Consider the following 55,489-nt stretch of genomic DNA (forward strand, 5'->3'; position numbering starts at 1 on the left):
CGGCGGCAGGTCCGGGTCCTTGTACGTCGTCGGCATGCCGTGCGCGAAGAACGTCGGGATCAGCCGGAGGCCGCGGCCGTCGAGGTGCAGCTCCTGCTCGATCGGGAAGCGCACCCGCAGCACCGGCGGCGTCCACGTGACGTCCGGGTGCAGCGTCGAGAGCAGCAGCTGCGGCCCGCCGCGGTCCAGGTTCGCCTGCAGCCGGCGGCGGTCGCGGGCGACGACGTGGCGGACCGTCGCCCAGTCCGGGGCCAGGCACCGGCGGTAGTAGTCGTGCAGGGCGGTGCCGAGCCGGTGCAGTTCGCCGGTCTCGCCGCCCGCCAGCCGGCGCAGCCACGGCGTGACGCGCGTGCCCTGCGCCGCCAGCTCCGCGACGTCCCCGGCCAGCGCCTTCGCCGGGGTTTCGAGCACCGCCGCGACGCCGTCGCCGATCGTGGCGTGCCCGGCCGGGGTGAGGAAGTCCGGGCAGTACCCGTACGGCGGGACGGCCGCCATCAGCAGCCTGCCGGACTCGGGGACGGCGGTGCGCGACCCCTTGCGCCACCGGCCGAAGAACGGCTCGCCCTCGGGACGGCGGATCCGGTAGCTGCTCATCAGCAGCTCCCACATCGGATCGGCGTCCTCGGCGATGGTCACCTTCGCCAGGTCCGCGTCCGTGAAGTGGATCTTCAGCATGCCCGCACCGCCCTTTCCCGGCCGAGGATAGCCGCGGTGACGCGGAGTGACGTTTCACCCAGGCGCGAAAGGTCCGTACGGCTGTTGACGCTGCTCACGAGCCCCTGGCACCGTCGTGCTCACCTCTCGCCGGATTTCACGGCGAGTGGTGCGGGCCGGCTGGGGGTCGGCCCGGCTCGCTCCCGCTGCTCGCGGACGGAAATTCACGCACTTCGCGAAGCCGAAAAGTGGCGTCGCCGACCATTACCCTGCGTAGCTGATGCGTACGGGGGAAACGGCCGCCGTTCCTTGACAGCACCGTCGCCCGCGGAGTTATGTCTCCGGTCTGAATTCCAGGGAAAAGGATCCAGGAAATCGTTCTCGGGCCACCGGTACGAATCGAGCCACGCCACCGATGAAAGAAGACGAACCGCTTCGCCGTCGTTCCGCCGCGTCGTGGAATCCCGGCACCTGGCGGCTGCGCACCAAGATCTCCGTCGTGTTGCTGCTGCCCGTCCTGGTCGCGCTGCTGCTGGCGGGCGGCCGCGTGCAGGCCGAGCTCGCCCAGGCCGGCGCGCTCAGCGCCGTACGCGATCAAATGCCCGTCGTGCAAGGGATCGCCGAGCTCACCGGCCTCGTCGACGACGAGATGATCCACGACGGCGCGGCCGTGCAGACCGCCGCCGTCGACGCGAAAACCGCCACGATCCGCCACGACGCCGAATTCGCGCAGCTCGGGCCGGAGCTTTCCCGCGCACTGGAAGATCAATTGGGAAAATTGGCCGGTGTGCGCCAGCAGGAAGGGTCGCCCGGCGCGAAAGCCGTCGCCTACCACGACTTCGTCGTCGGCTTGAGCGAGGTGATCCCCGGTATCGTCGCCCAGGCCGGGAATGTCGATCTCGACGGTCCGGCCGATATCACGAAAGCATTGACGCAGCTGAGGGCGTCCCTCGCCGGCCAAGAGGTGCCGGACGGAAGATCCGCGGATTCGCTCGCGGCCGCCGTCGCCGAAGAGGCGGTGCTCACCGGGCAGGTCCGCCGCGCGCTGCCGTCCGGTGCGGTGGCGGCGCGGTTCGCCGCCGCGACCATCCCCGGCGCCGGCGGGCCCGCGGCCAAGCGCGCGGCGCTCGGGGCGATCCTGGACGACCAGGTGAAGACGCTCTCGGACGCCGTCGGCGCGCGGACCAACCTCACCCGGTCCGACGCGCTGCGCGACGCCGCGCTGGTGATCGCGTCGCTGCTCGGCGCCCTCGCCATCGCGCTCGCCGTGGCCCGCTCGGTGGTCGCCCCGATCCGGCGGCTGCACGCGGCCGCGGTCGACACCGCGCGCCGCCGGCTGCCCGCCACCATCGAGCGGATCCGCGACGGCGACGACGTCGACTGGCAGGCGACCGAGCGGCTCCCGGTCGATTCCGACGAGGAGATCGGCCAGCTGGCCCGCGCCTTCGACGACATGCACCGGCAGGCCGTGCGGCTGGCCGTCGGCGAGCAGGCCGAGATGCGGATCCAGGTCAGCGAGATGTTCATGACGCTGTCGCGGCGCAGCCAGTCGCTGGTGGAGCTGCAGCTGTCGGTGATCGAGGACCTCGAAGCCGACGAGCAGGACCCGCAGCGGCTGGCCGAGCTCTTCCGGATCGACCACATCGCCACCCGGCTGCGGCGCAACGGCGAGAACCTGCAGGTCCTCGCGGGCGGGCGGCCGGTGCGCCGCGACGTCGGGCCGGTCGCGACGGTCGAGCTGCTGCGCGCGGCGACGTCGGAGGTCAAGGACTACCAGCGGGTCACGCTAGGCAACGCGCCGCGCGGGTCGGTGCAGTCCGAGGCCGCCGCCGACGTCGTGCATATCCTCGCCGAGCTGCTGGAGAACGCGATCCGGTCGTCCCCGCCGGACGAGCAGGTCGTGCTCACCGCCGACCGCGGCTTCGACGGCGGCGTGCTGATCGAGGTCGTCGACGTCGGGCTCGGCATGACCCGCGAGGACCTCGAGGCGGCGAACGCCCGGCTCGCCGCCGGCGCGTCGGTGAGCCCGGAGACGACCCGCCGGATGGGCCTGTTCGTGGTGAGCAGGCTCGCCGCCTCGCACGGGATCACCGTGCGGCTGCGGCACACGACCACGCGGACCGCGAGCGCCGGCATCACCGCCAGCGTGCACGTGCCGGGGGTGCTGATCCTGGTCGACCTGCCGCCGCGGCCCGGGCTGCCCGCCGCGCCGCCCGCCGGCAACGGCGGCGGCCGCCACGAGCCGGAACCCCGGTGGCCCGCCGAAGAACCGCCGGCCGTCGCCGACCCCGTGCCGATGCCGACGCCGATCTTCGACCAGATGCTTTCGCACTGGTTCGCCGACCCGCCGGCGCAACCGGCGCGCCCCGGCGAGTGGGCGACCCCGGCCGACGACGTCCGGCAGGCCGCCGAGGCCGCGGTCGGCACGCTGGACGACCTCGAGTTCACCGAGTCCGGCCTGCCGACCCGGCAGCCCGGCGCGCAGCTCGCGCCCGGCTCGGTCACGCCGCGCAAGCCGCAGCAGGCCGACTCGTCGTTCCGGGACCCGGCCGCGGTGCGGAGCAACCTTTCCCGGCACTACAGCGGCATGCGCGCGGCCCGCCACCGGGTCGCGACCGACCCGAAGGGCCCGTGATGAGCATGAGCACCCGGCAGGAAGGAGCGGAAGTGACCGACCAGTCCCGGAACTGGCTGGTGTCGGCGTTCACGCAGGAGGTGCCCGGCGTCGCGCACGCCGCGCTCGTCTCGGCGGACGGCCTGCTCGTGGCGGCGAACGACTCGATGCCGCGCGACCGCGCGGACCAGCTCTCCGCGATCGCGTCCGGGCTCGCCAGCCTCGCGCTCGGCACCGCGGACCTGTTCACCGCGGGCCGGGTCGTGCAGTCGGTCATCGAGATGGAGCAGGGTTTCCTGCTGCTGATGAACGTCGGCGACGGCTCGAACCTGGTCGTGCTGGCCAACCCGGGCTGCGACATCGGCCTGGTCGGCTACGAGATGACCCTGCTGGTCGACCGGGTCGGGAAGATGGTCGAGACGCCCGCGCGGCCCGCGACCGCACCCGGGGCGAGCCGGTGACCGAAGGCCGGCGACGTGAGGGCGGGCGGCACGCGGCGTCGCTGGCCCGCCCGTACGCGTGGACCGCCGGCCGCACCCGGCCGACGGTCGACCTGGCCGTGGAAGCCCTCGTCGAGACGACGGCCGAGGGGCGGACGGCGCCCTTCAGCCCGACCAACCCGCTGGCCGCGGTGACGCAGCTGTGCCTGCACCAGCGCTCGGTGGCGGAGGTCGCGCTGCACCTGGGCGTGCCGCTGGGCGTGGCCCGGGTGCTCATCGGCGACCTGCTGGTCGCCGGCCAGGTGTCGATCCGCGACACGCTCACCGCGGACGCCTCCTTCGACGAACGCAACGACCTGCTCGAAAGGGTCCTCAGTGGACTACGCGCACTCTGACAAGCGGATCACCTCGGCCAAGATCGTCGTGGCCGGCGGGTTCGGGGCCGGCAAGACGACGTTCGTCGGCGCCGTCTCCGAGATCGACCCGCTGCGCACCGAAGCCGTGATGACGGCCGCGGCCATCGGTGTCGACCGGACCGAGGCGGTGCCGGGGAAGTTCGCCACGACGGTGGCGATGGACTTCGGCCGGCTCACGCTGGCCGACGACCTGATCCTCTACGTGTTCGGCACGCCGGGCCAGCACCGGTTCTGGTTCATGTGGGACGACCTGGTCTGCGGCGCGGTGGCGGCGATCGTCCTGGTGGACACGCGCCGGCTGGCGGACAGCTTCGCCTCGATCGACTTCTTCGAGTCGCGCGGGCTGCCGTTCCTCATCGCCGTCAACCAGTTCCAGGACACCCGCCAGCACCCGCCGGAGCAGGTGCGCGAAGCGCTGAAGATCCCGGCGGAGGTCCAGGTCATCACCTGCGACGCGCGTTCGCCGGAGTCGACGAAGCAGACCCTCATCGCCGCGGCCGAACACGCGTTGGTCGCGTTGCACGCGCCGCGGCAGCGGCAGGCCTGAAGGAGCCCGACATGCACATGGACCACGACGACTTCGCGATGGGCCACTGGCTCGTGGTGCTCGCGTACCTCACTTCGGTGGTGGGCTGCGCCCTCGGGCTCGCGTGCACGCTCCAGGCGCGGACGACCGACAACGCGCGCACCCGGCTGACCTGGCTGGGGCTCGCGGCGCTGTCGATCGGCGGTGTCGGCATCTGGGTCATGCACTTCATCGCGATGCTCGGGTTCTCCACGCCGGGGCTGCCGGTGCGCTACGACATCCTGCGCACGGCGCTGTCGGCGGTCCTGTCGGTGGCGGCGGTGTTCTGCGGCCTGCTGGTGTTCGGCGTCCGCAACCGGTTCGCCTGGCGGCGGCTGCTGCTCGGCGGGCTGCTGACCGGGCTCGCGGTGAACGTCATGCACTACACGGGGATGTGGGCGGTCGAGATCAAGGGCACGATCGGCTACGACCCGACGCTGGTGGCGCTGTCGGTGGTGATCGCGGTGGTGGCGGCGACGGCGGCGCTGTGGTTCACGGTCGGGCTGGACAAGCTCCTGCCGCGCCTGGCGGCGGGCCTGGTGATGGCGGCCGCGGTGACCGGCATGCACTACACGGGCATGGCGGCGGTCCGGCTGCACCTCGACCCCGGGGCACCGGACCCGGCGGGCGCGGAGGTGTTCTCGTTCCTGTTCCCGGTGTTCGTGCTGGCGGCGCTGGCGATGGCGGTGCCGATCTGCGCGGTGCTGATGGCGTCGTCCAGTTCGGACGCTCCGCGGCACACGTCGGTCGTGCCCTAGTCCGAAGTGGACACCGGGAAGCTGAAGTGGACGAGGATCGCCGTGGCGGTCGCGCAGATCTCTTCGCCCGCGCGGAGGGTGCCGGTGGCGTGCAGCTTCCGCCCGTCCCGGCGCTCGAGCCGCCCGTGCACGCCGAGCGGCACCGCGTACGGCGTGCCCCGGTGGTAGTCGACCGTCAGCGACGCCGTCATCCCGGGGAAGCCGGCCGCGGCGGTGGCCCGGCCCAGCACGTGGTCCAGGACCGCCGCCACCCAGCCGCCGTGGACGCGGCCCGGCGGTCCTTCGTGCGCCGCGCCGAGGAGGACCTCCGCGCGGACCTCGTCCGGTCCCACGTGCGTCCACGACAACGGGGGTGCCAACGGGTTCCCCGGCCCTTCCAGCGGGTTGTTGACGCTCAGGTGGCCGCCGCCTTCGAGGGCCGCGAGCAGCAGGGGTGGTGCGCCGCCCGCCGTCCGCAGCGCGGCGGTGACGGCTTCGACCCGGCTCGCGGCGGCGGCCAGGTCGGCGTCCTCGCCCGCGCACACCGAAGCCTCGATCAGCTCGCGGATCCGGGCCCCCAGCAGCGCGCGCCCGGGCGGCACGCCGTCGACGATCGGGAAGGTCATCGCGCCCCCAGGAACTAGAACGTGTTCCAGGTTACCAGGTCGGGCGGGCGGTGACCCCGCCGTCGACGACGAGGTCGTGCCCGGTGATCCAGGAAGCCAGCGGGGAGGCCAGGAAGACGCACGCGTTGCCGACGTCTTCGGGGGTCCCGAGCCGGCCCAGCGGTGCGGCGCGCTGCCACCGTTCGACGCCTTCGGGCCAGTCCCGCTCAAGGCCGTCTCGCGCGATCAGCCCGGGCGACACGGTGTTGACGCGGATCCCGCGCGGGCCGTACTCGAGGGCGGCGCCCCGGGCGTGCATGACGAGCGCCGCCTTGGCCGCGCTGTAGTGGACGTGCCCGGGCGCGGGCTGCCGGGCTTCGATCGAGGCGACGTGCGTGACGCTGCCGCCGTCGCGCAGGAGCGTCGCGGCGGCCTGGGTGCAGGAGAAGGCGCTGGTCAGGGTCGCGTCGAGCATCGCGCGCCAGCCTTCGACGGTCAGGTCCGCGAGCGGTTCGACGGGCTGGACGCCGGCGTTGTTGATGAGGGCGTCGAGCCGCCCACCCCACTCGGCGACGGCTGCCAGCAGCGCGTGGCAGGCGCGGTCGTCGGTCAGTTCGGCGGCGAAGGAGCGGGCCCGGCCACCCGCGGCTTCGATCGCGGCGACGAGATGGTCGGCCGCACCGGGGCGGCGGTGGTGCACGGCCACGGCGCTGCCGGCTTCGGCGAACCTCGCGGCGATGCCCCGGCCGATGGTGCCGGACGCGCCGGTGACGCAGGTGACCGTCCCGGAGAGATCGGGCAGGTGGTTCGGCACGCGCCGATCGTAGCTTCCGGCGGGTGCGAGGGGGCGGCTGCGCGCCGTACCTTGTGGGGCATGGCCGATACCCAGCGTTCGAAGTTCTCCGAACTCCTGCAGGCGCAGATCCGGCACGAGTTCACCGCCGCGCAGCAGTACGTCGCCCTCGCCGTCTGGTTCGACGCCCGTGATCTGCCCAGGCTGGCGAAACGCTTCTACCGGCAGTCGATCGAGGAGCGCAACCACGCGCTCGCCATGGTCCAGTACCTGCTCGACCGCGACCAGCCGGTGGCCATTCCGGGCAGCGGCGACGTCCGGAACGACTTCTCCAGCGTCCACGAGGCCATCGAACTGGCCCTCGACCAGGAGCGCGCGGTGACCGCCGACATCGAGGCCATGGCGAAGGCCGCGCGGGCGGAGGAGGACTACCTCGGCGAGCAGTTCGTGGCCTGGTTCCTCAAGGAGCAGGTCGAAGAGGTGGCCCAGATGTCGACGCTGCTCACGGTCGTCGAGCGCGCCGCCGACAACCTCTTCGAGGTCGAAAACCACCTCTACCGCGAGGCCGCCACCGGTGTCGAGGACGCGCCGGACATGCCGCCGGTCGCGGGCGGCAAGCTCTGACGGCTCGTTCGGGACGACCCGGTCGCGGCAAAGGCCCGGTCTACGACCTCCGTGCCGGATGACCGTTCTCACCGGAGCCCGGCGCGTGGGTGCGCAGCCGCTCACGAGGCCGTGACGCGGGGTTCACCGCGCCGCAGCGGGCGGCGGTTCGACTGGGGCCGGTGATCGTCCGATCGCCGTAGCCGAGACCGCCAGGAGGAGCACCGTGCCCGTCCCGATTTCCGAAGCCCTCAGTGTCCAGGCGGACGCCGCGCGGAGCAAGAGCGCCGAGCTGCGGCGGCCCGGCCGGTACCTGCTGAGCTCCGCGCTGGCGGGCGCGTACATCGGGATCGCCGTGGTGGTCCTGCTCGCCGTGACCGGGCCGTTGAACGCGGCGCAGTCGCCGTGGACGAAGCTCGTGCAGGGGCTGGTGTTCGGGATCGCGCTGACGCTCGTGGTGTTCGCCGGCGGCGAGCTGTCGACCGGCAACATGATGACGATGGTGCAGGGCACGTTCGCGCGCCGCACCGGGCCGGGCCGGGGGATCGCGGTGATCGCCGGGTCGTTCGCCGGCAACCTGGCCGGTTCGGCCGGGTTCGCCTGGCTGGTGCACGAAAGCGGGATCCTGCAGGCGGGCGCGACCCCGGGGCACGCCGCGCCGGCCGCCGCGCTGCTCGCGGCCACAGTCAAGGCGAAGACCGCGGAATCGGCGGCGATGCTCTTCTTCCGCGGCGTGCTCTGCAACCTGCTGGTCTGCCTCGGGGTCTGGATGGCGGCCCGGACGAAGTCGGACGGCGCGAAGCTGGTGCTGCTCTTCTGGTGCCTGCTCGCGTTCATCGGCTCCGGGTTCGAGCACGTGGTGGCCAACATGACGACGTTCTCCCTCGGCCTGTTCGAAGGCGTGCCGGGAGCGACGTTCGGGGCGTTCGCGGTCAACCTGGTGCTGGTCGGGCTGGGCAACCTCGTGGGCGGCGGCCTGATCGTCGGCGCGGGCTACGGCTTCCTGGGCCGCGGCGGACCGGCGCCGGCGGCCGAGCCGCGTCCGGCCGGCGAGGCGCTCGAACCCGTCTCCGCGTAAGTAGGATCGAAGCCACCATGACTGCACCGGCGGCCGCGCGCGGCGAACGAGTCCCGCCGCGGCTGCCCGGCACCTCGCACCGGCCGGTCCGGTCATGACGGCGGCGCGGCCCGGACGGGTCCTGCGCGCGGTCTTCCGGGCCCCGGTGCGCCTGTACGACCACGGGTTCGGGTGGCTGCTCGGCCGGCGGTTCCTGTGCCTCACGCACGTCGGCCGCCGCTCGGGCCGGACCTACCGCACGGTCCTGCAGGTCGTCGGCGTCGCGCACGGCGAGTACTTCGTGGTGGCCGGGCTGGGGCCGGGCGCGGACTGGTACCGCAACATCCGGGCGCGCCCGCCGGTCGAGGTGGTGGTCGGCCGGCGCCGGTTCGCGCCCCGGCACCGGGTGCTCGAGGAGGCCGAAGCCGTCGAGGTGCTCGCGCGGTACGAGCACCGCAACCGCTGGGTCGCGCCGATCCTGCGGCGGGTCCTGAGCAAGCTCCTCGGCTGGAGCTACGACGGCAGCGAGGCCGCTCGACGGCGGCTGGCGAGCCAGTTGCCCATCGTCGGCCTGCGGGAGTAGCGAGGCGGAAGCGGCACACCCCCAACGCGTGCCGCTTCCGCCGTTCTCAGCGGCAGAACGAGACTTCCGGGTAGCCCGGCGCGTCCAGCACCGGCCGCGGCTCGCCCCGCAGGTGCCGGTCGAAGAACGCGTTCACGTACGTCCGCGTGATCTCCTGCGTCCGCGCGGCGCTCGTCGTCGCGCCCGTGTCGACGCCGAGCTGGTCGCCGACCAGGCCCACGTCGGTGAAGGACGCGTGCTGCGTGCCCGCCACCTCGAGCCAGCGCTTCCAGCCGGTCAGTTGCGCCCAGTCCCGGTCCCACGGCTCGTTCGGCGGGCAGGGCGCCGCCGCGAGCTGGTGGCTCAGGAACATGAACGGCCGCGCGAGCCCGGGCGCGGTGAGCGGGACCTCCGTCGTGCCGTCGATGTCGATCCCGGCGCGGATCCGGGCGTCGGCGACCATCGCGGGGATCGTGCTGGCGCCGCCCATCGAGTGCCCGGCCATGCCGATCCGCGACGCGTCGACGAGCGGGCCCCACTGCTTCGAGCGGGTCAGGGAATCCAGCACGAACGACACGTCGGCGGCCCGGCCCAGTTCCAGCTTCGTCCAGAACGCGCCGTCGTGCGGCACCTCGCAGGACGCGCACCCGGCGAAGTGCCCGTCGGGGAAGCTCTGGCCGGTGTTTTCGTAGGTGTGGCCGACGAGGGCGACGGCGTACCCGTGGCTCGCGAGGTCCTCGGCCAGCGCGGTGAGCGTGGCGCGGGGTTTCGTGTAGCCGGGCGAAAGCACCACCAGCGGCAGGTGGTGCCCGGCAGGCCGGGCCCCGGCCACCGAGCTGGTCGCCACCCCGGTGAGCAGGTCCGGCGGCACGTCCAGGCCACTGCCCTGCAGCAGAGCCGCGGATTCGGCCGAGGTCAGGTACTGCGTCTTCGGCCCGTGCGCGGACGCCGCCGGGTAGAAGAGCGAGACCATCAGTTCCCGGTAGGGCACCGACGGCACCCAGGGGTCCGGGCGCGAGGTGTCCTTGAGGTACACCGAAGTGCTGCCCACCGGCCGGTTCCCGGTCGGCGCGGGCAAGGAGAGCGTCATGGCGGAGTCGGCCTCCGGAGAGTGCGGCCGGGCCGAAGCCACGGGTGAAGCCAAGGTCAGCGCGGTGACCGCGGCGAGGATCGTCGTTTTCATCCGATGAACGTCACTTCCGGGTAGGCGGGCGACGGCGCGGCCAGCAGCGGCTGGGGCCGGCACCGCAGGTGGCGGTCGAAGAAAGCGCTTACGTAGGTCCGGGTGATCGTCAGCGCCCGGTCAGCGTCGATCGACGCGCCGAGGTCGACGCCCAGCTGCCCGGCCAGCACGCCGAGGTCGGTGAACGACGCGTGCACCGTGCCGGACACCATGAGCCAGCGCTTCCACCCGGTCAGGTGCGTCCAGTCCGTTTCCCAGTCGTCGTACGGACCTTCCTGACCCGGCACGTAGTTGTCCATGCTGCCCAGGAAGAGGAACGGCCGCGACAGCCCGGACGCCGGCAGCGGAACGTGGATGCTCCCGTCCAGGTCGGCACCGGCCCGGATGCGCGGGTCGGCCAGCATCGCCTGCGTCGTGATCGCGCCGCCCGCGGAGTGGCCGGTCATGCCGATCCGCGCCGGATCGATGAGGGCGCCCCACTTCGTCGAGCGCAGCAGCTCGTCGAGCACGAACGACGTGTCCTTCGTCCGCACCCGCGTGAACTTCTCCCAGAACCCCGGCTGGTCGTCGACTTCGCAGGCGGCGCAGCCGGTGACGTGGCCGTCGGGGAAGGTCGTCGCGCGGTTTTCGTAGGTGTGGTCGATCGCCGCGACGGCGTACCCGCGGCTGGCGAGGTCCTCGGCCAGCGCGGTGAGCGTGGCACGCGGCTGCGTCCAGCCCGGTGACAGCACGACCAGCGGCAGGCCGTGCCACCGCCCGGCCGGCTTCGCGTCGACGACGGCGTTCGTCCGGACGGTGCTCAGGACGTCCAGGGGCAGTCCCGGGATGTTCTCCCGTTCGAGGTTGCGTTCGGACTCCAGCGGCGTCATGTACTGCTTCGTGGGCCCGTTCGCCGAGGCCGCCGGGTAGAAGACGGAGACCATCAGCTCCCGGTAGGGCACCGCGGGCACCCAGGGATCGGGCCGCGAGTAGTCCACAAGGGACAGTGTGCTGACGCCGACGGGCGCGTGGCCGGTCGGGCGGGGCAGGTGGGGCGTCGTGGCCGCCGAGGCGGCCGGCGACGCGGACAGCGTGAGGGTCAAAGCGGTGGCTACCGCGAGAGTGCGCATGATTCCCCCAGGAATCTCATCAGGAAAGGTGCCGGACGCGACGGAAGCAGAACCAGGTGAGCAGCGCCGTCATGGCGAGGTAGAGCGCGAGTTCGAGCCATTGCAGCGGCCAGAACCGGGAGCCCGGCTGGTAGGTCAGGCGCTGCTGGTAGCCGTGCTGGCCCAGCTGGGCCATGCAGGCCTCGATGGATCCGCGGGGCGGCGGGCCCGCGTCGCGGCTCGGCCCGGGAACGCAGTTCTGCACGAAGTCGGGCAGCCGGGTCACCACGTTCCCCGCCGGGTCGAGGGTTTCGTTCGCCAGCACCCACGCCCCCGGCGGGTTCCGCACGCCGATCTCCAGGATCCCGTAGGTGTCGTCGCCGGTGATGTTGGTGATGTCCCTGCCGACGATCGCGACCGTGTCCACCCGCGGCGGCAGGAGGTACGGGCGTACGAACAGCGGGACCAGGAGCAGCACGCCGGCCAGGGCGACGAGCGTGACGGCCATGGCCGCCACCGTCCGCTTCATCAGCATCCCGACCGCGACGCCGAGTGCGAGGGCGAAGGCCGCGTAGCCGATCGGAACGATGCCGCGCGCGCCGAACACCACCGGCGCCATGCGCGAGAGCATCCCGCGGTCGGTCTGCGCGGCCGCCAGCGCGTCGATCGGGCTCGCCCACCACGACACCGCCCAGCCGAGCAGGCCGCCCGCGACCACCGCGGCGAGCAGGCCGAAGCCGAGCTTGGTGGTGAGCCACCGCTTGCGCGTGACGGTCTGGTTCCAGATCAGGCTGTGCGTGCCGCTCTCCAGCTCGCGCGTGATCATCGGGACGCCCCAGAACACGCCGATCGCCGCGGGCAGCAGGTAGAGCACCAGGATCGTGCCGCCGAAGAGGGCGTCCTGGTCGGAGAAGTTCGTGCGCCCGACCAGGTTCGGTCCGGTGATCGCGAGCACGAAGCCGATCAGGGCCACCGCGGCGAACACCGACAGCGCGGACAGGCGGAACTGGCGCCAGGTCAGCCAGGTCATCGCAGCACCTCCAGGGCGGGGCGGGCGGTCGCGGGGTTGCTCATGTACTCGAGGACGAGGTCCTCGAGCCCGATCCGCGCGACCGTCCACGCGGGATCGAGGATCGGCGCCTCGGTGCGCACGAGCACCGTGGTCTGGCGGTCGGTGTGCTTCTCGGAGACGACGTGCTGGTCCGCCGGCAGCGTGCCGACGTCGCGGCGCGGCCCCGACAGCCGGTGGTGCGTGGCCAGCAGTTCTTCGACCTCACCGATCACCCGGACCTGGGAGTCCACCAGCACGACCAGGTGGTCGCAGACGCGTTCCAGGTCGTTGACCAGGTGCGAGGACATCACTACGGAAAGCCCGTGCTCGGCGACGGCTTCCATGAGGTCCTGCAGGAACTCCCGGCGTGCCAAGGGATCCAGCGCGGCGACCGGCTCGTCGAGCAGCAGCAGCTCGGGGCGCTTGGCGATGCCGAGGGTGAGCGCGAGCTGCGCGCGCTGGCCGCCGGAGAGCTTCCCGGCGTGCTGCTCAGGGTCGAGCCCCAGCCGTTCGATCCGCTTCGCGGCGAGCGTGGAATCCCAGCGCGGGTTGAGGTGCGCGCCGAGCCGCAGGTGCTCTTCGATGGTCAGCCCGGTGTAGACGGGCGTGCTCTGGGCGACGTAGCCGACCTTCGCCAGCTGGTCCGGCCCGCTGCCGGGCACCCCGCCGCACACCTCGATGCTGCCGGTCGTGGGCTCCAGCATGCCGGCGGCGATGTTCAGCAGGGTGGACTTGCCGGCGCCGTTGGGACCGACGAGCCCGGTGACGTGACCGGCTTCGATCTCGAGCGTGCAACCGGTCAGCGCCCACTTGCGCTTGTACTTCTTGCCCAGTCCCCGGGCGGTCAGGACGGTCACGCTATGTCCTCTCTGGCGGAGTCGCGAAACGTGGACATCAGCAGGGCCTCGATGCTCTCTTCGTCGAGCCCGGCCTTGCGGGCCTTGCCCAGCCAGCGGCGCAGGTCCTGCCGCAGCGAGCCGAGCACGGCGAAGGAGGCACCGCCGTTCAGCGTCGCGGTGACGAACGTGCCGACACCGGGCCGGGCCGAGACGAGGCCGTCGTGCTCCAGCTCGCGGTAGGCCTTGAGCACGGTGTTCGGGTTGATCGCGAGGGTCGCGACCACGTCCTTCACCTTCGGGAGCTGATCTCCCTCGGTGAGCAGGCCCAGGCGGAGCGCGTGCCGCACCTGCTGGACCAGCTGCTGGTACGGCGAGAGACCCGACCGGGCGTCGAGGTGGAATTCGATCATCGGCAACTCCATTTATCTAGTTGACTAGTACTGTAGCTAAGCGGTGCAAGTCCGCGCCAGTGCCGCGCTCGGGAACCTTCCGCGGGGTTCGCGCGAACAACCCGTGGGCGGTCGTGATCTTTTTCGGCGCGGCTGCCAACCTCGGCACCCCTCCGCCCGTCTGTGGGGGTGATCGTTTCTCCGACGAAAGGGTTTTTCGTGCGTCGATTTCCTGGGGGAGGCATCGTGCGCGGCATCGTCGTCGCGCTCGGTGTCTCGATGGCCGTCACGGCCGGTCCGGCGGTGGCGTCCGCCTCCGTCGACAGCGTTCCCGCGCCGAAGCTGAGCTGGACCGGCTGCGAAGACGGCTTCCAGTGCGCCACCGCTTCGGTGCCGCTGGACTACGACCGGCCCGCCGGCGCGAAGATCGACCTCGCGCTCATCAAGCTGCCCGCCACCGATCCCGCGCACCGGATCGGCACGCTGTTCGTCAACTTCGGCGGCCCGGGCGCGTCCGGCCTGCAACGCCTGCGGGAGCGCGGGAAGTGGCCGTGGCTGTTCTCCGACCAGCTGCGCGCGCGGTTCGACGTCGTGTCGTGGGACCCGCGCGGCATCGGCCACAGCACCGCGGTCCGGTGCTTCGACAGCCTCGCCGAGCAGGAGTCGTTCTTCGGCTCCTTCCCGGAGATGCCCGGCGACCCGAGCGGCAACGCGGCCTTCTACGCCAAGTCCGAGGAACTCGCCGACCGCTGTTCGGCGAAGGCGGGTCCGATCCTCGACCACGTCTCGACGGCGAACACCGCGCGGGACCTCGAACTGCTGCGCCGCGCGGTCGGCGACGCGAAGCTGACCTACCACGGCATTTCCTACGGGACGCAGCTCGGCGCCACGTACGCGAACCTGTTCCCGAACCGCATCCGGGCGATGGTGTTCGACGGCACGATGGACTTCGCGGGCAACGCGACCGGCCACGACGGTGCCGGGAAGACCGTCCCGCTGGACACCCGGCAGGACGTCGCCACCGGCATCTCGCAGACGTTCGACCAGTTCCTGCGCCTGTGCACCGAAGCCGGGCCGAAGTGCGCGTTCTCGTCGGGTGACCCGAAGGCGAAGTGGGCGGCGCTGACCGCCCGCGCGAAGCAGGCCCCGATCACCGTCGACGGCGAAACCTGGACGTACTCCGGGATCATCAACGCGGCCGCGGACCTGTCCGACTCGCGGGGCTGGCCGGATATCGCGTCCCTGCTGCAGCGCCTGTACGACGCTCCTGCCACGGCGGCCGCGGTCAAGGCCGGCGAGCCGTACACGTCGAACCGCACCGAGGCGTTCAACGCGATCCAGTGCAGCGACAGCGACGTCCCGACCGACCCGGCGATCTACAGCCGGTACGCGGAATCCGAAGACCGGCGCGTGCCGTACTTCGGCCGGATCGCCGTGCTGGACATGATGAGCTGCGCGTTCTGGCGGGCGAAGGACACCGACCGCTACACGGGTCCGTGGAACCGCCCGACGTCGGCGGAGATCCTGGTGCTGAACAACCGCTACGACCCGTCGACCCCGCTGCCGGGCGCTCGTGACGGGGCCGCGGAACTGGCCCGCGCCCGCGTGTTCGTCACCGAGGGGTACGGCCACTCGTCGATGTACGTGCCGAGCACGTGCACCGAGCAGGTCAAGCGGGACTACCTGATCTCCGGGACGTTCCCGGCGGCGGGCAAGACCTGCGCGATCGACGCGAGCCCGTTCGCCTAGCCCGTCGTGAGTGTTTAGGGCGGTAGAACCGCCCTAAACACTCACGACGACTCGCGCCGAGCCTAGGCCGAGGCCAGTTCGAGGAGCCGTTTCGCGGCCACCAGCGCGCCGTCGGGCCGGATCTCGGCGCCCACCGCCTTCGCCCGGCTCTCCGCGGCGAGCGCGGTGTCCAGCGCGGCGGTCAGGGACTCGACGGTCGGCGCCGGGTCCAGGTGCGCCGCGCCGATGCCCAGCTCGGCCACCCGTGCCGCCCAGTGCGGCTGGTCCGCGATCCGCGGCACGACCAGCTGCGGCGCCCCGGCCCGGGCCGCCGTCGTGGTGGTGCCGGCGCCGCCGTGGTGCACGACGGCGGCGACCCGCCGGAACAGCGCCTGCTGGTTCACCTCGCCGACGGCGAAACAGTCGGCACCGTCGTCGATCGGGGCCAGTCCCGCCCAGCCCGCGGCCAGCACGATCCGGCGGCCCCGCGCGCGGACCGCCTCGATGGCGATCCGCGCGATGCCCTCCGGCGCGTACGCGGCCATGCTGCCGAAGCCGACGTACACCGGTGGTTCGCCGTCGTCGAGGAACTCCTCGAGCCCGTCCGGCAGCGGCCGGTCGTCGGGCATGATCCACGCACCCGTCTGGAAGAGGTCCAGGTCGGTCTTGCCCTCCGACGGGCACAGCAGCGGGTCCGCGGCCAGCCACGGCCGATCGGTGAAGACGTAGTCGCGGACGTTGTCCACCGGCGGCAGGCCCAGCGCTTCGCGGTGCCTCCGCACGGCCGGGCCGTACAGGGCGTCGACCCGCTCGGCGTCCTGCTGCCACAGCTTCCGGTTGTCGGTCTCGTCCGGCGAGGACGGCGTGCCCGGCCGCGCCCCCGGCGGGAAGTGCCGCGACGGCAGGCCGAGCAGGTGGAAGCACGCGAACACGTACGGCAGGCCGAGGTGGTCCGCCACGTCCCGCGCACCGGCCGGCATCAGGCCCGTCGCCAGCAGCGCGTCACACCCTTCGGCCGCCGCCGTGAGCGTCTCGAACCGCGCGTCGACCAGCCGCGGCGCGAGCTTGAAGGCGTCCTCGGCCGTCGGCGGCTTCGGACCGGCGACGATCGAGTGCACCGTCGGGCCCAGCGGCACCAGCGGCACCTCGGCCCGCGCCAGCAGCCGCCCGAAGTCGTCGTCCGGCGGCGCGCACACCACCGCGTCCGCGCCTGCTTCCCGCAGGGCCACCGCGAGCCCGGCCAGCGGCTCGACGTCCCCTCGTGAACCCCACGTCGTCAACAGCACCCGCATTGAGCTTCCCCCGTTTTCCCTGGTGATGGCGTACGGCGGGCCATTCTGGGGGATCACCCCCGCCTTGCCGCAAGCCCCGGGTTCGGCTATACCTTGAAGGGGGCGGGGAGTTCCTCCGGTCGTGCACCGCCGCTGACGAACGCGTCGCGCGGGTGCTGCACCGAAGCCAGCGACAGGATGTCGCGCCCGAACAGCGCCGCCGTCAGCCACACCGCGAGCACGCGGACCTTCCGTTCCCAGCTCGGCACCGCCAGCACGTGGTAGCCGCGGTGCAGGAGCCACGCCGGCAGGCCGGTGATCACCAGGCGCCGGTACTGGAAGATGCCGCGGCCGAGGCCGAGCGTCGCGATCGACCCGAGGCTGTGGTGGACGTACGGCTTCGGCTCACGACCCCGCAAGGTGGCGATGATGTTGCGGGCCAACAGCTTTCCCTGCCGGTAGGCGTGCTGCGCGTTGGGCACCGTGCGCGCGCCCGGGACCGGCGAGGCGAGGTCGGGCACCGCGGCGTCGTCGCCGGCCGCCCAGGCGTCGGGCACGCCCTCGACCCGCAGATCCGGCCGCACGACGACCAGGCCGCGCGCGTCGACCGGGAGGTCGGTGTGCTTGCCGACGACGGGGTTCGCGCCGTTGCCGGCGGTCCAGACGATCAGTTCCGAGTCGAACTCCTCACCGGTCGAGAGCGTCACGTGCCCGCCGGTCGCCGACGTCACCAGCGTGTCGAGGTGGACGTGCGCGCCCCGGCGTTCCAGCTCGCGCACGACCCAGCGCCCCGGCCGGTCGGTGACCTCGGGCAGGATGCGGCCCGACGCCTCGACGAGGTGGAACGCCAGTTCGTCGCGGCGCAGTTCGGGGTAGCGCTTGAGCAGCGCGGTGGCCAGCGACAGCAGCTCGCCGAAGCCTTCGACGCCCGAGAAGCCGCCGCCCACGAAGGTGACGGTCAGCAGCTTCCGCCGTTGCGGGCCCTCCGGGAGCACGGCGGCGCGGTCGAACGCCGTGAGCAGCCGGTCCCGGATCGCGACCGCCTCTTCGACGTGCTTGAGGCCGATCGCCTCTTCGGCGACGCCCGGCACGGGCAGCTTGCGGGTGACGGCGCCGGCGGTGACGACGACGATGTCGTAGCCGAGCTCGAACGCGTCCCCGTCGGCCGGCTGGACGGTCACGACGCGGTGCGCGTGGTCGATGGCCGTGACGCTCCCGGCCACCACGCGGGTCCGGCGCAGGTGCCGCCGCAGCGACACGGCGGCGTGCCGCGCCTCGACGGCCCCGGCGACGACTTCGGGCAGGAACGGTTGGTAGGTCAGGTAAGGCCGCGGGTCGACGAGGGTGACCTCGGCCTCGTTCGTGCGGAGTTTCTTCTCCAGCTTCCAGGCGGCGTAGAACCCGGCGTAGCCACCGCCGACGATCAGGATCCGGCGCATTTCGTCCTCTTTTCTCGCTCACCCCCTGGACGAGGTGGCGGGCGAGGACGTGACTGATATCCGCGTCACAGCGAGGACCCGCTCCCGGTGGTGCTCCTCGTGCAGGTCGCGGCGCCGGGCGTGCAGCAGCTGGGCGAGCGTGATCACCCCGCGCACGTGGGCGGGCTCGGCGCGGTCGACCACCACGGCCTGCGTGACGTTGCCGGTCGCCAGCTTGTTCGCCACTTCGCGCAGCGTGTCGTCGGGGTGGCAGATCGCGTCGACCGGCCGGCCTTCGCGCGCCAGCAGCGCGTGGCCGGCCTCCGGGTCCGCCGTCATCACCTCGTGCGCGAAGAACGTCTCCAGCGGGTCGGTCGTGTACTCGCGGGTCAGGTGCAGCCGGCGGCGGGCGATCTTCTCCGTCAGCACCGATCGCTTGAGCAGCAGCACGGACACCGCGTACGCCGACACCGCCGCCACCACCAGCGGCAGCAGGTCGTTCCACGCGTGCGTCAGCTCGAGCGTGAACACGATGCCCGTCAACGGCGAGCGCATGACGCCGCCGACGACCGCGGCCAGGCCGCACACCGCCCAGAACCCGGCCGCCACGTGGGGGAGCAGGTTCCCTTCGGCCGCTCCGAGCGCCGCGCCGATCATGAACACCGGCGCCAGCACCCCGCCGGACGTGCCGGAGCCGAGCGACAGCGACCAGATCAGCGTCTTCACCACCAGGACGCCGATGATCAGCGACGTCGTCGCCCGCCCGGTGAGCAGCTGGTTGATGACGTCGTAGCCGACGCCGAGCGCGCGCGGCTCGACGAGCCCGCCGGCGCCGATGACCAGCCCGCCGAGCGCGGGCCACCACATCCAGTGGATCGGCAGCCGCGCGAAGCCGTCCTCGGCGAGGTAGACCAGCGCCGTCGCGGCGATCGCGAGCAGGCCGCCGGTGATGCCGGGGACGAGGGCGAGCACGTCGGCACCGGCGCCGGGCGCAGGCGTTTCGGGCAGGCCGAAGACGGGGGCGGTGCCGAGCAGGAAACCGCGGCAGAGCGTGCTGGTCAGGACGGCGGCGGCGACCGGGATGAAGCTGCGCGGCCGCCACTCGAACAGCAGCAGCTCCACCGCCAGCAGGATCGACGCGAGCGGGGCGTTGAACGTCGCCGCCATGCCGCCCGCGGCCCCGGCGACGAGCAGCGTCTTGCGTTCGTCGGCCGACAGGTGCAGCAGCTGCGCGAGGATCGACCCGACGGCGCCGCCGGTCATGATGATCGGGCCCTCGGCGCCGAACGGCCCGCCGGTGCCGATGCTGACGGCGGCCGACACGGGCTTCAGCACGGCGACGCGCGGCGCGACCCTGCTCTCGCCGGTCAGGATGGCCTCGATGGCCTCCGGCATGCCGTGGCCGCGGATCTTCTCCGAGCCGAACCGCGCCATCACACCGATCACGAGCGCCCCGGCGACCGGCGCGGTCAGCACCAGCCACCAGGGGTGCGCGGCGGCGCCGGGCGCGACGAGCGCGGTGTCGAACCGTTGGTAGAACACGAGGTTCGTGATGAGGCCGATGAGCTTGAGCAGCGCGAGCGCGGCCAGCGACGCGGCGCCCCCGACGGGGACGGCGAGCAGGGCGATCAGCAGCATGCGCGGCCGCACCTGGAAGTCGCCCAGGTGCGTGGCGCGGGGCTGCGCGGGCGTACCGCCGCTCATCGGGCCTCCGTTCGTTATTGCAATCAGCAATACTTGTAGTGGCGAACGGTTGGGGTCAAGTCGAGCCGCGGTCGAGTGGCCGGGTTCACGGGCAGGCCGAAGGGGACGTTCCCCGCGTCCGGCGGGAGGAACGTCCCCTTCGGGTGGTTCGGTCAGCCCCAGATGGCTTCGGGTGCCGCCGCGGCGGGTGGTTCGCCGCCGGCTTCGGCGAACGCCGTGAGCGCGTCGACGAGCCCCTGCCGGCTCTCCGCCGGCATCCGGGCGACGATCTTGGCGATCTCGCGGCGCCGCCGGGTCGTCACCTGCCGGACGATCCGGCCACCCTCCCGGGTGATGTCGAGCACGATCTCGCGGCGGGACACCGGGCTGTGCCGGCGGTCGACGAGCCCGGCGGCGACCAGCCGGTCGACCATCCGGCTGGCCGTGGACGGCGTGACGCCGAGGTGTTCGGCGAGCGTCGCGTGCTTGAGCGGCCCGCGGGTGTGCAGCACCACGAGGAGCCGGAACTGCGGCAGGGTCAGGCCGTCTTCGGCCGCGGCGATCGACCGGACGGACACCGCCACCAGCAGCCGCGACGCGGTCAGAACGGCGTCGGTCAGCGTATCGACGCCGGCGGCGTCCAGGCCCGGGTTCGTGCGGGTCATGCCGTCCAGTGTGCCGGAGCGGCCCTGCCCCGGCGGGGTGACCCCCGGCTTGACAGCGGGCCCGCCCGTCTCGCACTATGCGAACAAGTGTTCGATAACTTTCTCCTGGGTGCGCCCGCGCGACGCGGGTGTCTCCGGTGCGAGTACGTGGTGCTGGAGGTGAGCGGTGGTGGCGGTGCCGGACGCGCTGGCCGGGCTCACGGCGATCCCGGGGGTCCGCACGGCGGCCCAGCTGGGCGCTGCCCCGGTTGCCGATGACGTGCTGGCCGTGCTCCCGCCCCTGGCGGGCTTGCTGCCGGGCGGCGGGTTGAGGCGCGGCAGCACGGTCTCGGTGCGCGGCGCGACCTCGCTGGTGCTGGCCCTGCTGGCCGCGGCGACCCGCGACGGTTCCTGGGCGGCGGTGACGGGCCTGCCCGAGCTGGGCCTGGCCGCGGCGGCGGAACTCGGCGTCGATCTGGCCCGGATCGCGCTGGTGCCGCACCCGGGCGCGGAGCTGGCGGGCGTGCTGTCGGCGCTGGTGGACGGGTTCGACGTGGTGGTGCTCGGCCCGGTCGGTGTCCAGCCCCAGCTCGCGCGGCGGCTCGCGGGCCGGGTGCGCAACCGCGGCACCGTGCTGCTGGCGGTGGGCCCATGGCCGGGCGCGGACGTGGAGCTGAGGGTGACGGGCCGCCGCTGGCACGGCTTGACCCCGGACGGCTACGGCCATTTGAGGACGCGCGAGGTGGTGGCGACGAGCGTCGGGCGTGGCGCGGCGGTGCGGTCGTCGTCGGTGCCGTTGCAGCTGCCGGGCCCGGGTGGCGCGGTGGCGGCGGGTGAGCCCCGGAAGCGGCGGCTCGCCGAGGTGGCCGGGTGAGCCGCGGTGCCGGGAAGAGCGAAAACCGGCTGTGGTGCCTTGCTTCCCCCGCGCGGTGACCGGCGGGGCGCGCCGATCGTTCGCGCCGGCCAGGTGCCCGGCCGCAGCCGGGCGATGACTCAACCGTCGTTCGCGGGATGAGCGGTTCACCACGGCTGCTGGTGCTGTGGTGCCCGGACTGGCCGGTCGTCGCCGCCGGGGCCGCGGCCGGCACGCCGCCCCTCGCTCCCGCCGCCGTCTTCTCCGGCAACCGCGTCGTCGCCTGCTCCGCCTCCGCCCGCCGCGACGGCGTCGGGCGCGGCATGCGCCGGCGCGATGCCCAGTCGCGGTGTCCGGACCTCGTCGTCCACCAGCACGACCCCGACCGCGACGCCCGCCTCTTCGAACCCGTCGCCGCCGCCGTCGAACGGCAGGCCGTCGGGGTCGAGGTCGTGCGGCCGGGCATCGTCGCCGTCCCGGTCACCGGCGCCGCCGGGTACTTCGGCGGCGAGGAGGCGCTCGCCGAGCTCCTCATCAACGAGGTCGAAGCGGGCGCCGGCGTCGAATGCCAGGTCGGGATCGCCGACGGGCTCTTCGCCGCGACCCTCGCCGCCCGCCGCTCGGCCCTCGTCCCGCCCGGCGGCACGCAAGCCTTCCTCGCGCCCCTCCCGATCACCGAGCTGAACCAGCCGGGCGACGACCGCGGCGAGCTCGTCGGCCTGCTGCGGCGCCTGGGCCTGCGCACCCTCGGCGCGTTCGCCGCGCTGGCCGAACGCGACGTCGCCGGCCGCTTCCCGAAGGACGCCATCACCGCCCACCGCCTCGCCCGCGGCCTCGCCGAACGCCCGCCGCTGCGCCGCGCCCTCCCGCCGGACCTGACCGTCACCGAGGAGTTCGACCACCCGCTGAGCCGGGTCGACGAAGCCGCGTTCGTCGCGAAGACCCTCGGCGAACGCTTCTTCGCCGGCCTCGCGAACCACGGTCTGGCCTGCACGCGCCTGGCGATCGTCGCGGTCACCGAAGCGGGCGAAGAGCGCGTACGCGTCTGGCGCTGCGCCGAACCCCTGACCGCCCGCGCGACGGCGGACCGCGTGCGCTGGCAGTGCGAAGGCTGGCTCACCGCGCGCGACCGGCCCAGCACGGGGATCGTCCGGCTGCGCCTCGACCCCGAGGAGGTGGTCGGCGGCCAGGCGCTGCAGCTGCAGCTCGGTTCACTGGGCCGCGACGCCGACGCGGCCGAGCGAGCGGGCCGCGCCCTGGTGCGCATCCAGGGTCTCCTCGGCCCCGACGCGGTGGTGACACCGCTGCTGGACGGCGGCCGCGGCCCGGCGGAGCGGGTCCGCCTGATCCCGTGGGGCGAGCCGCGCAGGCCGGCGGTCGAGGACCGCCCGTGGCCGGGCCGCCTCCCGGCCCCCTCGCCGTCCCGCGTGCCGCCCGAGCCACCACCGGCAACGGTCCTGGACGCGGTGGGCGACCCGGTCGCCTGCACGAACCGCGGCGAGCTGACGTACCCCCCGGCAACGATCACGATCGACGGCGGCCCGGCACGCCGCGTCCTGGGATCGGCGGGGCCGTGGGTGGTGCACCCGGCGCTGCCCGGTCACCGGAGCGAACGCCCGCTGGCCCGGGTACAGGTGGTGCTGGAGGGGGAGAACGACGACCTGGCGCTGCTGCTGCGGGTCACCGTCGGCGTTGATCCACAATGGACTGTCGAGGGCGTCTACGACTGACTGTCCTGTGATCGAGGCGACTGCCGAGTTGACACCGGCCCCCGGCGGGCTCAGGATCAATCCACTGTAGTCGTACGTGTGTTCGAACCGTAGTCGCTGGCTTCCCCACAGCGAACTCCTTGTGGGGAGCGGAGTTTTGGCGTTCAACAACCCGAGTGTGCCGTGGTCCGAAGTGGAACGGATCGCCTCCGGGCGGCCGCCCGTTCCCGGTGACGGCAACGATGCCCCCGCGTGGTCGCGCAAACGCGAAGGGTACGCCGGCGCGCCGGAAGACCTGCGGGCGCGCAAAAGCCGGGACGACGGTGGCGACCGGATCCGCGCCCCCTACGCCGAGCTGCACGTCCACTCCAACTTCAGCTTCCTCGACGGCGCCTCCCACCCCGAGACGCTCGTCGAGGAGGCCGCGCGGCTCGAGCTCGACGCCCTCGTCCTCACCGACCACGACGGCCTCTACGGCGCCGTCCGGTTCAACGACGCCGCGCGGGAGCTCGGCGTGCGGGCCGGGTTCGGGGCCGAGCTCTCCCTCGGCCTGCCCGCGCCGCAGGCCGGCGAGCCCGATCCGGCCGGGTCGCACCTGCTGGTGATCGCGCGGCAGCAGGCCGGGTACCACCGGCTCTGCAAGGTCATCTCGCGCGCCCAGCTCGCCGGCGGGGAGAAGGGCCGGCCCGTCTACGACCTCGACGAGCTGGTCGACGAGCTGGCCGGGCACGTCGTCGTGCTCACCGGGTGCCGCAAGGGGCCGGTGCGCCGGGCGCTCGCCGCCCACGGGCCCGCCGCCGCGCGGGCCGAGCTCGGCCGGCTCGTCGACCGGTTCGGGCGACGGCACGTCGCCGTCGAGCTGATCGACCACCGGCAGCCCCTCGACGACGCGGCCAACGACCTCCTCGACGGGATGGCGAAGGAGCTGCGGCTGCCGACCGTCGTCTCGAACAACGTCCACTACGCCCGCCCCGAGGACGCCGTCGTGGCCGACATGGTCGCCGCCGTCCGGGCGCGGCGCTCGGCCGAGGACCTCGAAGCGTGGCGGCCGCCGTCGGGGCAGGCGTTCCTGCGGTCCGGGATGGAGCAGCGCCGCCGCTTCGAGCGCCGCTACCCGGGCGCGGTCGGGCGCGCCGCCGTCCTCGGCGTCGAGGTCGCGTTCGACCTGCAGATCGTCGCCCCCGACCTCCCGCCGTTCCCGGTGCCGCCCGGGCACGACGAAATGTCGTTCCTGTGCGAGCTGACCTGGCGCGGCGCGGCGAAACGCTACGGGACGCGGGAGGAGAACCCGCGGGCCTACGCCCAGCTCGACCACGAACTCGGCATCATCGAAAAGCTCGGCTTCCCGGGCTACTTCCTCGTGGTGTGGGACATCGTCCGGTTCTGCAAGGAGTCGAACATCCTCTGCCAGGGCCGCGGCTCCGCGGCGAACTCCGCGGTCTGCTACGCGCTGGAGATCTGCCACGCCGACCCGGTGAAGTGGAACCTGCTGTTCGAGCGCTTCCTCGCGCCGGAACGGGACGGGCCGCCCGACATCGACATCGACATCGAGTCCGACCGCCGCGAGGAGGCCATCCAGTACGTCTACGAAAAGCACGGCCGGTTCCACGCCGCGCAGGTCGCCAACGTCATCACCTACCGCGCGCCCTCGGCGATCCGCGACGCCGCGAAGGCCCTCGGCCACAGCCCCGGGCAGCAGGACGCCTACGGCAAGCTCGTCGACCGCTGGAGCCGGACCGGGCAGCAGACGGCGGGGGAGATCCCCGCGGAGGTCCTCGACCTGGCCGCGCGGATCGAGGACTTCCCGCGCCACCTGGGCATCCACTCCGGCGGCATGGTCATTTCGAGGCAGCCGGTGTCCGAAGTGGTCCCCGTCGAATGGGCCACGATGGAGAACCGTTCGGTGCTGCAGTGGGACAAGGACGACTGCGCGGCCGTCGGCCTCGTCAAGTTCGACCTGCTCGGCCTCGGCATGCTTTCGGCACTGCACTACACGCTCGACCTCGTCGCCGAGCACCACGGTTCCACTGTGGACCTCGGAAAGCTGGACCTGGCCGACCCGGCGGTCTACGACATGCTGTGCGAAGCCGACGCCGTCGGGGTGTTCCAGGTGGAGTCCCGCGCGCAGCTGGCGACGCTGCCGCGGTTGCGGCCCAGGGAGTTCTACGACCTCGTCGTCGAAGTCGCGCTGATCCGGCCCGGCCCGATCCAGGGCGGTTCGGTGCACCCGTACATCCGGCGCCGTCGCGGTGACGAGCAGTGGCAGCACGCGCACCCGCTGCTGAAGTCCAGTTTGGACCGGACGCTCGGCGTGCCGCTGTTCCAGGAACAGGTGATGCAGATGGCCGTCGACGTCGCGAGCTTCACCCCGGCCGAAGCCGATCAGCTGCGCCGCGCGATGGGCGCCAAGCGGTCCAGCGCGAAGATGAAGGCGCTGATGGCGCGGTTCTTCGCCGGCTGCGAAGCCAACGGTCTCGACCGCGAGCTGGCGACGCGGATCTTCGAGCAGATCCACGCCTTCTCCGGCTACGGTTTCCCCGAAGCGCACTCGATGTCGTTCGCGCTGCTCGTGTACGCGTCGGCGTGGTTGAAGCGCTACTACCCGGCGGCCTTCTGCGCGGGCCTGCTGCGCGCGCAGCCGATGGGGTTCTACAGCCCGCAGTCGCTGGTGGCCGACGCGCGCCGCCACGGTGTCCGCGTCCGCGAACCGGACATCAACGCCAGCCTCGCGCACGCGACGCTCGAACCCGACGCCGAAAGCACCGGCGGCGTCGCGCTCCGCCTCGGCCTCGCCGGTGTCCGGCACCTCGGCGCCGCCGTCGCCGACGAGATCGTCGCCGAACGCGCCGCGCACGGCCCGTATGCCGGGGTCGGCGACCTCACCCGCCGCGTCCAGCTCAAGAAGAACGTCGTCGAGGCACTGGCGACGGCCGGCGCGTTCGGCGGCGACCGGCGCCGCGACCTCTGGGCCGCCGGCGCCGCGGCGGCCACCCGGCCCGGGCACCTGCCCGGCCTGGCCCCGGGCCTCGACGCGCCCGCGCTGCCGGGCATGACGCGGCTGGAGGTCACCGCGGCGGACCTGTGGGCCACCGGCGTCTCCCCGGACAGCCACCCGGTCGAGTACCTGCGCGCGCTGCTGGTCGCGCGCGGCGCGATCACGACGGCGGAGCTGGCACGCGCCGAGGACGGGACGCGCGTCTGGGTCGGCGGCGCGGTGACCCACCGCCAGCGCCCGGCGACCGCGGGCGGGATCACGTTCCTCAACCTGGAGGACGAGACCGGCATGGCCAACGTGATCGTCTCCCCGGGGCTCTGGCGCCGGCAGCGGCTGGTCGCCCACACGAGCGCCGCGTTGCTGGTCCGCGGGTACGTCCAGGCGGCCGAAGGGGTGGTCACACTCGTCGCGGACCGGCTCGAACCGCTCGACCTGTCGATGCGGACAGGCCCGTCGCGGGACTTCCGTTGACTTCCGGGCCACGCACTGGTTCTCTGCTCTGAGAGCGCTTCCAGCCATCCGTTCGTGCCCGACGAGAGGATGGACCCTTCGATGACAGCTCGACGTCTGCGCTGGGCAGCGTGGCCGGTGGCGGCCGTGCTCGCGGCGGCGGTGCCGGCGGCCGCCGCGGCGACCCCGGCCGGAACGACCGTGACCGTCAACGCGAAAGCGGGGCTGGCCACCGTGCCGGGCACCGCCGTCGGCGTCAACCACGCCGTGTGGGACAGCCAGCTCGGCACCGATGCCGTCGCCGACCTGTACGGCGCCGCCGGGGTCCGCACGATGCGGTACCCCGGCGGCTCCTACGGCGACATCTACCACTGGAAGGACAACACTGCGCCCGGCGGCTACGTGGCGCCGAACACCGATTTCGACACCTTCATGGGCGGCGTCCGGCGGGCGGGCGCCCAGCCGATCGTCATCGCCAACTACGGCACCGGAACCCCGGCGGAAGCCGCCGACTGGGTGCGGTACGCGAACGTCACGAAGGGGTACGGCGTCAAGTACTGGGAGATCGGCAACGAGCTGTACGGCAACGGCCACTACGGCGCGAACTGGGAGGCCGACAACCACGAGGACAAGAGCCCGGCCGCGTACGCCGCGGGCGTCGTGGCTTATGCCGACGCGATGAAGGCGGTGGACCCGTCGGTGAAGATCGGCGCCGTGCTGACGACGCCGGCGAACTGGCCGGACGGGATCGTCGCGGCCGGTGACACCGGCACGTGGAACCAGACGGTGCTCTCGATCGCGGGCCCGCACGTCGACTTCGCCGTGCTGCACTGGTACCCGAGCGGATCGACGGCGGAGGAAGCGCTTTCCCGGACCGAGCAGGTGGACGACATGCTCTACCTGGCGCGCGAGCAGATCACGCGGTACGCGGGCAAGCCACTCGGCATCGCGCTGACCGAGACGAACACCCCGGTCGGTATGGACACCCAGCCGGGCGCGCTGTTCGCGGCCGAGACGTACGCGTCGATGCTGGAGAACGGCGTGTTCACAGTGGACTGGTGGGACACGCACAACGGCCCGACCACGGTGTCCACAGTGGCCGGCTATCCGGACTACGGCGACTCCGGCCTGCTGTCCAGCGGGACCTGTGTGGACGGTGGGTGCGAGCCGGCGCTGAACACGCCGTTCGCGCCGTACTACGGGCTGAAGATGCTGAGCACGTTCGCGCGCCCGGGTGACCAGTTCATCCGCGCCGCGGCGGACGACCCGTTGGTCGACGCGCACGCGGCCCGCCGTCCGAACGGCGACGTGGCGGTGTTGCTGGTGAACAAGGACCCCGCGGCGGCGCGGACGGTCGACCTCGAGCCCGCGGGTTCCGTGGCCGAGGTGTACACGTTCACGAACGGAGCAACGTCGATCACCCGATCGTCTACCTGGGACGGCACGCTGCCGCCGTATTCGCTGACGACGGTGGTGCTGCACGCCGCGGCCTCGCCACTGGCCGCCCCCGGCCAACCGACCGCGACGACGACCGACACGACGGCGACGATCACGTGGCCGGCGTCGGCACCGGGCGTGAAGTACGAGGTGTACCGCCAGGTGGGAGCGGTGAGCGAGGAGTGGGGCGAGACGACGGGGACGTCCCTGGGTGTCGAGAACCTGGTGCCGGGGACGAGGTACACGGTGAACGTACTGGCCCGCGACGCGGCGGGTCACGTGTCGTGGGCGTCACCACCGCTGACGTTGACGACGGGCGCGCCCGCCGCGAGCAGCTGCGCGGTGAAGTTGACGGACGTGAACGACTGGGCGAGTGGTTTCGTGGGCGGAATCCACGTGACATCCGCGGCGGTGACGGGTGATTGGACGTTGACGTTCACCTGGCCGACGGCACGCCAGCGGGTGACGAGCGGCTGGAACGGAACATGGGTCCAGGAGGGGGCGACGGTGAAGGTGACGTCGTCGGCGGCGTTGGGCTCGGGGGTGGATGTCGGGTTCGTCGCGGACTACGGTGGGCCGAACATCCTGCCGGTGGCGTTCAGGCTGAACGGAACCCTCTGCTCGGTGGCGTGACAGCGAGGCGGGTGGCAGGTCTCCGGCCTGTCACCCGCCGCATCAAAGGTTCACCTCGCCAGACCCGATTTCGGCTGAATCGTCCGGCTCCGAGAGATCAGGGCCGAACAAGTCGCCGTCAATTTTCGTTTCCAGAGTCGTCGACTCGTCGATCGACGACAAATCGATATCATCGTGAAACGAGACCGGATCCGGGTCGACTTCCGGTGGGAAAACGATGCCTTCGGCTTCATCGATCGTGTCGGTGCGGGGCAGGCTGTCAGCGCGGTCGAGGACGATCCGGTAGGCGATACCCAGGGCGTCTTGGCTCGCGTCGAGCAGCTCCGTCGGATCGCCGCCGCTGCGATGGATCTCGATCGCCTGGATCAACGTGGCGGCCAAGTTGTCGACAGCGTGCGACAAGTGCGGGGTCCGGCCGCCGGCCAGCTCCCTCACTCTGGATGCATGTTTGCGCGCGTATGCAAGCAGGCCTCCAACCTGATCTTCGGCACCTTCGACACTGGCTCGGTGCAGATTGTCCGAGACGCCGTTCAAGTGCACGGCAATGGGCGTTATCTCACGCAGTGCACGGTCGGAAGGCTGTGCTGTGCTTGCTCGTCGCTCGGCCGAACGGCCCACGACTGCCTCCAGGCCGAGTCGAGTGCTGTGTTCGGCGAACTTTCCCGCGAGTTTGGCGGCCGTCGGGTCGGACTTCGCCGCCAGTGATTCGGTGATGATTCCCGCGAAGCTCGCGCCGACCGGCACGATCAGGTCGCGTGCGCTCGTGCCGAGGGACTTGGCCAGGCCGTGAAGCCGCTCTGGAGACGAGCCGGAGGTGGTGAGCTGACCGATCTGCCGCCGGACTCTCATGACGAGGGTGGTGAGGTGCCATCTGGTCTCGTTGATGGCTGTGTGGCGGTCGGTTGCGAAGTCGAAGGCTGCGTTGAGAGCGGTGACGGTGTTGGCTACCAGCACGCTGGCCGGTGGTGGCGGCGGGTCCGCGTACCCCCAGGTTTCCAAGACGTAAGGAAGCGTCGCCCAGGCGACTTGGGTGAGCTCGTCGAGATCTTCTTCGGTCAGAGGTGCATAGTCTTCGGTATTTTTCAATCGTTCCCAGAACGGCTCGTCCAGCGCGATCGCCGACATGGAATTGAGCAGGGTATCCAGCTTTTCGCGCAGATCATCCGCGGTATCCTGGTCGAATATTCTCGCTCGGCGTTCTGCGAGTTTCTTGCGTAGCAGGCGCTCACTCCGGACGAGGTCGTCGAACTTCTTCCGCTCTGGTCCATTCGGCGGGACGTCCAGTCTGGCGGGCACGGTGATCTCCTGGCGTTCGGGGGCTGAACCTCCCTGGAGTCGCGGCGAAGAGAGCTGGTGTTGCGCGAGGCCGCTGGATGCGACTCAACGGTGACCGTCAGTCCGGGTTCGCCAGGTGGGCCAGGCCCGCCCGCAGCGCCCGCCGCTCCTCGGCGCTCAACCCCGCCAGCATCCGCTCCTCCAGCTCCCGGATCGCCGCCCGGACCGCCGCGTGGCGCGAGATCCCCGCCTCCGTCAACCGGACCACCCTCGCCCGGCGGTCGGCCGGGTCCGGGGCTCGGGTCACCAGCCCCGCCGCCTCCAGCCCGTCCAGCAATGCGATCAACCGCGTCTTGTCGTAGTGGATCTGCTGGGCCAGCACCAGCTGGCTCGCCGCCGCGCCCGTCGACAGTGCCGACAGCACCACGTACTGCCACATCGTGAGCCCGTGCGACTCCAGCACCGGGCGCTCGGCCTCGGCCAGCGCTCGGGCCGCTCCGGCGCACAACGCTCCGAGGTCCTCGCTCACCCGGCGGATTTTACGCGTGGACAGATGATAAGCAGGTGCGTATCGTTTCCGTCATGACCACCTTCAAGCCGGGGCGCGCCGAGACGCGCACCATCTCCGTCTCCGCGCCGCCCGCGCGGGTCTTCGCCTACCTCTCCGACGCCCGCCGCCTGCCCGAATGGGCGCCGGGGTTCGCGACCAGCGTCGAGCACGACCACGGTGACGTCTGGCGCGTGGGCGAGGACGCGCGGCCGGTCGCCGTCAAGGTCGCGCCCGACCACGGCGTCGTCGACTTCGTCAGCGCCGACGCCCCCAACCTCGGCCTCTTCGCGCGGGTCGTGCCCAACCTGACCGGCGCGGAACTGATCTTCAGCCTCTTCTTCCCCGAGGACGCCGAGCCTGCGGCCGTGGAGGCGCAGATGGCGGTCGTGGACGAGGAACTGCGAGCCGTGCGCGCGCACGTCGAACGGTGAACCGGGACATCCGGTCGGTCGACGACCTCCTGCGGATGCTGGACGGTTTCTTCGAGAACATCGAGTGGGACGACTTCTACGCCGACCGCGACCGGCCCGTGCCGTTCTTCGTCGACGAACCCGACGAAAACCTCGACGCCTGGCTGCGAGACGGCCGGCTGAACGGCAGCCGCGCGCTGGAACTGGGGTGCGGGCCCGGCCGCAACGCGCGCAGGCTCGCCGGAGCCGGCTACGACGTCGACGCGGTCGACGGCTCACCGGAAGCGATCGCCTGGGCGTGCGAACGCGTCGACGGCGTCCGCTTCCACCAAGCCGACATCTTCGCCGCGGACCTGCCGCACGCGGAGTACGACCTGGTCTACGACTCGGGTTGCCTGCACCACCTCGCGCCGCACCGGCGGATCAGCTACCTGGGCCTGCTCGACCGGTACCTGAAACCCGGCGGGCACTTCGGCCTCGTCTGCTTCGCCGCCGGCACCGGAAGCCCCGACTCCGGCACGGAAATCCCGGACGCGCAGCTCTACCGCGACCGCAGTCTCCACGGCGGCCTCGCGTACTCACCCGACGAACTGCGAAACCTGTTCGACGGCTTCACCGAACTGGAACTGCGCCCGATGCGAGAGGAAACCGGCCGCTTCGGCAAGCGGTTCCTACTCACTGGACTGTTCCGAAAGGACTGAAAACCCCGGCGGCAGCCGCAAGTCGGTGACCTCGCCCTCGGCCGAGAGAGAGACGTCGAGGGTGCCACCCGCCAGTGGCAGGCCCGACACCCGCAGCGCGCCGACCGGGCTCGGCTGGGGCGGGGTCAGGGAAACCGTGCCCGCCGGGACGTCGACGGCCAAGCCGAGGAACGCCACCAGCAAGCTCACCGCGGCCGCCGCCGACCACGCCTGTGGGCGGCACGACGCCGGGTACGGCATCGGCATCGTCGTCTCCGCGACGCCGTACCCGGCGAAAAGTTCCGGCAGCCGGTAGTCGAAAGCCGGTGCGGCGGAAAGCAATTGCGCACCCAGGGCCGCGGCGCGGGCCGGTTGGCCGGATCGCTGCAGACCGCGGACCACGATCGCCGTGTCGTGGGGCCAGACCGAGCCGCAGTGGTAGCTCAACGGCGAATAACCGCCCGAAGCCGCGCTCATCGTGCGCAACCCGAAGCCTGATGACAGCGACGAAGTCAGCAGCAGTTCCCCGATCGACGCGCTTTCGTCGTCGGAAAGCAGCCCGGTGCCGAGCAGGTGGCCGATGTTGCTCGTCAGGGCGTCCACCGGCCGCTTGTCGCCGTCCAGGGCCAGTGCCGGGTAACGACCGTCCGGAGTGGACACCCAGAACCTCTCCCGGAACCGCGAACGCAGGGAAGCAGCCCACTCGGAAAGACCGGAAACGGGCTCGCCCAAAGCAGTCAGCAAGGAGACCGCGCGCACCACGGCTTCGTGTTGGTACGCCTGGACTTCGCTCAACGCGATCGGGGGTTTCGCCTGCGCGCCGTCGTGGAAGCGGACGGCGTCGCCGGAGTCCTTCCACCCCTGGTTGGCCAGGCCGTGCCCGCTTTCGTCGCGGTACTCGGCGAACCCGTCGCCGTCCGGGTCCGCCGCGCCGGTGATCCAGGACAGCGCGAACCGCAGCGTCGGCAGCAGGTCGCGGACCTCGTCCTCGGGCAGGCCCCAGCGCCACGCGTCGTGCAGCAGGCACACCCACAACGCGGTCGCGTCGACCGTCCCGTAGTACTCGGCGGGCAGCGAAGCGCCGTCGATCGTCTCGAAGACGTCCCGGCGCCGCTCGTGCAGGATCTTGCCCGGCGCCTCGCCGGTCGCCGGGTCGTGCCGCGTGCCCTGGGCGCGGGCGAGCGTCCGCAGTGTTCCGCCCGCCAGGTCGACCGACAGCGGCAACGCGAGCCGCGCGGCCCACAGGCTGTCGCGGCCGAACAGCGTGAGGAACCACGGGGCGCCCGCGCCGGCGAACGCGTCGACCGGGTGGTCGCGCTCGGCCAGGAGCAGCCCGTCGAGGTCGTCGAGCGCGCGGTCCAGCAACGCGGTGAACCGGCGGTCGTCGGCGTGCACCCGCGGTCGCGGCAGCCGGACGCCGCCGGGGACGAACAGGGCCCGCTCGTCGGAAACCCGCAACGACCAGCGCAGGGTCGCCGGACCCGCCACCGTCCAGCGCAGCCGGAGCCGGGGCCCGTCGACGACGATTTCGGCGCCTTCGGCCGTCACCTCGGAGACCGCCGAGGAAGCGGACCACCGCCCGCCGGCCGGGACGACGGGGGAGCGGCGGCCACCCGACTTGATCTCGTCGATCGGCGCGAAGTCGGCCGCCAGCACGACTTCCACGACGCGCCGGCGGTTCAGCGAAGCCGTCGAGACCAGCGAAAGCTCCTCGGTCATCCCGGACGCCGTGACCGTGCGATCGCGCCGCAGCCACACCGTCGGGTCCGGGCCGGGGTCGCCGAGCCGGCGCAGCAGCCCGGTGAACCGTGCGCGGTCGGCGCTCGGCTCGTCGCCGCCGATGGCCTCCGGCTCGTCGCCGTCGACCGTCACCACGGCTTCGCTGAGCAGCCGGAGGTCGCCGTGGAGCAGGCCCTGGGTCCCGCCGGCGCGGATCTGCCCGTCCCGGCCGGACAGCACGACGGTCGGGGCGTGCAGGGCGATCGCGAGGTCGTGGAGCAGGGGCTGGAGGTCGGCCATGCCTACGATTGGATCGATCAAACGAAAGAATGTCAACTGACTTCGAAGTCTTGACAGCTCAGCGCCACGGGTTCAGAGTGGCCCGCAGTTGAACGTTCAAACCCGGAGGCAGGACATGGGACGGCCCACGCTGAACTCGGTTGCCGAGGCGGCCGCGGTGTCGCGCCAGACCGTGTCCAACGTGATCAACTCGCCCGAGGTGGTGAGCCCGGAGACGCGCGAACGCGTGCTGGCCGCCATCGAACGGCTCGGCTACCGCCCGAACACCGCCGCGCGCCAGATGCGCACCACGCGGTCGCAGATCATCGGGCTGTGCATCCCGCCGTCGGGCAACGGCGTGAGCGGCGTCGTGCTCGACCAGTTCCTGCACTCGCTGACCGCGACCGCCGAGCGCTACGACCACCGGATCATGCTGTTCACCGCGGCCGACGACGAGGCCGAGACCCGCGCGTACGCCGACCTGATCGCCTCGGTCGGGATCGACGGGTTCGTGCTGACCAGCACCCACCACGACGACCTGCGCACCCGCTGGCTGCTCGAGCGGCAGCTGCCGTTCGTCACGTTCGGCCGGCCGTGGGGTGCGGAGGACACGCACCCGTGGGTCGACGTCGACGGCGCCGCGGGCACCCGCTTGGCCACCGATCACCTGGTCCGCCAGGGGCACCGGCGGATCGCGTTCGTCGGCTGGCCGGAGGGGTCGGGCAGCGGTGACGACCGCCGCGCGGGCTGGGCGGCGGGCCTCGCCGCGGCCGGGCTGGGGGAGGGGCCGCAGATCGCGGTGTTCGACGGCGTGGAAGGGGGACGTTCGGCCGCCGCCCGGCTGCTGGAGGCTCACGAACCGACGGCTTTCGTCTGCGCCAGCGACTCGCTCGCCCTCGGGGTCACCGCCGAACTGCGGGACCGCGGGATCCGGCCCGGGGCCGACGCCGCCGTCATCGGCTTCGACGACACCCCGACCGCCGCCGTGCTGGGGTTGAGCAGCGTGGCCCAGCCCATCGCCGACGTCGCCGCCGAATGCGTCCGGCGGCTGCGGACCGCCCTGCGCGGCGAAGCCGGCTCCGAACCCGCGACCACCCTCTTCACCCCGCACCTCGTGCTCCGCACCACCTGAGTCCCCGCGCGATCAAGGAGGATCGATGCTTCCCCGCCGAACTGTGGCCGCCTTCGCGGCGGCCGGCCTGCTGCTCCCGCTTTCCGCCTGCGGCAGCGGCTTCGACGACTCGTCGCGGCCCGCGACCCAGCAGTCCGGGCCCGCCACGCTCAAGGTGATGATCGCCGCGAGCGGCGGCGCCGAGCTCAAGGCCATGCAGGACGCCGCCGCCGCGTGGCACCCCGACGGCTCCAAGGCCGAGGTCGTCAGCGCCAACGACCTCGCGCAGCAGCTCAGCCAGGGCTTCGCCGCGGGCAGCCCGCCGGACGTCTTCGCCGTCGACGCCACCAAGTTCCAGGGCTACGCCGAAGAAATGCTCCCGTACGGCGACAATCTGTCCTACAAGGACGACATCTACCCGACGCTGCGCACGACGTTCACCAAGGACGGCAAGCTCTACTGCGCCCCCAAGGACTTCTCGACCCTCGCCCTCGCGATCAACACCGACGACTGGGCCGCGGCCGGGCTGACCGACAACGACGTCCCCAAGACGTGGGACCAGCTGAAGACCGTCGCGCAGAGGCTGACCACCGGCGGCCGCACCGGGCTGGTGTTCAACGACACCCGCGACCGCATCGGTGCCTTCCTCGTCCAGGCCGGCGGCTGGGCCGTCGACGCCGACCAGAAGAAAGCCACCGCCGACACACCGCAGAACCTCCAGGCCCTGACCTACGTCCGCGACCTGCTCGCCTCGGGCGTGGCCAAGTACCCGAAGCAGCTCGGCGCCGGCGACTCCGGCGAGGCGTTCGGCCAGCACAAGGCGTCGATGAGCATCGACGGCAACTGGCTGGCCGGCGGCATGAAGAAGGACTACCCGAACGTCAAGTACCGCGTCGTCGCGCTGCCTGCCGGGCCGGCCGGGCCCGGCACACTGTCGTTCACGCAGTGCTGGGGCATCGCCGCCAAGAGCAAGTTCCAGGAACAGGCGAAGCAGCTCGTCGACTCGTTCATGCAGCCACAGCAGCAGCTCGCGTTCGCCGACGCGTTCGGCGTGATCCCGTCGCGGCAGTCCGTGCGGGCGCAGTACGAGCAGAAGTTCCCCGCGCAGGCGGCGTTCGTCGCCGGGGCCGACCACGCGCACGGGCCCGTCACGCTGACCAAAATGGACCCCGTGCTGACCGACTTCGACGCCCAGCTGCAGCAGCTGCCGGGTGCCGACCCGAAGCGGATCCTGCAGCAGCTGCAGCAGAACACCGCGGCCGCGCTCGGGCAGTGACGCCGTGAGCACCGTCCTCACCGCTCCGGCCGCCACGCCCGCGCGAAGCGGCCGGAGCCGCCGCCCCCTCCGGCGCGACGGCCGGGCCGGCTGGCTCTTCCTCGCCCCGACGCTGCTCGTGCTCGGCCTGTTCATGGTGCTGCCGATCCTGATGGCGCTGTGGGTGAGCGTCAGCGACTGGACCGGCAACGGCAGCCCGTTCTCCTCGCGCGTGCACTTCGTCGGCGGGGAGAACTACGCCGCCCTGCTCGCCGAACCGGGGCTGACACGGCAGAACTTCGCCACCAGCGTCCGCAACAACGGCTACTTCGTGCTCTTCGTGGTCCCCCTCCAAACCGCGCTCGCCCTCTTCCTCGCGGTGCTGCTCGATCGGCGAAAGCTGCGGGGGCGGCAGTTCTTCCGGACCGCGTTCTACTTCCCGACCGTGACCAGCTCGGTCGCCATCTCGGTGGTGTTCCTGTTCCTGTTCTCCAGCACCGGCACGGTGAACGCCGCGCTCAAGCTGTTCGGAGTGGACGGTCCCAGCTGGTTCGCCGACCCGCGCGGGATCTTCCACCTCGCCCTCGGCGACCCGGCGAACCCGCCGTCCGCCCTGGCGGGCCACGGCTTCCTCGGACTGTCCTGGTGGGACTGGCTGGCCGGCCCGAGCGTGGCGATGTGCTCGATCATCGTGCTCGTCGTCTGGACCTCCACCGGCGGCTTCATGCTGATGTTCTACGCGGCGCTGCAGAACCTGCCGCCGTCGGTCGACGAAGCCGCGCTGATCGACGGCGCGACGTCGTGGCAGCGCTTCTGGCGCGTCACGCTGCCGCAGCTGCGCCCGACGCTGTTCCTCGTGCTGACGCTCGGCCTGATCGGCACCTGGCAGGTCTTCGACCAGGTGTACGTGCTCAGCCGCGGCAACCCGGCCAACACCACCCTGACGCCGGCCTACCTGTCGTACTCGACGTCGTTCGTCGGCCACCAGTGGGGCCAGGGCGCGGCGATCGCGTTCCTCCTGTTCGTCGTGATCGTGGCCTTCACGCTGGTGCAGCGCTGGGCCCTGCGGGAGCGCCGATGAAGAAACGCCGGCTCGGCTACGCGGTCCTCGTCCTGGTCGCGGCGCTGTACATCTACCCCTTCCTGATCCAGCTCGCGACGGCGTTCAAGACCGACGCCGACGCTACGGCGCACCCGCTCCTGCCGTGGCCCCGGCAGTGGTCGGTGAGCGTCTTCCGGACGCTCGCCGAGCAGGACTTCCCGCGCTGGGCGGCCAATTCGGTGTTCGTCTCGGTGACGATCACCGTCGGGCGGGTCGTGTTCGACTCCCTGGCCGGGTACGCCCTGTCCCGGCTGCGGTTCCGCGGCCGTCAGGCGGTCTTCGGCGCGGTCCTGGCGGTCATCGCGGTCCCGAGCGTGGTGCTGCTGATCCCGAAGTTCCTGGTGCTGAACCAGTTCGGCATGTACGACAGCTACGCGGGCATGATCGTCCCGCTGCTCGTCGACGGCACCGGGGTGTTCATCATGAAGCAGTTCTTCGACACCGTGCCGGTGAGCGTGGAGGAGGCCGCGCGCATCGACGGTGCCGGCCCGTTCCGGACGTTCCGGTCGGTGGTGCTGCCGATGTCGAAACCGGCGTTGATCACCGTGACCATCCTGTCGTTCCAGGGATCCTGGAACGAGCTGCCGCACTACATCGTGTCGAGACAGGACCCGGCGCTGAACACGTTGACCTCTGGCGTGGCCGGTCTGGTGTCCGGTGAACTGGGGCAGGGCAACCAGTTCCCGCTCAAGCTCGCCGCGGCCCTGCTGATGACGGTGCCGGTCGCCGTCGTCTACTTCGTGTTCTCGCGCCGGTTCACCCAGGGCACCTACGAAGGAGTGGACAAGTAGCTCAGCGGATCAGCTCGTCGGCGACCCACCGGACCACGCCGTCCGGATACGGGTTCGCCAGGCCGAGGACCACGTGGCCGAACCCGGCACCGACCGCTTCTTCGATCTTTTCCCGGGTGGCGGCCGGCTTGTCGTAGTCGACGGCGAGGAAGATCGAGCGCAGGATCGAAGCCGGGTCGCGGCCGATCTCCGCGCAGTAGCGGTCGAGGAGCCTGCTGCGGCCGGCGAGGTCGTCGATGTCGCCGCCGCCGGGGATGTTCCACTGGTCGGCGTGCTCGGCGACCACGCGCAGCGTCGCGCTCGCCCGGCCGCCGATCATGATCGGCGGGTGCGGGCGCTGCACCGGCTTGGGGTTGCCGAACGCGCCCTTCAGCTTGACGTGCTCGCCGTCGAAGTCGAACGGCTCCTCGGCGGTCCACAAGCGACGGATGACCGTGCACGCCTCGGCGAGCGCGGCGACGGCGTCGTCCTGGGTGTGGTAGGGCAGCCCGTGGCCGTCGTACTCCCGGCGGGCCAGCGGGTGGCTCGGGCGGGAGCCGGCGCCGATGCCGAAGTCGAGCCGCCCGCCGGACACGATGTCCACCGTGGTCGCGATCTTCGCCAGCACCGCGGGGGGCCGGAAGCGGTTGCTGGTGACCATCAGGCCGAGCCGGATCCGCTCGGTCTGCGCGGCCAGCGCCGAAAGCAGTGTCCAGCCTTCGAAGATCGGGCCGTCCGGGTCGCCGCCGATCGGCATGAGGTGGTCGAACAGCCAGGCGTGCTCGATCTCGGGGATCTCGTCGGCTTCACGCCAGACGCGCCGGATCTCCTCGTAGCCCACGTTCATGGGCGCGGTCAGGATGCCGAAGCTGGTCATCATCGCCTCCGGAGGGACTTCTCGAGCAGGGCGGGCGGGGTGTCGAACTTCTCGTGCGCGGCCAGGTCGACGCCGGGCGCGACGACCGCGTCGATCTCGTCGAGGACGTCGGCGGGCAGGACGGTGTCGGCCGCCGCGAGCTGCGACTTCAGGTGGTCGAGGGTGCGCGGGCCGATGAGCGCGCTGGTCACGCCCGGGTGCGCCGTGACGAAGCCGAGCGACAGCTGAATCAGCGAAAGCCCCGCCTGCTCGGCGATCTTGACGAGCTGCTCGACGGCGTCGAGGCGGGCCTGGTTGGCCGGGTCGGCGAGGTCGAAGCGCTGGGGCAGGGCGCCGGCGCGGTTCGTGGTGATCTCCCGCCCGGCGCGGACCGCGCCCGAGAGCCAGCCCGAGGCCAGGGGGCTCCAGGCCAGCACGCCGAGGCCGTACTCCTGCGTCACCGGCAGGACGTGGGCCTCGATGCCGCGTTGCAGGATCGAGTAGCTGGGCTGCTCGGTGACGTACCGGCCCAGGTGGTTTTCCCGCGCGGCCCACTGGGCCTGCACGATCCGGTACGCGGGGAACGTCGACGAGCCGAAATAGCGGATCTTGCCCGCGCGCTGCAGGTCGGTCAGCGCGGAAAGCGCTTCCTCGTCGCTGGTGGCCGGGTCCCAGCGGTGCATCTGGTACAGGTCGACGTGGTCGACGTCGAGGCGGCGCAGGCTGTCTTCGAGGGCCTTGAAGATCCAGCGGCGCGAGGTGCCGCGGTGGTTGCGCTCCTCGCCCATCGGCATCGCGGCCTTGGTGGCGAGCACGAGGTCGTCGCGGCGGTTCTTGATCGCCTTGCCGACCATGACCTCCGACTCGCCCTGGCCGTACATGTCGGCGGTGTCGACGAGGTTGATCCCGCCCTCGAGGGCGGCGTCGACGATGGCGGTGGCCTCGTCCTGGGTGGTGCGCCCGATCGCGCCGAAGTTCATCGCGCCGAGCGCGAGGCTGCTGACCTGGACGCCGGTGCGGCCCAGGGTGCGGTACTGCATGAGGGGGTCCCTCCGTGGGATGATGGCAAGCGGAACGTTGCTCCGCTAACGATACGGAGCATCGTTCCGGTTAGCAACCCCGGGAGGTGTGGTGAGCAAACCCAAGCGCGCGGACGCCCGGCGCAACGAGAAGACATTGCTCGACGCGGCGGCCGCGGTCTTCGTCGCGTCGGGGGTGGACGCCCCGGTGCGGGACATCGCGGCGAAGGCCGGCGTCGGGATGGGCACGATCTACCGCCACTTCCCGACGCGCGCCGACCTGATCGTCGCGGTCTACCGGCACCAGGTGGAAGCCTGCGCCGCCGCGGGTCCCGCGCTGCTGGAGACGGCGTCCTCGCCGCACGAGGCGCTGAGCCGGTGGATCGACCTGTTCGTCGACTTCCTGGTGACCAAGCACGGGCTCGCGGGCGTCCTGCAGGGCGACGGCTTCGCGACGCTGCACGCGTACTTCCTCGATCGCCTGGTCCCGGTGTGTGCCCAGCTGCTCGAAGCCGCCGGGCTGACGGCGAAGGTGCGCCCGCTGGAGCTGATGCGCGGGGTCGGCAACCTGTGCATCGGCGCGGAGGACGACAACCCCGACTACGACGCCCGCCGGCTGGTCGGGCTGCTCATCGCGGGGCTGCGGGCGTGACGGTCGGGCAGCTCACGACCGACCCGTACCCGCTGCTGGCCCGGCTCCGGGCGACCGAGCCGGTGGCCTGGCTGCCCGAGCTGAACGGCTGGCTCGTCACGCGGCACGACCTCGCGCTGCGGGTCATGCGCGACGCGGCCACCTTCACCGTGGACGATCCGCGCTTCTCGACCGCCCGGGTCGTCGGCCCGTCGATGCTCTCGCTCGACGCGGGCGAGCACGCCCGCCACCGGACGCCGTTCGCCCGGCACTTCCGGCCGCGGGAGATCTCCGAGAGGTTCGAAGGGTTCGTCCGTGGCGAATGCGCCCGGCTGGTCGACGGGTTCGCCGCCGCCGGGCGCGCGGAACTGCGGCGGGCGCTGGCCGGTCCGCTGGCGGTCGCCGTGGTGGCGGACGCGCTGGGCCTGGACGGCACCGACACCGCGAAGGTGCTGGCCTGGTACGACGCGATCGTGTCCACAGTGGACGACATTTCGGCCGGCCGTTCGCCGGGGGAGCGTGGTGCGGAGGCGTTCGGCGAGCTGCGCGCGCACATCGAAGGCACGGTCGGGCGACCCTCACTGCTCACCGAGGCGGCCTCGGCGCTGGAGCTGCCGGAGGTGGTGTCGAACGCGGCGGTGCTGATGTTCGGCGGCATCGAGACGACGGAGGGCATGATCGCCAACCTCCTGCTGCACCTGCTGCGCGAACCCGCGCGGCTGGCGGAGGTGCGGGCCGACCGCGCGCTCGTCCCGGCCGCGATCGAGGAGTCGCTGCGCCTGGAGCCCGCGGCGGCGGTGGTCGACCGGTACGCGACCCGCGACGTCGAGCTGGCGGGGGCGTCGATCGCGAAGGGCGACCTCGTGACGGTCTCGCTCACGGCCGCCAACCGCGACCCGGCGGTGTTCGAGCACCCGGACGTCTTCGACCCAAACCGGCCGGACCTGCGCAAACAGCTGGCGTTCGCACACGGGCCGCACTTCTGCCTCGGCGCCGACCTCGCCCGGCTGGAGGCGCGGATCGCGCTCGAGACCGTGCTCGACCGGTTGCCCGGGATCGCCTTGGCGGAGCCGGCCGCACCGATCGGGCTGGTGTTCCGCAAACCCGTCGCCGTCCCCGCGCGGTGGCTGCCATCATGACCGCATGACGGCGTGGCGTGAGGTCGAGGCGGCGGAACCCGAGTTCGCGAAGCGCGTGCGGACGTTGTTCGACGCGCGCAGGCACAAGACGATGGCGACCCTCCGGGCCGACGGTTCGCCGCGGATCTCGGGCATCGAGACGAAGTTCGACGACGGCGAGCTGACGTTCGGCTCGATGCCGAACGCGCGCAAGGGCGCCGATCTGCGGCGGGACCCGCGGGTGGCGCTGCACAGCGCGACGATCGACCCGGTCGACGGCGAAGAGGCGAAGTGGCCGGGGGAGGCGAAGATCTCCGGCCGGGCCGTCGACGACGGCGAGCGGTTCCGCGTCGACATCGCCGAGGTGGTGCACACGCACCTGAACGCGGCGGCGACGCTGCTGGTCGTCGAGTGGTGGACGCCCGAGGGTGGCCTGCGCAAGGTCGAGCGCGAGTAGCCCGGCCGGCAGCGCCCGGGCGCGCTCCGGTGTCGCCGACATTTAAGTCAAGCGCTTAACGTAATCAAGTTCCATGGCCATGCTGCCTCGTAGGGGTCATTCACCAACGAGGAGACCGCCATGACGCAAAGCCACACCGAGCGGCCGCGCTTCCCGTTCGTCGCCGAAACCGCGCTCGCGCCGCCCGCGGAGTGGGCCGAGTTCCGCGCGAAGTGCCCGGTCGCGCCCGTGCGGCTGGCCAGCGGCGACGAAGCCGCCCTGATCACCCGCTACGCCGACGTCAAGAACGTGCTGTCCGATCCGCGGTGGACCCGGCCCACACCCGCCGACAACGCCGCCCGCGTCGCCGACACCGAGTCCGGCGGGGTGTTCAACAGCGAGATGGCGACCGTCCTCCCGCAGCACGGCGAAGCCCACCTCACCTGGCGCCGCACGATCGGGAAGTGGTTCACCGCCAAGCGGATGACCGCGCTGCGGCCCGGAATGGCCGCGATGGCCGAACAGCTCGTCGACGACCTCGTCGCGAAGGGCGCGCCCGGGGACCTCAAGGCGGGGCTCGCCTTCCCGCTGCCCGTCTGGGTCATCTGCGACATGCTCGGCGTCCCGGACTCCGACCGCGACCGGTTCGCGCACTGGTCGGACGTCATGCTCAGCATGACCCGCTACACCCAGGCCGAGTTCGACGCCGCGCAGCAGGAGTTCGGGCGGTACATGGGCGGGCTCATCGCCGCCAAGCGGGCCGACCCCGGCGACGACATCCTCAGCGCGCTGCTGCCCGAAGGCTGGCCGGACGCGATGCTGATCGCCACCGGCATCGGCCTGCTGATCGCCGGCCACGAGACCACCGCCAACATGATCGCCAAGATGGTCGCGCTGCTGCTCGCCGACCGGACCCGGTGGGAGCGGCTGCTGGCCGACCCGGCGCTCGTGCGCACCGCGGTCGAGGAATCGCTGCGGTTCGACGCGAACGCGGGGATCGGCATGTCCCGCTACCTCTCCGACGACTTCGAGGTGGCCGGCACCGTCCTGCCCGCCGGCACCACCGCGATGTGCAGCATGGCCGCGGCGAACCGCGACGAGGCCGCGTTCGAGAACGCGTCCGAAATGGACCTCGGCCGCAGCCCGAACCCGCACCTCGCGTTCGGTGCCGGCGCGCACGCCTGCCTCGGGCAGCCGCTGGCCCGCACCGAACTGCAGGTGACGCTGGAAGTCCTGCTGCGCAAGCTGCCGTCGCTCGAGCTGGCCGTCCCCGCCGACGAGCTGCGCCGCGTCGAAGGGCTCGCCGTCGGCGGACTGCGGGAACTGCCCGTCCGGTGGTGACCGCGGTGGACCGGGCGCAGGCGACGCGGGAGGCGATTCTGACCGCGGCGGAACGGCTCTACGCCGAGCACGGCGTGCTCGCCGTGTCCAACCGGCAGATCAGCGAGGCCGCCGGGCAGGGCAACAACACCGCCGTCGGCTACCACTTCGGCACCCGCGCCGACCTCGTCCGGGCCATCGCCCGCCGGCACTCCGCGGCGGTCGAGGACCTGCGGGCGCGCATGCTCGCCGGGCTCGGCGACCACGCGGACCTGCGCGACTGGGTCCGCTGCCTGGTCCACCCTTCGACCGAGTACCTGGCGCGCGCCGGCACGCCGAGCTGGTTCGCCCGGTTCACCGCGCAGGTGATGACCGAGCCGTCGCTGCGGTCGGCCGTCGCCGTCGAGACGCTCTCCTCGCCGTCGCTGGCGCGGACCGTGGAGGGGCTGAGCCGGTGCCTGCCCGAGCTGCCCGCCGACGTCCGCGCCGAACGCAACGCCATGACCCGCCAGCTGCTGATCCACACGATGGCCGAGCGCGAGCGTGCGCTGGCCGAAGGCGATGACACCCCGCGAGCCAGCTGGCGCGAAGCCGCCATCGGCCTCACCGACGCACTGGTCGGCCTCTGGCTCGCCCCCGTCACACCCCGCAACCCAGGAGAGGAACAGGCATGAAGGTCACTGTGGACGAAGGAAAGTGCTGCGGCGCCGGCACCTGCGTGATGCTCGCGCCGGACGTGTTCGACCAGCGCGACGACGACGGCATCGTCATCCTGCTCGACGAGAACCCCGGCGAAGAGCTGCACGCGACCGTCCGGGAGGCGGCGAGCGTCTGCCCGGGCGTCGCGATCTCCGTCGGCGAGGACGCGTGAACGTCCTGGTCGTCGGCGCTTCAGCGGCCGGACTGGCGACCGTCGAAGCCCTACGCCGCAAGGGCTACGACGGAGATGTGACCGTGCTGGGTGCGGAGCCGCACCTCCCGTACGACCGGCCGCCGCTGTCCAAGCAGGTGCTCGCCGGCAGCTGGACGCCTTCGCAAACGAGCCTGCGTACCCCGGCCGCGCTGTCCGCATTGGACGCCGAGTTCGTGCTCGGCGATCCGGCGGTGCGGCTGGACGCCGGCGAGCGGACCGTCCACACGGCACAGGGGCGGGAGCTGACCGCGGACGCCGTCGTGCTCGCGACCGGGCTCCGGCCACGCACCCTGCCGGGCCAGGACGGCCTCGCGGGCGTCCACGTGCTGCGCACCCTCGACGACGCGCTCGGCTTGCGCGCGGACCTGGCGCCGGGCAAGCGGGTCGCGGTCGTCGGCGACGGCGTCCTCGGCGCGGAGATCGCGGCCACCGTGTGCGGGCTCGGCGTGCCGGTCACCCTGGCCGGCCCGCAGCCCGCGCCGCTCGCCTACCAGTTCGGGCCGCCGGCCGCGGGCCTGCTCGCCGAGCTGCACGCCGGCCGCGGGGTCGAGCTGCGGCTCGGGAGCGCGGTCACCGGACTGTCCTCGGAGGACGGTCGAGTCACCGGTGTCCGCCTGGAGAACGGTGAAGTGCTGCCCGCCGACGTCACCGTGGTGGCGTTCGGCGCGGCACCGGCGACGGACTGGCTGGCGGGCAGCGGGGTGCTGTGCGACAACGGCGTCGTGTGCGACTCCCGCTGCCGCGCGGCGGACGGCATCTACGCGGCCGGCGACGTGGCCCGCTGGCACCACGAAGGCCTCGACGCGCTGCTGCGCCTGGAAAACCGGACCAACGCGACCGAGCAGGCGGCCGCGGTGGCGGGCAACATCCTCGGCGAGGACCGCCCGTACACGCCGGTGCCCTACTTCTGGACCAACCAGTTCGACGCCAGGATCCACGTGCACGGGATGCTGTCCGCGGACGCCGAAGTGTCCATTGTGGAAGGCGAGGTGGCGGCGAACCGGTTCGTGGCCGAGTACCGCGAGGGTGGCCGGGTGGCCGGGGTGCTGGGCTGGAACATGCCCAAGCAGGCCCGGCTTCACTCCACGGTGACGGACTTGGCGAGGTTGCGCGGCTTGTCGATGTCGTAGCCCAGCGTCAGCGCGGCGTGGTAGGCGAGCAGCTGCAGCGGGATGGTCAGCAGGATCGGGTCGAGCTCCGGCTCGGTCCGCGGCACGACGATCCGCGGGACGTCCAGCTCGCCGAAGTCGACGTCTTCGTGCGTCACGGCCAGGACGGACCCACCGCGGGCCCGGATCTGCTGCACCGCCGCGAGGTTGCGGTCGGCCAGCTCGTCGGCGGGCACGATCGCGACCGTCGGGAGCGTGTCGTCGATCAGGGCCAGCGGGCCGTGCTTCAGCTCGGACGTCTGGTACGCCTCGGCGTGGCGGTAGGAGATCTCCTTGAACTTCTGCGCGCCCTCGCGGGCCACGGGGTAGCCGCGGACGCGGCCGATGAAGAAGAGGCTCTTCGCGGTGGCCGCGGCCTTCGCGTGCTCGGCGATCTCCGGTTCGGCGTCCAGGACGGACTTGATCTGACCGGGCAGCGCGCGGATCGCGTCGATGATCCGCTGACCGTCCGCATTGGACAGATCGCGCACGCGGCCGAGGGACAGCGCGATCAGCGCGAAACCGACGGCCATGTTCGTCAGCGCCTTCGTCGAGGCGACCGCGATCTCCGGGCCGGCGTGCAGGTAGACGCCGCCGTCGCAGGCGCGCGCGATGGTCGAGCCGACCACGTTCACGAGACCGACCACCCGGCCGCCCTTGCGCTTGATCTCCTCGACGGCGAACGCGGTGTCGATCGTCTCGCCGGACTGGCTGACCGCGATGTAGAGCGTGTCCGCTTCGATGATCGGGTTGCGGTAGCGGAACTCCGACGCGGCTTCGGCGTCGGCCGGGATCCGCGCCAGCTCCTCGATCATCGTCGCGCCGATCTGGCCGACGTAGTAGGCCGAGCCGCAGCCGAGGATCTTCACGCGGCTGAACCCGCGCAGCTCCCGCGGCGTCAGGTTGAGCCCGTCGAGCCGGGCGACGCCGAACCGGTCGTCGAGCCGGCCGCGGATCATCCGCTCCACGGATTCGGGTTGCTCCTGGATCTCCTTGACCATGTAGTGCGGGAACCCGCCGAGGTCGAGGTCTTCGGCCGCGATGTCGATCTCGGTGGCCGGCTTGGTGGTGTCGCTCTCGTCGACGGTGAAGGTGCGGTAGCCGGTGGCGAAGACCGTGGCGAACTCGCCGTCGTCGAGGTGCGCGACCTGCGAGGTGTGCCGGACCAGTGCGGCGAGGTCGCTGGCGACGAACATCTCGCGCTCGCCGACGCCGATGATCAGCGGCGAGCCGTTGCGCGCGATGACCAGGCGGTCGGGGTGCTCGCTGTCGGTGACGGCGATCGCGTACGTGCCGGTGATCCGCGAAACCGCCTCCACCACGGCGTCTTCGAGCGTTTCGGCGGCCGACCGCGCGATGAGGTGGGCGAGGACCTCGGTGTCGGTCTCGGAGGTGAGGGTCACCCCGGCGTCGGCGAGCTGGGCGCGCAGCGCGTCGGCGTTGTCGATGATGCCGTTGTGGACGACGGAGATCCGGCCGTCTTCGGAGGTGTGCGGGTGCGCGTTGGCCTCCGACGCCGGCCCGTGCGTCGCCCAGCGCGTGTGGCCGATGCCGACCTTGCCGGTGAGGCGCTTGGGCAGCGCGGCGGCGAGGTTGCGGACCCGGCCGACGACGCGGTGGACCTGCGGGGCGCCCTTGGCGCCGAGGACGGCGATGCCCGCGGAGTCGTACCCGCGGTACTCGAGCCGGGTGAGGCCTTCGAGGAGGATGGGGGCGGCGTTCTGGCCGCCGATGTAGCCGACGATCCCGCACATGGCGAACCTTCTTTCAGCCGTAGACGATGCGCCGCAGCTGGCGCTCGGACAGGTCGGGCGCGGCCACCAGCCTGCCGCGCAGCTCGGCGGCGATGAGCGGGAAGATCTCGGGGTTCTTCCGGCCCTCGGCCTGCAGCTCGGCGTGCCGGCGGCGGACGTAGGCCTCGGTGGGCGTCCGGTAGTAGGCGAGGACGTCGTCGACGACGCGGGCGGCGACCCCCGGCGGCAGGCCGGTGGACGCGGCCACGCGCTCGACGATGTCGGTCTCTGCCACGTCGGCCATCATGCCCTGGCCGTGTCGCGAACTTCAAATTCTTGCCCGAAATCGGGCAAGCTTTACTGGTTGGACAGTTTCCGGGGTGGCGGTGAGGGTGGAGGTGTGCGTCAAGAAGACATCTGGGACGTCGAAGCCGCCGACCGCTACGACACCCCGGGCCGCGGCATGTTCGCGCCGGAGGTCGTGAGCCCGGTCGTCGACCGCCTCGCAGCTCTGGCCGGCGGTGGGCGGGCGCTGGAGTTCGCGATCGGCACCGGCCGGGTGGCCGTCCCGCTCGCCGAGCGGGGCGTGTCGGTGACGGGCATCGAGCTCTCCGAGCCCATGCTCGCCAAGCTGCGTTCGAAGGCGGCGATCCCGGTGGTCGTCGGCGACATGGCCACGGCGACGGCCCCGGGCGAGTTTTCGCTGGTCTACCTGGTCTACAACACGATCGGCAACCTGCTGACCCAGGACGAGCAGATCGCGTGCTTCCGCAACGCGGCCCGCCACCTGAGCCCCGGCGGCCGGTTCGTGGTCGAGCTGGGCGTCCCCGAGCTTCGGCGGCTCCCGCCGGGCCAGGACGCGCTGGTCTTCACGGCCGAATCCGGGTACGTCGGCGTGGACACGTACGACACCGTGCGCCAGCACCTGGTGTCCCACCACTTCACCTTCGGCGACGGGCGGCAGGCCCGGGTGAGCCGGTGCCCGCAGCGCTACATCTGGCCGGCGGAGCTGGACCTGATGGGCCGGCTGGCCGGGTTCGAGCTGGAGTCCCGGCACGCGGACTGGACCGGCGGGGAATTCACGACGCGATCGCGGTCGCACGTGTCGGTGTACCGGCTGCCCGCGAGCTGACCTCGACCAGCGGGAGCCGGACCGTCGCGTGCGGGATGACCCCGAGTTCGGCCAGCGCCGCCTTGGCCGCGGTCGTCCCCGGGCCCGAGCGCATGATCGCTTCCACCAAGGGAACCAGCGACTGGTTGATCGCGCGCGCCGATTCGAGGTCGCCGCGGCGGACGGCGGCGATCAGGTCCGCCGTGCGGTCCGCCGCCACGTTGCCGACCACGCTCACCAGGCCCGCCGCGCCGCACGCGAGATAGGGCAGGTTCAGCTCGTCGATGCCGCAGTAGTACGCCAGCCCGGTGCCCGCCATGACCGTCATCGCCTCGAACAGGTCGCCCTTCGCGTCCTTGACCGCCCGGATCCGGGGGTGCGCGGCGAGTTCGGCCAGTGTCGACGGCGTCATCGCGATACCGGCGCGCGCGGGGACGTCGTAGAGCATCACCGGCAGGTCGGTCGCGTCGGCCACCGCGAGGCAGTGGGCCACCACCCCGGCCTGCGTCGGCCGGGAGTAGTAGGGGCAGACGAGCAGGAGCCCGTCCGCGCCGGCCGCCTCGGCGTCGCGGGCGCGGCGGATGCTCGCGGCCGTGTCGTACGTCCCGACGCCGGCGATCACCCGGGCCCGGCCGGCGACGCGGGTCACCACGCTCCGGACGAGCGCGGCGGCTTCCGGCTCGGTGAGGGTGGGGGACTCGCCGGTCGTCCCGCCCACGACGAGGCCGTCGCAGCCGGTGGCGAGCAGGTGGTCGACGAGGCCCGCGAGGCCGGGTTCGCTGAGTGCCCCGCCGGGCTGCATGGGGGTCACCATCGCGACGAGGTTGGCGCCGAAGTCGGTCATGACGTCGACCTTGCCCGCCGCGATTGGTGCGGTCCAGCGATGCTTTTTTGGGAGTATTGCGTAGCCTGGCTTGATGATCGAGGTGGGCGCGCTGCGGGCGTTGCGGTCGGTGGCGGCGCTGGGAACGCTGGCCAAGGCGGCCGACGAGCTGGGGTTCACGGCGTCGGCGGTGTCGCAGCAGCTCAAACGCCTGGAGCGGCAGGTCGGCGTCCCCGTGCTGGCGCCGGCGGGCCGAGGAGTGGTGCTGACCCCGGCCGGCCAGGCCATCGTCGACGCGGCGCCGTCGGTGTTCCAGGCGCTGGAGCGCTGCGCGGAAGCGGCCCAGTCGGTCTCGGAAGGAGCGCCGCGCGGCACGCTCCGGGTGGTGGCGTTCTCGACGGCGATCCGCGGCCTGCTGGCCCCGGTGCTGCGGGGACTGGCGGAGCGTTGCCCGGACCTGCGCGTGCGGATCACCGAGCAGGACCCGGACGAAGCGCTGCGCAGCGTCGACGCGGGAACGGCCGACCTCGCGCTCGTCCACGACGCCGACGGGTTGCCGGCCCCGGCGCCCTCGTCGTTGACGCAACGGCTCGTGTACACCGACGTCGGAGACGTGGTACTGAGCCGCGCGCACCCGCTGGCGTCGGCCGCCACCCCGCTGGGCCGCCTCGACCTCGCGGGGCACGCGTGGGTGACCAGCCCGCCGGGAACGGTGTGCCACCAGTGGTTCCGCCGGTTGGTCGCGGACGCGCCGGCGGAGCCGGACGTCCGTCACCTGGTCGACGACTTCGCGACGCAGCTGGCGTTGGTCGCGTCGGGGGAGGTGATCGCGTTGATCCCCCGGCTGGCCCGCCCGCCTTTGGGCGAGGACTTGGTCGCGCGCCCGCTGCGCCGGCAGCCGAAGCGCGAGGTGCACGCGGCGTGGCGGCGCAGTGCCGACGCCAGCCCGGCGATCCGGGCGCTGCTCACGGAACTCGGTTAAGCTGGCCGCAAGCGGGTGCAGCGTCGGAACGCCCGCCCGGAACCCCCATGGCGCACCACGTCGAAGGAGTGCGCCTTGATCACGTTCGCCGGCCTGAGCCTGCCCGTCAGCGACCTGGACCGCTCGGTCGCGTTCTACACCTCGCTCGGGTTCACCGTCGAAGTCCGCAACGGGCGCTTCGTGTTGCTGCGCCTGGATTCCGGCACCCTCGGCCTCCTGGAACTCGGTGCCGTCGTCGATCGGGAAGCCGGTCGCCTGCGGCAGTTCGTCCAGGTCGAACTGCTCGCCGACGACCTCGACGAGCTCTACGAAGACTTCCTCGCGCGCGGGGTCCCCGTGCCCGGCCCGCCCCGCGACCGCGGTTTCGAACGGCAGCTCCAGCTGCGCGACCCCGACGGCTTCACCGTCGAGTTCGCCGATCGGAGCCCGCGAGGTCGCCGTCCCACGCCGGCGGGGCCAGGTCGGTGACCCCGACGCGCGCCAGCGCCCGCCGGGCCGTGTGGTCCACCAGGTCGTCCACCGTCGCCGGGTGCGGGTAGAACGCCGGGACCGGTGGGGCGATGATCGCGCCCGCTTCGGCGGCCGCGGTCATCGCCCGCAGGTGTCCCAGGTGCAACGGTGTCTCGCGCACCATCAGCAGCAGCGGCCGCCCCTCCTTGAGGCACACGTCCGCCGCGCGACCGACCAGGTCGTCGGTGTAGCTCCAGGCGATCGCCGACAACGTCTTGATCGAGCACGGCGCCACCAGCATCGCGTCCACCGGGAACGAGCCCGACGCGATGGACGCGCCGATCTCGCCCGGCCGGTGGTGCACCGCCGCGAGTTTTCCCAAGTCCGACGGGGAAAGCCCGCATTCGTGGCGCACGGTCACCGCGCCCGCCTTCGACAGGACCAGGTGGACCTCGACGTCCGGCCGGTAGGCCAGCAGCTCCAGGATCCGCACGCCGTAGCACGCGCCGCTGGCGCCGGTGATGGCGACGACCAGCGTGGTCATTCGATCGCCTCGATGCGCCGTCCCGTCGAGTCCGGCGCCGTCAGCGCGAGGACCGCCGCGGCCACCGGGCCGACGATGCCGAGCGCCAGCGCGAGCGGCACCGTCCCCGCCAGGGACAGCGCGACCAGCGGGAACAGGCCGGCGCCGAACCCGCGGCCGGCGTAGTAGGACAGGTTCGACCCGCTGGAGCGGACGCGCGTCGGGAAGAACTCGGCCATCCAGATGCCCAGCACGCCGAACCCGCCGCTGCCGCCGGCGCACATCATCAGCGCCCAGAACGTCGGGTACGCCCAGAAGTCCGTGCCGATCTTGGCGGTGCCGCTCACGACGAGGCTCAGGAACCAGCCGAACCCGAGCACGCCGAAGACCGCCGAGGCGAACATCGCCCACTTGCGCTTGAGGACGTCGGACAGGATTCCCGTGACCGGGTAGGTGATCCCGGTGACGACCAGTCCCAAGAGGACGATCAGGCTCGCGGTGCCCAGCGGCACCTTCTCCACCTTGATCAGGAAGGTCGACAGGTAGGAGATGAGCGAGTTCGTCGTCAGGAACAACGCCGTCGCCAGCGCCATGAACACGATCGTGCCCAGCGCGTAGCCGCCGCGGAACACGTCGAACAACGGGACCTTGGTGCGCCGCAGCTCCTCCGGCACGCGGCCCGCCTTCAGCTCGCGCTGGTACAGCAGCCACTGCTCGGACTCGGGCAGCAGCACGGCCGCGGCCACGCCGATCACCAGCGTCGCGACGCCGATCAGGACGTACCCGGTGCGCCAGCCGCGGTCCTCGCCGAACGCGACGAGGCAGCCGTACACCACGCCCTCGGTCAGGATCTGGCCGACGAAGTACATCGCCTGGATCGAGCCGCCCATCATGCCGCGTTTGCGCGTCTTCCAGCACTCGGCGAACATCGAGAACGACAGCCCGAACAGCCCGCCCATCCCGACGCCCGCGAGCAGCCGGGTCAGCAGGAACACGAAGTAGTTCGGCGCGAGGCCGCCGAGCAGCGCGGCGACGCCGAACGCGAGCACGGACCCGGTGTAGGTCCACCGCCTGCCGTAGAGGTCGCCGAGCCAGCCGCACAGGATTCCGCCCGCGATCGAGGCGAACCCCTGCAGCGTCGCGACCTGCACGATCTGGATGGTGCTGACGTGGAAGCTTTCGGCCAGATAGGACAGTGGGTAGCCGACGAGGTTGAGCTCGGCGCCGTCGAAAAGCGTGCCGAGGAAGGCGAAGAAGAGGATGCGGGCGGTGTGCGGGCGTGCCGAAGTGAGCCCACCGGCACCGGTGGGCGTGCGCAGGGTCGACAAAGGAGGGTTCCCCTTTCCGGGGATCAGTCGGGCAGCTGGTGACCCCGGGTCTCGGGGCAGAACGGGGCGACGACGAGGCCGAGCACGTAGATCGACCCGACGGCGGTCGCGGCGACGCCGTACCCGCCGAGCTTCGAGATGATCGCGCCGGCGGTGAGCGGGCCGAGGAAGGCGACGAACCGGGCGGCGTTGAACACGAACGCCGCGCCGGTGGCGCGCAGGTGGGTGGGGTAGAACTCGGGCAGCCACACGGGCATCCAGGTGTACTGCCCGAGGGTGAAGAAGCCGTTGACGACGAGCACGACGACGATCAGGCCGAGGTCGTGCGTCCACAGGAACAGCACCGGGGTGAGGACGAGCGAGGCGGCGAAGTACAGCAGCACCGCGGGTTTCCGGCCGACCCGGTCGGCGATGAAGCCGAAGGCGACGTACCCGGCGATCGCGCCGGCGTTGTAGATCATCCCGGCGCCGCTCGCCCACTCGGTCGCGGACTGGCCGGAGCCGGCGGCGCGCGAGGCGACGTAGGCGGGGACCCAGGTCGAGATGCCCCACCAGCCGAGGGTGGTGACGAGGGACATCAGCGAGCCGAGGACGGTCAGCCTGCGCAGCTTGGGGTCGACCAGGATCTGGCGCAGGGTGAAGCGGGTGAACGACTTCTCGTGGGCGGTCAGCTCGCCGTCCCGCCGCTTCAGCTCGCGGCGGCGGCGGTGCGCGCCGGTCCACGAATCGGACTCGGGCACCTTGCGGCGCAACCACAACGCGAACAGCGCGGGCAGCACGCCGATGAGGAACATGTACCGCCACGAAGCCGGCCCGAGCGGCGCGATGAAGTACCAGCACGCCGAGGCGACGAAGAACCCGAGCCCGAGCCCGCACTGCATGAGGCCGGCGGCCTTGGCGCGCGCGTGCGCGGGCCAGGTCTCGGCGACGAGCGACGTGCCGGTGCCCCACTCCGAACCGAGCGCGAAGCCGGTGATGAACCGCAGGACGAGGAACGAGGTCCACGACCACGAAAGAGCGGTGAAGCCGGTGAACGCGGCGTACAGCACCATCGAGGTCAGGAGGGCCTTGCGCCGGCCGAAGTAGTCGGCGAAGACCCCGCCGGCGATCCCGCCGAAGCCCCAGCCGAGCAGCGTGACGGCGATCGTGGCGCCGGTCAGGAACGACACCTGCGTCGCCGGCGCGCCGGGCTCGAGTGTCCTGAGGACGAGACTGGCGGTCAGGATGAGCGCGTAGGTCTCGAAGCCGTCGAAGAGCCAGCCGAGGTTCGCGGCGAGCAGCGACCGCCACTGCGTGCGGTCGAGTGTCTTGGCCCAGGGTTTCCGGGCGAGCGCGACCTCGGACACGGGATCTCCTTTCCGGGCCGCCATGGGCCGGATCTTGTCCTCCATCGAGGACATCGAGTCCTGCTGGCGGGAACGGTAGGCGAGCCGGGGAGTGAGGTCAAGAAAGTGGCGAGGGTGGCGGATCGCGGTGGTTCCGCAGTTGCGGCTCAGATAACCGAGGTAGCCCGTGTTTGCGTCGAAGAGACGACTTCGGCTCCCGCGGTGGCGGATCGGAGCGCATGATCCACTGTGGACTGGTGAACCGGATGGGCCGGTCACGTCGTGCGAGGCGCCTCAGCCGGAAACCTTCGCCGCACCTCCGGTGCGTTCGGTGATCCGCAGGGCGCATTCGCGGATCAGGGCACCGTAGTGATCCACAGTGGACTCGTTGAGCTCCGAGGCGAACGCCAGTGAGCACACGACCATGCGGACGCGGCCCTGCGTGTCGAAGACCGGTGCCGCCACGCCGGACTGGCCGAGGTCGTACTCCCGGATGCTCTCGGCGTACCCGCGCTCGCGGGTGTCGTCCAGGATCTCGCGCAGCTCGTCGGAGGTCGCGACCGTCTCGGGGGTGAACTCCTCGACGCCGAACTGCTCGACCAGCCGGTCGACCTCGGCCGGGTCCGACCAGGCGTGGAACGCGCGCATGATCGCCGGCGCGGAGAACGGGAACGTGTCGCCGACGCCGACGGTGATCCGGACGCCCTTGCCCCGGTCGCCCTTGGCCAGCACCGCGTACTCGCCCTTCCCGTGCGGCTGCACCGCGAACACGACGAAGTTGATCCGCTGGTTGAGGTCGTCCAGCTCCTGCTGCACGATCTCGGTCATCCAGTCCTCGGACAGGCGGGCCATCGCGAGCAGCCGCGGGCCGAGCGACCAGCCGTCGCGGCTGGTGGTCCAGCCGGCCCGCTGCAGGGTGCCGAGGATGTTGTAGCAGGTGCTGCGGTTGAGCCCGAGCTCCTCGATGAGCACCCCGGATGCCACCGGGTCGGGCCAGTCCCTGGCGATCCGCTCCAGGAGCCGCACGGCGCTCAGCACCGCTGGTACGTCGCTCGTCATCCTCGCCCCTCGTCGTTCTTCCTTCGCGCACGGTAGCCGAGCGGGTTTGCCTGTCGCCAGGACCGTGTTAGTGTCCTCTATATTAGACACCTAGTCCTCTCTGGTGGTCATATGAAGCTCGGATCCTCCTTCCTCGTCCCCGCCGGACACGATCGCGTGTTCGCGCACTTCCTCGATCCCGACTCGATGCGGGTCAGCGTGCCCGGCTGCACCGAGCTCGACCGCGCGGATCCCACCCACTACCGCGGCCGGCTCGTCAACGAGATCGCGCACGTGCGGTTCAGCGCCGGGTTCTCCGCGGAGATCACCGAACTGGACGAGCCGAAGCTGGTGCGCGCGCTGCTCAAGGGCGAGGACCACAAGCTCGGCAGCTCCATCAAGATCGACGCCCGGCTCGCGGTCCGGCCGGACGGCGCGGACTCGTCCAAAGTGGACTACAGTCTGGACGTCGCGATCTGGGGCCGGATCGGCAGGCTCGGCGAGTCGCTGGTGCGCCGCCGCTCGCAGGAGGTCGAGAAGGAGTTCGTCGCGGCCTTCTCCGAGATCTGCGCCGCCGGGCCGCCGGGGCCGGCCAACCCGGGCCTGCGCAGTGTCGTCGAGCGGCGCAACGGTCCGGTGGAGAAGACCGAACCGCCGGTCTCGTGGTGGCGCCGCCTGCTGGCGCGCCTGTTCGGGAAGCAGAGCTGATGCCCGTCTACCACTACCCGGACACGCTCGGCGAAGCGTGCTCGATCATGGCGGCAGGCGAAGACGCGATGGTCTACGGCGGCGGCACCGCCGTCCAGATCCTGCTCAAGCAGGGCGTGCTCTTCGCCTCCGACCTGGTCGACATCGGCGCGGTCCCCGGGCTCGGGGAGATCACCCGCACCAAGGACGGCCTGCGCGCCGGCCCGCTCGTGACGTTGCGGCAGCTGGAAACCAGCCCGCTCGTGCGGGAGCTCGCGCCGCTGGCCGCCGAGGTCTACGGCCGGGTCGCCAACCCGCGCGTCCGCAACACCGCGAGCGTCGGCGGCAACCTCGCGCACGGCGACTACCGGCTCGACCCGCCGACCGCGCTGATGGTGCTCGGCGCCCGCGTCGAGCTCACGTCGGCGCGGGGCAGGCGGACCGTGCCCGCCCGCGAGTTCTTCGTCGACTTCCAGCGGA

55 protein-coding genes (2 of these 55 running past the window's edge) are annotated in these 55,489 nt (G+C 72.0%); 31 read left to right on the forward strand and 24 right to left on the reverse strand.

What is annotated here, in order from left to right:
- On the reverse strand, positions 1-675 hold the 5' portion of the coding sequence (locus tag AB0J40_RS36595; protein ID WP_364462717.1) for a winged helix-turn-helix domain-containing protein. The gene continues 285 nt to the left of window position 1, outside the view; the window shows 675 of its 960 coding nt (coding positions 1-675); the start codon lies at positions 673-675; the stop codon falls past the left edge of the window.
- Positions 676-1,069: 394 nt separating this feature from the next.
- Here AB0J40_RS36595 and AB0J40_RS36600 point away from each other — a divergent pair, with 394 nt between their 5' ends.
- Genes AB0J40_RS36600 through AB0J40_RS36620 form a run of 5 tightly spaced genes read left to right on the forward strand, consistent with a single transcriptional unit; the run spans position 1,070 to position 5,447 of the window.
- Positions 1,070-3,289, forward strand: coding sequence for an ATP-binding protein (locus AB0J40_RS36600; RefSeq protein ID WP_364462719.1), 2,220 nt, complete (start codon positions 1,070-1,072; stop codon positions 3,287-3,289).
- A gap of 5 nt (positions 3,290-3,294) precedes the next feature.
- Positions 3,295-3,729, forward strand: coding sequence for a roadblock/LC7 domain-containing protein (locus AB0J40_RS36605; RefSeq protein WP_364463021.1), 435 nt, complete (start codon positions 3,295-3,297; stop codon positions 3,727-3,729).
- The gene (locus tag AB0J40_RS36610; RefSeq protein ID WP_364462721.1) at positions 3,726-4,103 is read left to right on the forward strand and encodes a DUF742 domain-containing protein; all 378 of its coding nucleotides are present in this window, start codon (positions 3,726-3,728) and stop codon (positions 4,101-4,103) included. Before AB0J40_RS36605 ends, AB0J40_RS36610 begins: the two co-directional genes overlap by 4 nt.
- The gene (locus AB0J40_RS36615; protein ID WP_364462723.1) at positions 4,084-4,671 is read left to right on the forward strand and encodes an ATP/GTP-binding protein; all 588 of its coding nucleotides are present in this window, start codon (positions 4,084-4,086) and stop codon (positions 4,669-4,671) included. Before AB0J40_RS36610 ends, AB0J40_RS36615 begins: the two co-directional genes overlap by 20 nt.
- A gap of 17 nt (positions 4,672-4,688) precedes the next feature.
- The gene (locus AB0J40_RS36620; protein WP_364463024.1) at positions 4,689-5,447 is read left to right on the forward strand and encodes an MHYT domain-containing protein; all 759 of its coding nucleotides are present in this window, start codon (positions 4,689-4,691) and stop codon (positions 5,445-5,447) included.
- On the opposite strand, the gene AB0J40_RS36625 is transcribed toward AB0J40_RS36620, so the two are convergent.
- On the reverse strand, positions 5,444-6,052 hold the full coding sequence (locus AB0J40_RS36625) for a PaaI family thioesterase (RefSeq protein WP_364462725.1): 609 nt from the start codon (positions 6,050-6,052) through the stop codon (positions 5,444-5,446). The genes AB0J40_RS36620 and AB0J40_RS36625 overlap by 4 nt on opposite strands.
- 31 nt (positions 6,053-6,083) lie before the next feature.
- Positions 6,084-6,833, reverse strand: a complete 750-nt coding sequence (locus AB0J40_RS36630) for an SDR family NAD(P)-dependent oxidoreductase (RefSeq protein ID WP_364463027.1) — start codon at positions 6,831-6,833, stop codon at positions 6,084-6,086.
- A 72-nt stretch (positions 6,834-6,905) separates the two neighbouring features.
- On the opposite strand from AB0J40_RS36630, the gene AB0J40_RS36635 reads away from it, so the two are divergent.
- The 3 genes from AB0J40_RS36635 to AB0J40_RS36645 all read left to right on the forward strand — a co-directional run bounded on the left by AB0J40_RS36635 (position 6,906) and on the right by AB0J40_RS36645 (position 9,067).
- A complete protein-coding gene (locus tag AB0J40_RS36635; RefSeq protein ID WP_364462728.1) occupies positions 6,906-7,448 on the forward strand; it encodes a ferritin in 543 nt (180 codons plus the stop codon).
- A gap of 205 nt (positions 7,449-7,653) precedes the next feature.
- A complete protein-coding gene (locus AB0J40_RS36640) occupies positions 7,654-8,505 on the forward strand; it encodes a formate/nitrite transporter family protein (protein ID WP_364462731.1) in 852 nt (283 codons plus the stop codon).
- Between the two features lie 94 nt (positions 8,506-8,599).
- Positions 8,600-9,067: a nitroreductase family deazaflavin-dependent oxidoreductase gene (locus AB0J40_RS36645; protein ID WP_364462733.1), complete on the forward strand. Its 468-nt coding sequence runs from the start codon at positions 8,600-8,602 to the stop codon at positions 9,065-9,067.
- Between the two features lie 46 nt (positions 9,068-9,113).
- Here the strand turns inward: AB0J40_RS36645 and AB0J40_RS36650 are convergent, their stop codons facing one another.
- From AB0J40_RS36650 to AB0J40_RS36670, 5 genes are read right to left on the reverse strand one after another with little or no spacing between them, the layout of a single operon-like run.
- The gene (locus AB0J40_RS36650; RefSeq protein WP_364462736.1) at positions 9,114-10,229 is read right to left on the reverse strand and encodes an alpha/beta hydrolase; all 1,116 of its coding nucleotides are present in this window, start codon (positions 10,227-10,229) and stop codon (positions 9,114-9,116) included.
- The gene (locus AB0J40_RS36655; protein ID WP_364462739.1) at positions 10,226-11,338 is read right to left on the reverse strand and encodes an alpha/beta hydrolase; all 1,113 of its coding nucleotides are present in this window, start codon (positions 11,336-11,338) and stop codon (positions 10,226-10,228) included. Before AB0J40_RS36655 ends, AB0J40_RS36650 begins: the two co-directional genes overlap by 4 nt.
- Positions 11,339-11,357: 19 nt before the next feature.
- The gene (locus AB0J40_RS36660; RefSeq protein ID WP_364462742.1) at positions 11,358-12,347 is read right to left on the reverse strand and encodes a transporter; all 990 of its coding nucleotides are present in this window, start codon (positions 12,345-12,347) and stop codon (positions 11,358-11,360) included.
- Positions 12,344-13,225, reverse strand: coding sequence for an ABC transporter ATP-binding protein (locus AB0J40_RS36665; protein WP_364462745.1), 882 nt, complete (start codon positions 13,223-13,225; stop codon positions 12,344-12,346). Before AB0J40_RS36665 ends, AB0J40_RS36660 begins: the two co-directional genes overlap by 4 nt.
- A complete protein-coding gene (locus AB0J40_RS36670; RefSeq protein ID WP_364462748.1) occupies positions 13,222-13,617 on the reverse strand; it encodes a GntR family transcriptional regulator in 396 nt (131 codons plus the stop codon). Before AB0J40_RS36670 ends, AB0J40_RS36665 begins: the two co-directional genes overlap by 4 nt.
- A 225-nt stretch (positions 13,618-13,842) precedes the next feature.
- On the opposite strand from AB0J40_RS36670, the gene AB0J40_RS36675 reads away from it, so the two are divergent.
- Positions 13,843-15,345: an alpha/beta hydrolase gene (locus tag AB0J40_RS36675; protein ID WP_364462751.1), complete on the forward strand. Its 1,503-nt coding sequence runs from the start codon at positions 13,843-13,845 to the stop codon at positions 15,343-15,345.
- Between the two features lie 62 nt (positions 15,346-15,407).
- On the opposite strand, the gene AB0J40_RS36680 is transcribed toward AB0J40_RS36675, so the two are convergent.
- From AB0J40_RS36680 to AB0J40_RS36695, 4 genes are all read right to left on the reverse strand, one after another.
- On the reverse strand, positions 15,408-16,616 hold the full coding sequence (locus AB0J40_RS36680) for a glycosyltransferase (RefSeq protein WP_364462754.1): 1,209 nt from the start codon (positions 16,614-16,616) through the stop codon (positions 15,408-15,410).
- 86 nt (positions 16,617-16,702) lie between these two features.
- Positions 16,703-18,034, reverse strand: a complete 1,332-nt coding sequence (locus AB0J40_RS36685) for an NAD(P)/FAD-dependent oxidoreductase (RefSeq protein ID WP_364462757.1) — start codon at positions 18,032-18,034, stop codon at positions 16,703-16,705.
- Between the two features lie 18 nt (positions 18,035-18,052).
- Positions 18,053-19,717: a chloride channel protein gene (locus AB0J40_RS36690; RefSeq protein ID WP_364462760.1), complete on the reverse strand. Its 1,665-nt coding sequence runs from the start codon at positions 19,715-19,717 to the stop codon at positions 18,053-18,055.
- 152 nt (positions 19,718-19,869) lie between these two features.
- On the reverse strand, positions 19,870-20,361 hold the full coding sequence (locus AB0J40_RS36695) for a MarR family transcriptional regulator (RefSeq protein WP_364462763.1): 492 nt from the start codon (positions 20,359-20,361) through the stop codon (positions 19,870-19,872).
- Between the two features lie 169 nt (positions 20,362-20,530).
- On the opposite strand from AB0J40_RS36695, the gene AB0J40_RS36700 reads away from it, so the two are divergent.
- The 4 genes from AB0J40_RS36700 (at position 20,531) to AB0J40_RS36715 (ending at position 28,417) form a co-directional block, all read left to right on the forward strand.
- The gene (locus AB0J40_RS36700; RefSeq protein WP_364462766.1) at positions 20,531-21,214 is read left to right on the forward strand and encodes a hypothetical protein; all 684 of its coding nucleotides are present in this window, start codon (positions 20,531-20,533) and stop codon (positions 21,212-21,214) included.
- A gap of 137 nt (positions 21,215-21,351) precedes the next feature.
- Positions 21,352-22,923, forward strand: a complete 1,572-nt coding sequence (locus AB0J40_RS36705; protein ID WP_364462769.1) for a DNA polymerase Y family protein — start codon at positions 21,352-21,354, stop codon at positions 22,921-22,923.
- Positions 22,924-23,059: 136 nt separating this feature from the next.
- A complete protein-coding gene (locus AB0J40_RS36710) occupies positions 23,060-26,368 on the forward strand; it encodes an error-prone DNA polymerase (protein WP_364462772.1) in 3,309 nt (1,102 codons plus the stop codon).
- Between the two features lie 81 nt (positions 26,369-26,449).
- Positions 26,450-28,417: a cellulose binding domain-containing protein gene (locus tag AB0J40_RS36715; RefSeq protein ID WP_364462775.1), complete on the forward strand. Its 1,968-nt coding sequence runs from the start codon at positions 26,450-26,452 to the stop codon at positions 28,415-28,417.
- Between the two features lie 42 nt (positions 28,418-28,459).
- On the opposite strand, the gene AB0J40_RS36720 is transcribed toward AB0J40_RS36715, so the two are convergent.
- A complete protein-coding gene (locus AB0J40_RS36720) occupies positions 28,460-29,713 on the reverse strand; it encodes a hypothetical protein (protein WP_364462778.1) in 1,254 nt (417 codons plus the stop codon).
- 97 nt (positions 29,714-29,810) lie between these two features.
- Positions 29,811-30,221 carry a MarR family transcriptional regulator gene (locus AB0J40_RS36725; protein ID WP_364462781.1) on the reverse strand — a complete coding sequence of 137 codons (411 nt, stop codon included), beginning with the start codon at positions 30,219-30,221 and terminating at the stop codon, positions 29,811-29,813.
- 53 nt (positions 30,222-30,274) lie between these two features.
- Between AB0J40_RS36725 and AB0J40_RS36730 the strand changes: the two genes are divergently transcribed.
- Positions 30,275-30,673, forward strand: coding sequence for an SRPBCC family protein (locus AB0J40_RS36730; RefSeq protein ID WP_364462783.1), 399 nt, complete (start codon positions 30,275-30,277; stop codon positions 30,671-30,673).
- Complete coding sequence (locus AB0J40_RS36735) at positions 30,670-31,353, forward strand: class I SAM-dependent methyltransferase (RefSeq protein WP_364462786.1); 684 nt, start codon at positions 30,670-30,672, stop codon at positions 31,351-31,353. Before AB0J40_RS36730 ends, AB0J40_RS36735 begins: the two co-directional genes overlap by 4 nt.
- Here the strand turns inward: AB0J40_RS36735 and AB0J40_RS36740 are convergent.
- Positions 31,324-33,351 (reverse strand): glycogen debranching N-terminal domain-containing protein, encoded by a 2,028-nt coding sequence (locus AB0J40_RS36740; protein WP_364462789.1) that lies wholly within the window; start codon positions 33,349-33,351, stop codon positions 31,324-31,326. The two genes, AB0J40_RS36735 and AB0J40_RS36740, sit on opposite strands and share 30 nt — an antisense overlap.
- A gap of 115 nt (positions 33,352-33,466) precedes the next feature.
- On the opposite strand from AB0J40_RS36740, the gene AB0J40_RS36745 reads away from it, so the two are divergent.
- From AB0J40_RS36745 to AB0J40_RS36760, 4 genes are read left to right on the forward strand one after another with little or no spacing between them, the layout of a single operon-like run.
- The gene (locus AB0J40_RS36745) at positions 33,467-34,462 is read left to right on the forward strand and encodes a LacI family DNA-binding transcriptional regulator (RefSeq protein WP_364462792.1); all 996 of its coding nucleotides are present in this window, start codon (positions 33,467-33,469) and stop codon (positions 34,460-34,462) included.
- A gap of 25 nt (positions 34,463-34,487) precedes the next feature.
- Entirely contained in the window at positions 34,488-35,717 is a 1,230-nt protein-coding gene (locus AB0J40_RS36750) for a sugar ABC transporter substrate-binding protein (RefSeq protein ID WP_364462795.1), read from the forward strand.
- Positions 35,718-35,721: 4 nt separating this feature from the next.
- On the forward strand, positions 35,722-36,777 hold the full coding sequence (locus tag AB0J40_RS36755; protein ID WP_364462798.1) for a sugar ABC transporter permease: 1,056 nt from the start codon (positions 35,722-35,724) through the stop codon (positions 36,775-36,777).
- On the forward strand, positions 36,774-37,589 hold the full coding sequence (locus tag AB0J40_RS36760; protein ID WP_364462800.1) for a carbohydrate ABC transporter permease: 816 nt from the start codon (positions 36,774-36,776) through the stop codon (positions 37,587-37,589). The genes AB0J40_RS36755 and AB0J40_RS36760 overlap by 4 nt, the downstream gene beginning before the upstream one ends.
- A gap of 1 nt (position 37,590) precedes the next feature.
- On the opposite strand, the gene AB0J40_RS36765 is transcribed toward AB0J40_RS36760, so the two are convergent.
- Together AB0J40_RS36765 and AB0J40_RS36770 are read right to left on the reverse strand one after the other, a co-directional pair.
- On the reverse strand, positions 37,591-38,448 hold the full coding sequence (locus tag AB0J40_RS36765; protein WP_364462802.1) for an LLM class flavin-dependent oxidoreductase: 858 nt from the start codon (positions 38,446-38,448) through the stop codon (positions 37,591-37,593).
- Entirely contained in the window at positions 38,445-39,464 is a 1,020-nt protein-coding gene (locus AB0J40_RS36770) for an aldo/keto reductase (RefSeq protein ID WP_364462805.1), read from the reverse strand. The genes AB0J40_RS36765 and AB0J40_RS36770 overlap by 4 nt, the downstream gene beginning before the upstream one ends.
- Before the next feature lie 91 nt (positions 39,465-39,555).
- On the opposite strand from AB0J40_RS36770, the gene AB0J40_RS36775 reads away from it, so the two are divergent.
- The 7 genes from AB0J40_RS36775 to AB0J40_RS36805 all read left to right on the forward strand — a co-directional run bounded on the left by AB0J40_RS36775 (position 39,556) and on the right by AB0J40_RS36805 (position 44,991).
- Positions 39,556-40,095: a TetR/AcrR family transcriptional regulator gene (locus AB0J40_RS36775; protein ID WP_364462808.1), complete on the forward strand. Its 540-nt coding sequence runs from the start codon at positions 39,556-39,558 to the stop codon at positions 40,093-40,095.
- The gene (locus AB0J40_RS36780) at positions 40,092-41,213 is read left to right on the forward strand and encodes a cytochrome P450 (protein WP_364462811.1); all 1,122 of its coding nucleotides are present in this window, start codon (positions 40,092-40,094) and stop codon (positions 41,211-41,213) included. The genes AB0J40_RS36775 and AB0J40_RS36780 overlap by 4 nt, the downstream gene beginning before the upstream one ends.
- A gap of 4 nt (positions 41,214-41,217) precedes the next feature.
- Positions 41,218-41,649 (forward strand): pyridoxamine 5'-phosphate oxidase family protein, encoded by a 432-nt coding sequence (locus AB0J40_RS36785; RefSeq protein ID WP_364462814.1) that lies wholly within the window; start codon positions 41,218-41,220, stop codon positions 41,647-41,649.
- A gap of 120 nt (positions 41,650-41,769) precedes the next feature.
- Entirely contained in the window at positions 41,770-42,969 is a 1,200-nt protein-coding gene (locus AB0J40_RS36790) for a cytochrome P450 (RefSeq protein WP_364462817.1), read from the forward strand.
- The gene (locus AB0J40_RS36795; protein WP_364462820.1) at positions 42,966-43,622 is read left to right on the forward strand and encodes a TetR family transcriptional regulator; all 657 of its coding nucleotides are present in this window, start codon (positions 42,966-42,968) and stop codon (positions 43,620-43,622) included. The genes AB0J40_RS36790 and AB0J40_RS36795 overlap by 4 nt, the downstream gene beginning before the upstream one ends.
- Positions 43,619-43,819 carry a ferredoxin gene (locus AB0J40_RS36800; protein WP_364462823.1) on the forward strand — a complete coding sequence of 67 codons (201 nt, stop codon included), beginning with the start codon at positions 43,619-43,621 and terminating at the stop codon, positions 43,817-43,819. The genes AB0J40_RS36795 and AB0J40_RS36800 overlap by 4 nt, the downstream gene beginning before the upstream one ends.
- The gene (locus tag AB0J40_RS36805; protein ID WP_364462826.1) at positions 43,816-44,991 is read left to right on the forward strand and encodes an FAD-dependent oxidoreductase; all 1,176 of its coding nucleotides are present in this window, start codon (positions 43,816-43,818) and stop codon (positions 44,989-44,991) included. The genes AB0J40_RS36800 and AB0J40_RS36805 overlap by 4 nt, the downstream gene beginning before the upstream one ends.
- On the opposite strand, the gene glmS is transcribed toward AB0J40_RS36805, so the two are convergent.
- Positions 44,940-46,763 (reverse strand): glutamine--fructose-6-phosphate transaminase (isomerizing), encoded by a 1,824-nt coding sequence (gene glmS / locus AB0J40_RS36810; RefSeq protein WP_364462829.1) that lies wholly within the window; start codon positions 46,761-46,763, stop codon positions 44,940-44,942. The two genes, AB0J40_RS36805 and glmS, sit on opposite strands and share 52 nt — an antisense overlap.
- 13 nt (positions 46,764-46,776) lie before the next feature.
- Entirely contained in the window at positions 46,777-47,049 is a 273-nt protein-coding gene (locus AB0J40_RS36815; protein ID WP_364462832.1) for a hypothetical protein, read from the reverse strand.
- A 156-nt stretch (positions 47,050-47,205) separates the two neighbouring features.
- On the opposite strand from AB0J40_RS36815, the gene AB0J40_RS36820 reads away from it, so the two are divergent.
- Positions 47,206-47,874 (forward strand): methyltransferase domain-containing protein, encoded by a 669-nt coding sequence (locus AB0J40_RS36820; protein WP_364463029.1) that lies wholly within the window; start codon positions 47,206-47,208, stop codon positions 47,872-47,874.
- On the opposite strand, the gene dapA is transcribed toward AB0J40_RS36820, so the two are convergent.
- The gene (gene dapA, locus AB0J40_RS36825) at positions 47,822-48,697 is read right to left on the reverse strand and encodes a 4-hydroxy-tetrahydrodipicolinate synthase (protein WP_364462834.1); all 876 of its coding nucleotides are present in this window, start codon (positions 48,695-48,697) and stop codon (positions 47,822-47,824) included. The two genes, AB0J40_RS36820 and dapA, sit on opposite strands and share 53 nt — an antisense overlap.
- Positions 48,698-48,770: 73 nt before the next feature.
- Here dapA and AB0J40_RS36830 point away from each other — a divergent pair, with 73 nt between their 5' ends.
- Positions 48,771-49,658: a LysR substrate-binding domain-containing protein gene (locus tag AB0J40_RS36830; RefSeq protein ID WP_364462836.1), complete on the forward strand. Its 888-nt coding sequence runs from the start codon at positions 48,771-48,773 to the stop codon at positions 49,656-49,658.
- Positions 49,659-49,733: 75 nt separating this feature from the next.
- Positions 49,734-50,126, forward strand: coding sequence for a VOC family protein (locus tag AB0J40_RS36835; protein WP_364462839.1), 393 nt, complete (start codon positions 49,734-49,736; stop codon positions 50,124-50,126).
- On the opposite strand, the gene AB0J40_RS36840 is transcribed toward AB0J40_RS36835, so the two are convergent.
- The 4 genes from AB0J40_RS36840 to AB0J40_RS36855 form a co-directional block, all read right to left on the reverse strand.
- On the reverse strand, positions 50,059-50,652 hold the full coding sequence (locus AB0J40_RS36840; RefSeq protein WP_364462841.1) for a UbiX family flavin prenyltransferase: 594 nt from the start codon (positions 50,650-50,652) through the stop codon (positions 50,059-50,061). The two genes, AB0J40_RS36835 and AB0J40_RS36840, sit on opposite strands and share 68 nt — an antisense overlap.
- Entirely contained in the window at positions 50,649-51,959 is a 1,311-nt protein-coding gene (locus tag AB0J40_RS36845; RefSeq protein ID WP_364462844.1) for an MFS transporter, read from the reverse strand. Before AB0J40_RS36845 ends, AB0J40_RS36840 begins: the two co-directional genes overlap by 4 nt.
- 23 nt (positions 51,960-51,982) lie before the next feature.
- Positions 51,983-53,305: an MFS transporter gene (locus AB0J40_RS36850; RefSeq protein ID WP_364462847.1), complete on the reverse strand. Its 1,323-nt coding sequence runs from the start codon at positions 53,303-53,305 to the stop codon at positions 51,983-51,985.
- A gap of 273 nt (positions 53,306-53,578) precedes the next feature.
- Positions 53,579-54,343 carry an IclR family transcriptional regulator gene (locus tag AB0J40_RS36855; RefSeq protein WP_364462850.1) on the reverse strand — a complete coding sequence of 255 codons (765 nt, stop codon included), beginning with the start codon at positions 54,341-54,343 and terminating at the stop codon, positions 53,579-53,581.
- Positions 54,344-54,454: 111 nt separating this feature from the next.
- Between AB0J40_RS36855 and AB0J40_RS36860 the strand changes: the two genes are divergently transcribed.
- Positions 54,455-55,030 carry an SRPBCC domain-containing protein gene (locus AB0J40_RS36860; RefSeq protein ID WP_364462853.1) on the forward strand — a complete coding sequence of 192 codons (576 nt, stop codon included), beginning with the start codon at positions 54,455-54,457 and terminating at the stop codon, positions 55,028-55,030.
- Positions 55,030-55,489 carry the 5' portion of an FAD binding domain-containing protein gene (locus AB0J40_RS36865; protein WP_364462856.1) on the forward strand. 425 nt of this gene lie beyond the right edge of the window, so the window shows 460 of its 885 coding nt (coding positions 1-460); it begins with the start codon at positions 55,030-55,032; its stop codon lies off the right edge, out of view. Before AB0J40_RS36860 ends, AB0J40_RS36865 begins: the two co-directional genes overlap by 1 nt.

Source organism: Amycolatopsis sp. NPDC049691 (assembly GCF_040675005.1).
Classification (GTDB): Bacteria; Actinomycetota; Actinomycetes; order Mycobacteriales; family Pseudonocardiaceae; genus Amycolatopsis.

Excerpts from the sequence above, each read along its gene's own strand:
- AB0J40_RS36600 (WP_364462719.1), top strand. The coding sequence starts at position 1,070 with ATGAAAGAAGACGAACCGCTTCGCCGTCGTTCCGCCGCGTCGTGGAAT.
- AB0J40_RS36605 (WP_364463021.1), top strand. The coding sequence starts at position 3,295 with ATGAGCACCCGGCAGGAAGGAGCGGAAGTGACCGACCAGTCCCGGAAC.
- AB0J40_RS36620 (WP_364463024.1), top strand. The coding sequence starts at position 4,689 with ATGGACCACGACGACTTCGCGATGGGCCACTGGCTCGTGGTGCTCGCG.
- AB0J40_RS36625 (WP_364462725.1), bottom strand. The coding sequence starts at position 6,052 with ATGACCTTCCCGATCGTCGACGGCGTGCCGCCCGGGCGCGCGCTGCTG.
- AB0J40_RS36635 (WP_364462728.1), top strand. The coding sequence starts at position 6,906 with ATGGCCGATACCCAGCGTTCGAAGTTCTCCGAACTCCTGCAGGCGCAG.
- AB0J40_RS36645 (WP_364462733.1), top strand. The coding sequence starts at position 8,600 with ATGACGGCGGCGCGGCCCGGACGGGTCCTGCGCGCGGTCTTCCGGGCC.
- AB0J40_RS36650 (WP_364462736.1), bottom strand. The coding sequence starts at position 10,229 with ATGAAAACGACGATCCTCGCCGCGGTCACCGCGCTGACCTTGGCTTCA.
- AB0J40_RS36655 (WP_364462739.1), bottom strand. The coding sequence starts at position 11,338 with ATGCGCACTCTCGCGGTAGCCACCGCTTTGACCCTCACGCTGTCCGCG.
- AB0J40_RS36660 (WP_364462742.1), bottom strand. The coding sequence starts at position 12,347 with ATGACCTGGCTGACCTGGCGCCAGTTCCGCCTGTCCGCGCTGTCGGTG.
- AB0J40_RS36670 (WP_364462748.1), bottom strand. The coding sequence starts at position 13,617 with ATGATCGAATTCCACCTCGACGCCCGGTCGGGTCTCTCGCCGTACCAG.
- AB0J40_RS36680 (WP_364462754.1), bottom strand. The coding sequence starts at position 16,616 with ATGCGGGTGCTGTTGACGACGTGGGGTTCACGAGGGGACGTCGAGCCG.
- AB0J40_RS36685 (WP_364462757.1), bottom strand. The coding sequence starts at position 18,034 with ATGCGCCGGATCCTGATCGTCGGCGGTGGCTACGCCGGGTTCTACGCC.
- AB0J40_RS36690 (WP_364462760.1), bottom strand. The coding sequence starts at position 19,717 with ATGAGCGGCGGTACGCCCGCGCAGCCCCGCGCCACGCACCTGGGCGAC.
- AB0J40_RS36695 (WP_364462763.1), bottom strand. The coding sequence starts at position 20,361 with ATGACCCGCACGAACCCGGGCCTGGACGCCGCCGGCGTCGATACGCTG.
- AB0J40_RS36705 (WP_364462769.1), top strand. The coding sequence starts at position 21,352 with ATGAGCGGTTCACCACGGCTGCTGGTGCTGTGGTGCCCGGACTGGCCG.
- AB0J40_RS36715 (WP_364462775.1), top strand. The coding sequence starts at position 26,450 with ATGACAGCTCGACGTCTGCGCTGGGCAGCGTGGCCGGTGGCGGCCGTG.
- AB0J40_RS36730 (WP_364462783.1), top strand. The coding sequence starts at position 30,275 with ATGACCACCTTCAAGCCGGGGCGCGCCGAGACGCGCACCATCTCCGTC.
- AB0J40_RS36740 (WP_364462789.1), bottom strand. The coding sequence starts at position 33,351 with ATGGCCGACCTCCAGCCCCTGCTCCACGACCTCGCGATCGCCCTGCAC.
- AB0J40_RS36745 (WP_364462792.1), top strand. The coding sequence starts at position 33,467 with ATGGGACGGCCCACGCTGAACTCGGTTGCCGAGGCGGCCGCGGTGTCG.
- AB0J40_RS36750 (WP_364462795.1), top strand. The coding sequence starts at position 34,488 with ATGCTTCCCCGCCGAACTGTGGCCGCCTTCGCGGCGGCCGGCCTGCTG.
- AB0J40_RS36760 (WP_364462800.1), top strand. The coding sequence starts at position 36,774 with ATGAAGAAACGCCGGCTCGGCTACGCGGTCCTCGTCCTGGTCGCGGCG.
- AB0J40_RS36765 (WP_364462802.1), bottom strand. The coding sequence starts at position 38,448 with ATGATGACCAGCTTCGGCATCCTGACCGCGCCCATGAACGTGGGCTAC.
- AB0J40_RS36770 (WP_364462805.1), bottom strand. The coding sequence starts at position 39,464 with ATGCAGTACCGCACCCTGGGCCGCACCGGCGTCCAGGTCAGCAGCCTC.
- AB0J40_RS36785 (WP_364462814.1), top strand. The coding sequence starts at position 41,218 with ATGACGGCGTGGCGTGAGGTCGAGGCGGCGGAACCCGAGTTCGCGAAG.
- AB0J40_RS36790 (WP_364462817.1), top strand. The coding sequence starts at position 41,770 with ATGACGCAAAGCCACACCGAGCGGCCGCGCTTCCCGTTCGTCGCCGAA.
- AB0J40_RS36800 (WP_364462823.1), top strand. The coding sequence starts at position 43,619 with ATGAAGGTCACTGTGGACGAAGGAAAGTGCTGCGGCGCCGGCACCTGC.
- glmS (WP_364462829.1), bottom strand. The coding sequence starts at position 46,763 with ATGTGCGGGATCGTCGGCTACATCGGCGGCCAGAACGCCGCCCCCATC.
- AB0J40_RS36815 (WP_364462832.1), bottom strand. The coding sequence starts at position 47,049 with ATGATGGCCGACGTGGCAGAGACCGACATCGTCGAGCGCGTGGCCGCG.
- AB0J40_RS36820 (WP_364463029.1), top strand. The coding sequence starts at position 47,206 with ATGTTCGCGCCGGAGGTCGTGAGCCCGGTCGTCGACCGCCTCGCAGCT.
- dapA (WP_364462834.1), bottom strand. The coding sequence starts at position 48,697 with ATGACCGACTTCGGCGCCAACCTCGTCGCGATGGTGACCCCCATGCAG.
- AB0J40_RS36830 (WP_364462836.1), top strand. The coding sequence starts at position 48,771 with ATGATCGAGGTGGGCGCGCTGCGGGCGTTGCGGTCGGTGGCGGCGCTG.
- AB0J40_RS36840 (WP_364462841.1), bottom strand. The coding sequence starts at position 50,652 with ATGACCACGCTGGTCGTCGCCATCACCGGCGCCAGCGGCGCGTGCTAC.
- AB0J40_RS36855 (WP_364462850.1), bottom strand. The coding sequence starts at position 54,343 with ATGACGAGCGACGTACCAGCGGTGCTGAGCGCCGTGCGGCTCCTGGAG.
- AB0J40_RS36860 (WP_364462853.1), top strand. The coding sequence starts at position 54,455 with ATGAAGCTCGGATCCTCCTTCCTCGTCCCCGCCGGACACGATCGCGTG.